The sequence below is a fragment of the Providencia sp. wls1922 genome, assembly GCF_009706505.1.
GTDB classification, from domain to species: Bacteria; Pseudomonadota; Gammaproteobacteria; order Enterobacterales; family Enterobacteriaceae; genus Providencia; species Providencia lanzhouensis.
On sequence record NZ_WLUG01000085.1, the window covers coordinates 1 to 57,671 of the forward strand.

Consider the following 57,671-nt stretch of genomic DNA (forward strand, 5'->3'; position numbering starts at 1 on the left):
GCACGATGAAGGCAAATTTATTTCGGATAGCAAATTGAATTTTGGTAAAATCTCATCTCATCAATACAATATTGACACAACAGCAAATCGTATAGTTGAAAACAGTGCTAGCATGAAGATGGAAGTCAGCGTTTCAGATCATGTTAAAAGTGCAGATACCATAAACTCTTATTATCAAGTCATATTCGGTGTCCCTGTTTATACAACAGGCTTTTAGCATTAAATGATTATTTTAGATCAGGAGGTTATTGGTTTTAACTTACTGGTTTAATTGATTGACAAAACTCCATTATTGGTTAACGGCTAAATAGATGTTTTGTTATCTGGTTTTTGCTTTTTAATAAAAGCATGACTTCTTATAAAGAACGTCATGCTTTCAATATGGATAAAATTATAAATGAAAGCATGTAAGAAGAAGTATGAAGATCTGGATTCGATGATAAAAGAAAGAAATGAATTGAAAGATAGATATGATTCATTGAAATTCAATCATAATAAATTAAGGAATTATTTAATTTCTGAGCCTCCTGATAAGAATGTAAATTGTTTAGATACTTATACGGATTATTATAAATATGCCGGTGAGGGAGGTGAACTTATTAATGAATATGATGAAAAATGTAACGAGATTAATGAAATAAAAGCTAAATTAATTGAGGCCGATAAATTAATTTATAAGTATAGAAATTACAATATACTTCCGCTAACCAATCAAACACTCTACGACAAATGGGAGTCCGAGTATGTAAAGTTGGACGACCAACATAATTTCGACACATCAATAAGTTGTATTGCTGAGGGTGTTGCTCGCATGAATAAGGAAGTCAGCATTTCAGATCATGTTAAAAGTGCAGAGATCACTAGCTTCTATCATGAAGCCCTATTTGGTGTTCCTGTTTATATAACAGGCTTTTAGCATTAAATTATTATTTTAGACTAAAAAGTTATTGGTTTTAACTTACTGGCTTAATTGATTGAGATGAAGGCATATTTTTATGCCTTCATCAGATTAATGATAATTAAATACTTAAGACGCGATATGAACTGTTTTTCCGCCTACAATAGTGCGCAGTACTTTCACATTTTCAATATCATCTGCTGGGATGGTAAATACATTGCGATCCAGCACAATCATATCCGCGAATTTACCTGCCTCAAGTGATCCTAAAACATCTTCACGATGTTGAGCATAAGCAGAATCAATCGTTGCCGAACGCAAAACTTCGATCACGGTCATATCACGGTCGTTATCCAGCCTTGGGGCTGGCTGACCATTAATATCACGACCACGGCGGGTCGCGGCGACTTTTAAGTCATACCATTCGTCAAAATCATCGATTGGCCAGTCACTACCAAAGGCAACCACCGCACCTGCATCAATAAACTTAGCGATCGGCTCTAGCTGCTGGAAGCGGGTTTCACCCAGCATGTTTTTCTCGAATGCAGCCAGCTCTGGTGTTGGCGCAGCCCATTGGAATGATAAGCATGCAATGGTTTTCAGGCGTGCAAAACGGGCATAATCTTTGGCATCAACCAGCTCATTATGGGCAAGGCCTGGGCGGATATCTTTCTCTGGGTGAGCTGCTCGCATTTTTTCAATGGCATCCAGCACGATAGATACGGCACCTTCACCGACGGTATGTAAGTGAGGATCGTAACCCGCTGCGGCGATTTTTTCGAGTAGCTCATCCAGAATTCCAGCCGTGAAATAGAGGTCGCCGTAGTTATCGGTTTCTACCCAATTCGGGGCGGAATCAGTTCCTTTGTTCACGCGGTATGGCTGTAATAATGAGGCGGTCATGGTTGGGTATTGCAGCACGCCATCCACAAACATTTTGATATTACGCAGACCGATACCTGGTGTCGGTGTCCACTCTGCTTGGTGCCATTTTTTGGCGAACGCCACGGCTTTATCGACAGCAGCCGCAACGGCAGCCACATTCGGGGTATCATCAGGTGTGATTTCGCGCGCAGCTTGGAAGCGCAAAGTGAGTTCACCACGTTGTTGAAGTTGGTGGAACGCGCTTAATTGCTGCTCAGAAACACGGGCATCCATCACCATGGTAACGCCTTGCTGATTCAATACTTTTTGGACTAACTCAGCCACTTCAACCGCTTGCTCATCACGAATAGACGGGATGCTATCCGCAGCACGCATGGCAGGCGCATCTTCTAAAATTCCGTTGAGTTCGCCATTTTCATATTTACCAATTTTTCCATCAGGTGGCTCAGGGGTCTCTTTGGTGATCCCGAATAATTCGAGGGCGCGACTGTTGGCTAAGAGGGTATGGCAGTCATTAGAGAACAACACCACTGGGCGCTTAGTATTGAGCTTGTCCATGTCTTCACGGTACATATCAATACCTGCTGGTAACATGCCTTGGCGTAACCATGCCGTGACTTTTAGCCAGTCATTTTCGCCGGTGCGAGGATCTTTATCTAGGTGATCTTGCACGCGCTGTAAAATTTGGTCGATAGTCAGGGATTCGTAATTAAGATGGCAGCCGAACAGCTGAATGCCGCCCCAAAATGGGTGCATATGTCCATCAATGATCCCTGGCATCATCATCTTGCCTTCAAGGTCGATGCTCTCAGTTTCTGGACCAACATATTGATGTAATTCATCCGAAGTCCCTGTTGCAAGAATATAACCTTCTTTCAAGGCGATAGCGTCGACAACACTATCTTGACTGTCTGCGGTATAGATATAACCGTTGAAATAAATAACATCAGCAATTTTATTATTCATCGTAAACCGTCTGTATCAGGGGCTCCTACGGAGCCAGAACCAAAAAAACAATGGGGAAGATAAGCTTCCCCATAATCAACGAAAGGTACCGGAGGATTAATTGATAATCATCTCAGTCTCGGCATCAGAGATAGCAGGTGGACGACGAGTAAAACCATGAGTCAGAAGCGTGAGGTAGCCTGCCCCTGCCGCTAGCCAGCATAAGCCGACTGTGAAGGCTTCTGCATCTAAACTTGTCCATAACCACAAGGTTAAAACAACCCCAATAGATGGCATGACCAGGCAAGTGAGCAACTTAGTATTATCCAAGGAGGCTTTGCGGTCGATGTAGAAATGTTTGATGACTGACAAGTTCACAAAGGTAAAGGCTATCAGCGCACCAAAGCTAATCATCGACGCAACCATGCTGAGTGATAACACCAGTGACATCAACGAAGCCACAGCCACAAAGATAATGGAATAGACCGGTGTATTCAGGCGCGGGTGCAAATACGCGAAGATTGAGCGAGGTAACACACCTTCACGACCCATTGCATAGAAAATACGCACGATACTGGCTTGCGAAGTCATTGCAGACGCAAAGACACCAATAACATAAGCGGTAATAAAGCTCGATGCCATCAAGGAGGCGCCGATCCACTTCATTTTATCGCCCACTTGCTGCATCACCGCGATACTGGCGACATCCGTATTAGGGAGAAAATCTTGCCATACCGGATACATTAAATGTGCGCCGTAAGAGATGGCAATAAACAAGGCTCCCGCAATAAATACGGTATATAAAATCGCTTTAGGTAAAGCACGGCGTGCGTCTTTTGTCTCTTCGGCCATGGTTGAAATAGCATCAAAGCCCAAGAAAGCTAAGCACAGTACCGCAGCACCCGCAAACAGCCCCGACACTTGTGATGACATCACAGTGAGCGGTGCCATCAATGCTTCAACATCCAGTACCATCGCGTTTTGCAAGCAGATGTATAAGAAGATGGCGATGAAGACAAATTGCATCAGAATAATCAGCATATTCATCCAAGATACCAATTTGATACCCAAAATGTTCATGATGCTGACAACAGCGATGGTTGAGCAGATTATCACTGGCATTGGGATATTCGGGAACGCTTCGTGGACAAAGATCCCAATCGCAATGTAGTTAATAATCGGCAGAAATAGATAATCCAGCAGTTGTGCCCAACCAACAAGAAATCCAAGAGTGCCACCAAAGGTTTTTTGCACATACGAATAAGCAGACCCAGAAAGCGGGAGTGCGCTGGTCATACGGCAATAGCTCATGGCGGTAAAGAAGACAGCAGCGAGCGTAATTAAATAAGCGATAGGCAGATGCCCTTCACTTAATACAGTCACTTGTCCATAGGTGGTAAAAATTCCGAGTGGCACCATATAGGCCAGCCCGAAAAATACTAACGCAGGGGTGGTCAGTACACGTTTCATTTGAACGGTATTCTGTTGCATTTTGAAGCCCTTCCCAAAAGCCCTTAACAACGTTAACTCTGTCTGAATACACAGGCCGAGTGAACCTAAAATGCAGCCATATAACTTGAGCTATAGCACTACATGTTTTGTTTTTTACATACACAAATCATTTAATTAGGTATGTGGATAGACGCCTTGTATTCAATTTCAGAAAACCTCGCACCAGGACAGAATATAAATCACTGTCATCGTGCGCACTTTAATGAAACGTCAGTAATGAATCGGACCATTACCATCCGCTGGGGTGAATACAAGCGGCGTACAATATAATTATCAAGTTCCTATTAAGCAATCATTTATTTCAACAAATAAATATACTGTTTTATTTCAATGGGTTGATATTTGAAAGGTGTATAAATAAGGTTAAATTTAACGTAAGTTAAATATGAATCAAATTCCCGATAAAATCAAGGAATAAAAATTTTTATAATATATTGAAATATAAAAAGAAAATCTTTTATTTTAGAATTAATCCAAACAAGAGAAAAACACCCAAAAGGTAAATTATTTTTAATGAAAATAAGCTGATTATATTAAATAATTTAAACTTTCCAGTTCCATTAAATGAAACGTGCATTAAGTGGGTAATATAATAAGCGGGTTAATACTAATTTAAGACAGATATTATGGGCACGAATGCCCATAATACGAAAAATTAAATTCTATTTTCTTCTGAGTTTCTGCTGTGTATATAAAGCATCTAAAGTAAATAAAATTAATGCAACCCAGATAAAACCAAATGTAATTAACAATTCTTGGGTCATCACCTCACCATACACAAATACGGCAAGCAAGAACATAATGCTTGGACCTAAATACTGGAAGAACCCTAACGTTGATAGTCTTAAATGGTTAGCGGCTTCAGTAAACAGTAACAATGGCACTGTGGTAATAATCCCTGCAGCGATCAGGAGAATATTTAAATGCCAGCTGTTCATTGTCATGTCGCTTGTTGGGCTATCTGCAAAGAATAGTAGAAAGATAACGCCGACAGGTAGCAACCATAAGGTTTCAAATGTCATACCCGTTTGCGCATCAACACCCAATTTTTTACGTAATAAACCGTAGGTGGCAAACGTCACGGCAAGGCTTAATCCAATGATTGGCACGGAGCCAAACTGCCAGAGTTGAATTAATACGCCGGTAAGTGCTAATCCGACCGCAACCCATTGCATTCGGCGGAAGCGTTCATGTAAAAATATCATGCCAAACAATACGTTAACCAGAGGGTTGATAAAATACCCTAAGCTGGCTTGTAGCATATGCCCATTATTTACCGCCCAGATATAAATCAGCCAGTTAGACGCAATTGTCACAGCTGTTACACCTAAAATTAAGATCTTTTTAGGCTGTTTTAAGACTTGGCGGAAATAATTCCAATGGCGCGTGATGGTCAGTAATAGCAGCATAAAGAAGAATGACCAAATAATACGGTGAGTCAAAATTTCTTCTGCAGGCACTTCTTTGATTGATTTAAAATAAATGGGAGCGACACCCCAAATAAAATAAGCGCCTAAGGCACATAGTACGCCTTTGGTAGTATTTTGTTGGCTCATGAATAGCTCTGAAATTGATATAAAGTCAAACTGAGAGATCGAAGCCAAGAATGTGAGAGGCTCGATGTGTGATGCCGTTAATGTGACATTGCTCAGGTTTTTTTACAAGCTATTAGTTAATGAGGTTATTAATTATTTACTAGGCTGTTTCATCCGCTCAGATTTTTTTACCCAATCAAATAAGTCGCAGTGGCTGTAGCAATATGCTGATTTTTCTCATTATGTAATTCACTGCGGGTGACGGCGATTTTATTACCATCGCGTAGTAAGCTGGCGCTCGCGATAAAAACCTCTCCACGCCCAGGGCGCAAATAATCAACGCGTAAATCAATCGTACCCATTTTGGACATCTTGTCGGCAATATCTTGGTGAACGAGAGGCTCAATGCGTTGAAGGATCCGGTTGATGCACACCATGCCTCCTGCCACATCTAATAGGGATGCAATAACACCGCCATGGAGAATGTTTTGGGTGAAATTACCAATAAGCTCAGGTCGATTTTTCACGGATAGCTGGACTAAGTCATCCGTCATTTGTAGTAGTTCAATCCCAAGTAATTGATTAAAAGGCATTCTATAGATAAATGCATCGCTCATAAATTTGCTAGCTTCTTCGAAGGTATAGATGCGGTCATTCATTTTAGGATCCTTGTCTGTGATGTTAATGATAAGTTAACATTATGTATGTGCTAATATCTAGAAAACAAATGAATAATCTTTCAACGGTGAATCATTTTTCGGTGTAAAATGAGACAAATTTTTTCACCGCAGTTGAAATAGGAATGGCAAATGCGCGCTTTACAAATGTTGTTGAGTTCTGTGCTCTGTTTCTGGTCTGTTTCACTTTTTGCATCTGACAATACCAACGAACCGGCACAGCAGGATACTGAAAATCATACGCCCGTTCGCGGAAGTATTATTTCGGGGTTACTGCAAAATTATGATAACCCATTCGTTCTGTATCCTTATGAACCCAATTACATCATTTATACCTATACGTCTTCGATAAATAAGAAAGCCATCGCGAGTTATGATTGGGGTAATGATGCACTGAAAGATGAAGTGAAATTCCAATTAAGCTTGGCGTTTCCTATTTGGCGTGGAATTGCGGGGGAAAACTCGGTTCTTGCGGCGTCTTATACTCAGCGTTCTTGGTGGCAACTAAGTAATAAGAAAGAGTCTTCACCATTTCGTGAAACCAACTATGAACCACAGATTTTTGTCGGTTGGGCGCTTGATAACCAATTTGCAGGCTGGACGTTACGCGAATTCGAAACGGGCTTTAACCATGAATCAAATGGTCGCTCTGATCCAACATCCCGTAGTTGGAACCGTATTTATGCCCGAGCAATGGCGCAAAAGGGTGACTGGCAAGTTGAATTAAAACCATGGTACCGCATTCCTGAAAGTGAAAGCAGTGATGACAACCCAGACATTAATAAATATCTCGGCTATTACCGCGTAAAAGTGGGGTATGCACTTGGGGATAGCGTTATTTCAGCTGCGGGTCACTATAACTGGAACTCTGGGTATGGTAACGCGGAGTTGGGCTGGAGCTATCCAATGACGAAGCACGTGCGTTTGTATACCCAACTGTTTAGCGGTTATGGTGAGTCGATGATAGACTACGACTATCGCCAAACACGTTTTGGTATCGGTGTGATGCTTAACGATATCATGTGATCTGGGCAGACATCCCAGTCATTTCAGGGTAATATCTTGCCAATAGCTGCTCTTTTTGGGCAGCTATTTGTTTCAACCTCTAGAGGGAATTCGTGTCTACCGCTTGCGTTATCAATCAACTTTCACTAGCTGAAAATGTGCTCAACAGCACGTTCGGCTACCAATCCTTTCGTCCGGGACAAGATGCTGTCATTGGCGGTATCCTCGATGGTCGTGACTGCTTAGTATTGATGCCAACAGGGGGCGGAAAGTCGCTCTGCTACCAAGTGCCTGCGCTGGTCAAACAAGGCATTACGCTGGTGGTATCACCTTTAATTTCCTTAATGAAGGATCAAGTTGATCAACTCAAGTTACACGGTGTTGAAGCGGCTTGTTTAAATTCCTCACAAACCCCGCTAGAGCAGCGCCAAATTATGGAATTATGCGCTCAAGGGAAAATCAAACTTTTGTATGTGGCGCCAGAGCGCTTATTGACCGACTACTTTATTCAGCAAATTGGTGGCTGGGATATTGCCTTACTGGCGGTAGATGAAGCGCACTGTATTTCCCAATGGGGCCACGATTTCCGCCCTGAATATCGTTCGTTAGGTCAATTACGCCATTCTTTACCGAATGTACCAGTGATGGCGCTGACTGCCACGGCAGATGAAACCACGCGTGCTGATATTATTCGCTTACTCGAGCTTAATGACCCATTAGTTCATGTGAGCAGCTTTGATCGCCCGAACATCCGCTATACTTTAGTCGAGAAGTATAAGCCGTTAGATCAATTATGGTTTTTTATTAAGGCTCAGAAAGGTAAATCGGGAATTGTTTACTGTAATAGCCGTAGTAAAGTTGAAGAAACCGCGGAAAGATTGCAAAAACGTGGCTTGAGTGTGGCTGCCTACCACGCAGGTTTGGAGAGCGCTCAACGTGACTGGGTGCAAGATGCATTCCAGAAAGATAATCTGCAAATTGTGGTTGCGACCGTGGCATTTGGAATGGGGATTAACAAGTCCAATGTCCGCTTTGTGGCACACTTTGATATTCCTCGCAACATTGAAGCGTATTACCAAGAAACAGGACGAGCGGGGCGTGATGGCGTCGAAGCCGAAGCCATTCTCTTCTACGATCCTGCTGATATGGCGTGGCTCCGCCGATGCTTAGAAGAAAAACCAGCGGGAATGCATCAGGATATTGAACGTCATAAACTGAATGCGATTGCTGCCTTTGCGGAAGCGCAAACTTGTCGTCGCCTAGTTTTACTAAACTATTTTGGTGAAAACCGCCAAAAACCTTGCGGTAACTGTGATATCTGCCTTGATCCGCCAAAGCGTTATGATGGGCTGATGGATGCGCAAAAAGCACTCTCCTGTATTTATCGCGTTGGGCAGCGGTTTGGTATTGGCTATATTGTTGAGGTGTTACGAGGCGCTAACAATCAACGGATCCGCGATTTAGGGCACGATAAACTGCCAGTTTATGGCATTGGTAAAGAGCAAACGAATGAACATTGGGTGAGCGTCTTACGTCAATTAATTCATTTAGGCATGATCACGCAAAATATCGCGCATTTTTCCGCATTACAATTGACGGAAGCGGCCAGACCCATACTGCGTGGTGAAATGCCATTACAGTTAGCCGTTCCACGCGTTTTAGTCACCAAAAGCCGGAATCAACAAAACAAAATTTACCATGGCAATTATGATAAGAAGCTGTTTGCCAAATTGCGTAAATTACGTAAATCCATTGCGGATGAAGAAAACATTCCGCCTTTTGTGGTTTTCAACGATGCAACGTTGATTGAAATGGCAGAGCATTGCCCGACCAAACCCGTTGAATTATTACTGATTAATGGGGTTGGTGAGAAAAAATTAGAGCGTTTTGGTGAGGCGTTTATGACACTCATCCAAGACCATCTAGAAGGTTATGAATGAGGAAACCCCATGACGCCAGATAGTCTAAAAGCCAGTTGGTTAAATCGAGAAACTGAGTTTTCGGCCTTTACCAACGGTCCGCTTTTAGATTTTTGGCAACTACGTGAAGAAGCTGAGTTTTTAGGTGTTGATGATGTTCCTATTCGCTATGTACGTTTTATTCATGCAAAGCACCATAAAGCCGTGGTTATCTCACCGGGGCGCAGTGAGAGTTACGTTAAGTACCCTGAAGTCGCCTACGATTTTTATCATCTAGGATTCGATGTTTTTATTATTGATCATCGTGGGCAAGGGCGATCTGGCCGTATGCTGGCGGATCCCCAAAAAGGGCATGTCGAAAAATTCACAGATTACATTGATGATTTTGAAAAATTCATTGATTTAGAAGTGAGAGATCGTCACTATCCTAAATGCTATGCGTTGGCTCATTCGATGGGCGGCGCGATCCTCGCTGGGTATTTGCTCCGAGATAGCGTGACATTTGACGCTGCCGCATTGTGTGCTCCCATGATTGGTGTGAATTTACCAATGCCCCACTGGCTCGCGAGCTTTATTGTTGAGCGTGCAGAACCGCGCCGCAGTGTGCGAAATGATTATGCGGTTTCAACGGGAAAATGGCAGCCATTACCTTATTTAATCAATGTGTTAACCCATAGCCAAGAGCGTTATCGACGTTATTTACGCTACTATGCGGATTATCCTGAATTACGTCTCGGTGGTCCAACTTACCACTGGTTACGAGAAAGTTTTGCGATTGGCAAAGAGCTGGTTGCGAAAGCGGGAGAGATTGAAACCCCTCTGATGCTCCTTGAAGCGAGCGAAGAGAAGGTAGTCAGTAATCGAGAGCTACAAGCTTTTTGTCAAAGTCGGCAAAAAGCGCAAACAGGACGAGAAGAAAAATTACCCCTCATTATCGAAGGGGCTCACCACGAAATCCTGTTTGAAATAGATGCATTGAGAGCCATGGCACTCAATGCAATTTGTGATTTTTTTGAGCAGCATTAGCCATAATTAGGGATCTTGTATGAAATATCCGGTTGTTGCTTCCGATTTGGACGGAACACTTTTATCTCCCAATCATGATTTAACTCTGTATACCAAAGACACACTTAAGCAGCTTGTAGCGACCGAAGAAGTCCGGTTTGTGTTCGCGACGGGACGCCATCATATTGATGTTGCACAGATCCGTGATGGTCTGGGTATTGATGCTTATATGATCACCTCGAATGGGGCGCGTATTCATAATACCAATGGTGACCTCATTTTTGCGAACAACGTTGACTCGCAGATAGCGAAAGAACTGTGCTTAATGGAGTTTGATCACCCTGAAATTCTTACCAATTACTACCATGGTGATGATTGGTTTATTAACCGTGAAAGCCCTGAGCAGAAAGAGTTTTTCAAAGAGTCTGTATTTAATTACCAACTGTTTGACCACCGCGATTTTCCAACCTCGGAAGTCTGTAAAGTGTATTACACCAGTGAAGATCATGATTTACTGGTCGATCTGCAACAGCGTATTCAACGTCGCTGGCAAGATAAAGTGCATGTTACTTTCTCCTTACACAGCTGCCTTGAAGTGATGGCAGGCTCTGTTTCTAAAGGGGAAGCATTGAAACAAGTCACGGCATTGCATGGTTATGGAACCCATGATTGCATCGCGTTTGGTGATGGCATGAATGATAAAGAGATGCTGAAGTTAGCGGGCAAGGGCTGCATTATGCAGAATGCTCATCAGCTGCTGAAAGAGGCTTTACCTCAGATGGAAGTGATTGGTTCTAACCAAGATGATGCAGTTGCTCGTTATTTGCGAAGTAAATATTTAGACAACAAATAATCACTTTTGCTATGTGTATTAGCAGAAAGCCAGATAGAATAAAAAACTATCTGGCTTTTTATTTGCCTTTTGTCATGAATGATAACGAAAAGTGCTATTTGTCTAAATTAAGGCGTTTATCCTATTTTGTCTTCTGACGAGTAAATTTAAACTACTTCAAATGAAAAGCGAGTTTAGGCTGTATAATCTGCCAGATCAGCCGATAATAACGGGTATTACTGTGTCGCCAGTTGCCATACTGCACTGTTGAGGGTTACTTAGGATGAAAAGAATTGCGTTAGCGCTGTTGTTAGGATCTGTTTGTTATAGTTCATTATTACTGGCTACACCGGCGAAACCAACGACCGCCAGTGAACAGACGACGATAGAGCAAATTACGCAGTTAGCTGAAAAAGGTGATCCCGCATCTCAATTCCTGTTAGGTGAGCGTTATTTTAAAGGTCAGGGCGTTTCCCAAGACTCCAAAGTGGCAGCGGAATGGTTTATCAAAGCTGGTGATCAAGGTAATTCAGATGCCCAATTCCGCCTTGGTGCTATGTATGTAAATGGTTTTGGTGTTCGCCGAGATTATGATAAAGCGATGCTGTGGTACGAAGAAGCCGCTAAAAATGGTGATACTCGCGCAGAAACCAACATGGCCACCATGTATGCACAGGGCTTAGGGGTTAAACAGGATCTGGAAAAAGCTGCATACTGGTTTAGAAAGGCAGCGCAAGGCGGTAATGTGATTGCACAGTTCAAAATCGGGCAAATGTATTCGATTGGTAGTGGCGTCGCATTAGATAATGAAAAAGCCGTGTTTTGGTTCAGAAAAGCCGCAAAACAGCGTGATGCAAATTCCCAAGACCGTTTAGGGGTGATGTACTCTGAAGGGAAAGGGGTGAAAAAGAACCTACAGCAAGCGTATGCATGGCTTTCTACGGCGGTTTATAGTGGCAATAAAGAGAGCCAACGTTTACAGAAAAAAATCGCAGAGCAGTTGAACGCAGAAGAGCTGAAACAAGCGCAAAAACTGGCTGACAACTACATTAAAACCTACGGTAATAGCGAAGAAAGCTAATCGTCCAATATTAATTTAACGGGATATCAGCAGGTATCCCGTTAATCCGATCACAGACAGAATCAAATATCCCCAGCAAAAGCGGTAAAATCGATTATATCCCCATCCTCGGCGTACACTGAGTTGTTGCACCTTTGTCGATAATTGGCGCACTTTCAAACGGTAAACCACTAAATACAGCAGGCTGAATCCTTGCCACAGATAGAGCGTATTAAAGGCAAAACCCTTTCCGACAATCAGCAAAATCACCAATGGAATCAGAAAAAATAGAATGGAGCCTACACGCTCATACTGTGCAATTTTTAATTTGATGGATTCGTCTTGGATTTCTACTGCTTGGGTCATTACTCTGCCTTTTTTACCATAGAAAATAAGGGAGCAAGTGCTCCCTCAATCAACTTATAGCTCACCAGTACCACGAGGTGGGTTTCGACCAGAAAGGTTATTTGTGGCGCTTTGAATCGAATTACTGCGCACATCCACACGGGCTTGGAACGGTGGGAATGGCAATGTAATTCCTTGTTCTGCAAAGGCTTCTAAAATATGCTGATGGATTTCGTGGCGAGCCGGTAAACGGTGCCCCATTTCACCTGCATACACCCGCAGCTCGAAAATTTGGATCCCTTGCTGTAGGTCCACGAGATAAACTTCAGGATTCGGGTTATCCAAGATCATGGACGAGCGTTTTGCGGCGCGCAGGATAATCTCTGTCACTTTTTCGCTATCGGCATCCGCGGGAGCAGGGATGGTCATCACGATACGGGTAATGGTGTCGGTCAGAGACCAGTTAATAAACTGTTCAGTAATAAATGCCTTGTTCGGCACAATAATCTCTTTTCTATCCCAGTCCGTTAAGGTAGTGGCGCGGGTATTAATCTTAGTGATACTACCGGTTAAGTTACGGATAGTGACCGTATCGCCGATACGGATCGGTTTTTCAAACAGGATCATCAAGCCAGAGATAATATTGGCGAAAATTTCTTGTAAACCAAACCCGAGCCCGACCCCCATTGCAGCAATAAGCCACTGCAGTTTTGACCAGTCGATCCCTAGCATTGAGAAACCGACAATAGTTCCGATGATGGTGATGCTGTACTTGGTCAAGGTACTGATGGCATAACCGGTACCCGGTGTTAAATCGAGATGCTGAAGAACCGCCAGTTCTAATAGTGCAGGCAAGTTTCTGACGAGCTGTGCAGTAACGATAATCACCAAAATAGCGATGAAAATCGACCCCATTGTGATGGCTTGAACGGTTTCGACTCCATTGATGGATGAGGTCACATCCCACAGGCGAATATTTTCAAGGAATGAAAATGCGGTATGTAATTCGGACCACAGCCAGATTAACGAGACCAGCGCTATCATAGTCAGAATGGAGCGTACCAATCCAACTGATTGGGAACTGATAGTATCAAGGTCAAGAACCTGCTCTTCGATATCAATATTCCCTTCACCGCTAGCATTGGGTAATTGAGAGTCTTCTTCCCCTTTAGCTCGCTGGGCTAAGATCTCCGCACGGCGCTGTTTTGCTCGCTCGAAGGCGAGTTTGCGGCGCTGCATCGACATCCAGCGCTGGATTGTGTGATAAACAATTAGAATCACAAACCAAATCGCAACAGAGGTTTCGAGCCGCGCTAGTAGTGCTTGAGACGTTGAGAAATAACCTAATACGGAGAAAAATGCAGCAATCACCGGCGCAATGAAAATGAGCCACCATAATGCGGTATTAACTAAGTTTTCACCGGAGCCGTGCCTGTCCAAATACAATGGAATTTTAGAACGGCGTAAGTTGTTGGTAATTAGGCTTAATGCGACGCACAGCACTAAGAAGCAGAGGCGCCCTAAGGTCGCGGAGAACTCTCTTTCGCTGTAATGTTCAAAGGTGATGATTGCCATCACTAACGGCACAATCACAAAAATGGCTAATCGATAATGGCGCATTGCGCGCTTAACCGCGTCTTTATCCCAACCAAAGTGGGAAATGAACAGCCCGGTTGGGCGTGAGAATGTTTCACTGATCATAAACAGCCAGAGCAGCGGGGTCGTTGCGCTAACGCCGTAGCCAATCGCCGCTGCCATCGGATATTGCCATGCACTTTGTAAGCCATAACCAATGGCAGACCACATCATTGGAAGGGGGAGTGCGACAATAATCGACCAGAAAATAGTACGAACGGTTAAATAGAAACGGTCTTGTGTGACTTTACCAATGCGTAGACTCGAGCGGTCTAAGAATGCTTGATAATGGCGGCGCGTGCTGACACTGAAAATCACTAAGATAATGGAACCTAGCAGGTATAAGAACGAGTCTTGGCTAGTGACCATCACTTGTAGTGCGCCTGTTAGCTGGGAGAGAGTATCCAGTGAAAGTAGCTGGGTCATGTCAGTAACCACAAGTACCGGATAATTAATGCTAATCGGCGGGACGTCAGCGACCCAGAATAGATAACGGTTTGAGGCGTCTTTCACCTCTTTTAGTGCATCAGTTAATTGTCCCGTTGCAACATTGAGCTTGGTCAGCTCTAACATTTCGCCATCAAAGCCCGAAATGAGAGAGGTTAATAGCTCTTTGCGGGTCTTCATCAGTGATTGATAAACCTGCGACTGGGCAGGACTTAAATCATTAGCACTTTCTTGCACCGACACATCGAGCTTGGATAAGCGCTCAAGCATATCTTCATAATTTAGCCGTTGAACACGTAAATCCGCCATTTCACGGTCAAGTTGCTGGCTTTTAGGGATATCTGGAAGGCGAGAAAGTTGTGTTCGAAGCGCTTCCCCTAAGGAACTTGAACTGCTGATCCACTGGGCTTGTTCACGGATAGTGGACAGTGCTTGTCGAGCATTTCGAATGCTGGTGGAGATTTCGGCTTGGTTGGTGGTGATCGCGCTCATGCGCTGCGCTTGCTCGGTCAACTCTTGGGACATTTTGCGGTTGATATCGAGCTGTTCTTTTAAGAACGGGGTCAATTCACCCTGTTCCGCCAACATTTCTGTATGCTCTAACGCCAATATTGCTTTTTGCTGGCGTTGGGTATTTTGAAAATCACGGAGTTGCTGAAGTTCAAGCTCTAGGCGCTGATAACGCTTTTTCTCAAGCTCTAGCGCCATTCGAGAAATTTCTTGGCGGTTATTGGCTGATAATTGCGCCATTTCTAGCTCGTTCACAATCGATTTGCGAGCGCTTACTTCGGCTTGAGCTAAGGTATATTGGGCTTCAGCTAACGGTGTCGTTGGCGTATTGAGCGATTGGAATCGCGTTGAGGCATCCGTTAACTGGCGTCGTGCTTCAGATAACTGCTGTGGCAAGAGATTCAGGGATTCGCTGATTTCGCGTCCTTTGTCTTGCTCTTGCTGCATCAAGCGCCCTTGATCAAGTAGCTGGCTGCTGAGTTGGGTAATACGCTGCTCGAGTTCACTTAAGCTAATGCTCGTGGGGATAGCGGGCGGCGTATCGGTTTCATTGAGCAAGTTTTGACGGATTGTTTTGATAATTCTAGGAAAATTATCAATAGCATCTTGGTAAGACTTTGCCTTATTGTCCGCATCTCGAGCTTCATTAATCCAGCTTAATGCCCCTTGTAACGCTTGAGCAATCTCAGCATCTTTGGGGTTTTTGCTTGGATCAAGCTGTTTGAGCTCCTGTGTAATCTGTGCTTCATCTTGCGCGGAGGCTGGCGCCGCTTGGGATGAAAAAACGATTAACAGGCTAAGTAAAAAACTGATAATCAAACGCACAGTGAGGAGCTCCTTCAGCGATAGAATAACTTAATTATAGTTTAAATGATTAGCTAACAGTTTCAGTGCGTTGCTGTTCATCCGTTGATTCAGCCAACAGCTCACCCATGCGGGTTGCATAGCCTGGGATCAATGAAGCATTAAAGCGAATTTTGTTAGGCTCAAACAGGTTAATAACAGTAGAACCCAGTTTAAATAGACCCATTTCTTCCCCTTTTTGTAGGAAGATAGCGCCTTCTTCACCTTGTGCTGGATACGTCCAACGTTTAATCACGCCTTCACGTTGTGGGTTAACACAACCGCTCCAAACCGTATCAATGCTGCCTACAATAGTTGCACCAACTAAAATCTGCACCATTGTGCCAAATGGGGTATCAAACACGCAGATCAAACGTTCATTACGCGCGAATAGGTTCGGCACATTTGCTGCGGTTAATGGGTTAACGGAGAACAGATCGCCAGGGACGTAAATCATCTCTGTTAATAAGCCATCACATGGCATATGCACGCGGTGGTAGTCGCTTGGGGATAAATAGGTTGTGATAAAATCACCACCACGGAATTTATCCGCTAACTGATATTGACCAGCAAGCAGGGCTTCAACCGTATAGTTATGACCTTTTGCCTGAAAGATTAGGTCATTATCAATAGGCCCTAATTGGCTAACGGCACCGTCCGCAGGTTGTGCAAGTTGATGTTCAGCTTCAACAATTGGGCGCGCGCCATCTTTCAGCGTACGGATGAAGAAGTCATTAAAGGTTGAATATGCAGTCAATTCACTTTTTTGAGCTTCATTCATATTCACTTTATAGGCTTTAGCGAACAGCTTTATTGCCCATTGGGTTACAAACCCGACGTTTCGACTAGCAAACCATCCTGCAAGTTGAGTAAGTCCTTGTTTAGGAAGCATAAATTGCAGGCGGATTTTGATTTTATCTAGCACGTTAACCTCTGAATTTTAAAGGTAAGTTAGTGAAAGGGCGCTATTGTAACTGAAACTAATCTGCTTTCGAATTATTTCACAAAGCAGATAAGATGTGAGCGCTCACTAACTTATTTTAGACTGATTTCGGGGATTATTTCTCTTTAGCGGTAAAGTTACCACGCAGTTTAACTTGTTCCATACTTTCTAAAATACGGTGATAGTTTTCAAAGCGTGATTCGGCAATTTTGCCGTCTTCCATTGCGTCTCGCAGTAAACAGCCGGGGTCATCTAAGTGTTTACAATCGCGGAATTTACAGCCACCAAGGTAATCTTTAAATTCGACAAATCCTTTGGTCACTTGTTCCTTTGTCAGATGCCAGAGACCAAATTCACGCACGCCCGGTGAATCGATGACATCACCACCCTGTGGGAAGTGGTACAGCCTGGATGCAGTCGTGGTGTGTTGCCCTAAGCCCGAGGTATCAGAGACATCATTGACTAAGATCGCGGCCTCATTTTGAGGTAACAGCGTATTCAATAAACTGGATTTACCGACACCAGATTGACCAACAAAGACCGACACTTTACCGGATAGCGTGTTAGTAAGTGCTTCCATGCCTTCACCGGTATGGCTGGAAACTTCAAGCACTTGGTAGCCAATATCGCTATAAATTGTCATTAAATCACTGACCCACTCGCGATTTTCTTCATCTAGCAAGTCAACTTTGTTTAAGACAATAATCGGCTGGATCCCTGTGGTTTCGCAGGCGACCAAGTAGCGGTCGATAATATTAAGCGATAATTCAGGTAAAATCGCAGAAACCACGACGATTTGGTCGATATTGGCGGCGATAGGTTTTAACCCATCATAATAATCAGGACGAGTTAAGACGGAGTGGCGCTCATGAACGGCTTCGACAATACCGTTCACTTTGATATCACTCTGTGTGTTTAGCGCAGGACGCCAGACAACTTTGTCCCCGGTCACTAAAGATGAGATGGTTCGACGCAGGTTACAACGCTGTATAGTGCCGTCTGAGGCTTCAATATCCGCATGTTGACCAAAGCGGCTAATCACTAAGCCCTCTTGAGCCTCACCTAATTGGCTATCATCAATCTCAATAGTTTTTTGCTTTTTGAGTCTTTTTTGATGATTTTCTTGCACGCGGCGCTGTTGGCCTTTCGAAAGTTTCTGCTTAGCCACCTGACCTCTCTCACTTAAATAATTTGGCGTCTATATTATAACCGATAGGGATATTATTGAAAAACAACATACCTATAACGGATAGAACGAAGGGTGTTATCATACCTTAACTCCACCGTATTCAGTTAGGGCATATCATGCAAAAGAATGAGAATAATTTAATTTGGATCGATTTAGAAATGACCGGGCTCGATCCTATTCGTGATCGTATTATTGAAATCGCTACTATTGTGACTGACAGTAACCTGAATATCTTAGCCGAAGGCCCTGTTATCGCGGTACACCAAACCGAAGAGCAGTTGGCATTGATGGATGAGTGGAATGTAAACACCCATACTAATAGCGGCTTAGTCGAGCGTATTCGTAAAAGTTCTATTGGTGAGCGTGAAGCAGAGCTGGCGACCATTGAATTTTTAGAGAAATGGGTACCAAAAGGCGCATCGCCTATTTGTGGGAATAGCGTAGGGCAAGACCGCCGTTTCTTATTTAATTATATGCCAGAGTTAGAAAGCTATTTTCACTACCGCTATCTTGATGTGAGTACATTAAAAGAGTTAGCCCGCCGCTGGAAGCCTGAGATCCTCGCCGGATTCTCAAAGAAAAATACCCACCAAGCGCTGGATGATATCCGCGAATCAATCGCTGAGCTGGTATATTACCGAGAAACGTTTATTAAATAACTTGCTCTAAAGTGCTCAATATTGCAGCAATCCTAATGGTGCTATATACTCAAGCTATATGGCACTATTTAGGAGGAATCATCATGATCCTACACAGTAAGGTTTTTATGAGTAATCGGACTCAAAATGTTCGTTTACCCGCAGAGTTACGGTTTCCTGATGATGTGAAAGAAGTCACCGTTAGAATGAAAGGTAAAGAGCGTATTATTACACCACTGCAAAATACGTGGGATAGCTTCTTTTTAACGGAAACTTCGGCCACGGATGATTTTTTAGTTTCGAGAGCAGAGCAAGTTCCTACCCCAAGAGAATCTTTCGATGATTAAATACTTGCTTGATACTAATATTGTTATTTTCACCATCAAACGACGACCTGCAGCATTATTACCAAAGTTTAACCAGCATGCTGACCAATTGGCAATTTCAACAATTACGTTAGCAGAGCTGGTTTTTGGTGCAGAAAAAAGCATGAATCCAGAACGAAATTTAGCTGTTGTTAATGATTTCGTTTCTCGGCTTTGCGTGTTGCCTTATGATGAAGCGGCCGCTTGTCATTACGGTGATATTCGAGCAAATCTCGAAAAACAAGGTAAAAAAATCGGGGAAAATGATCTACACATAGCGGCTCACGCTAGAAGCAAAGGGCTTATCGTCGTTACAAATAATACTCGCGAGTTTGAAAGGGTTGATGGTTTAAGATTAGAGGATTGGGTCAATTCATCATAAAAAGGCGCTAAGGTTAACAAACTTAACACCTTGAAATGCTTATTTAACAAACGGCGACGACAAAATCATCACTATGATTGTTTTATCATCAAACGAACAAAAAAATAAAAAATTTGAGTTCAAACGCTTGCTAGTATCTTAATTTCTCGTATAATGCGCTCCCCGTACCGATGAAGTTTTTGTGATTTTATTGGCACGATTAAGGCACCAAGAATTGGTTATGCGGGAATAGCTCAGTTGGTAGAGCACGACCTTGCCAAGGTCGGGGTCGCGAGTTCGAGTCTCGTTTCCCGCTCCAAATTTTCTTGATGTTTTAGCTAGAGCACTATTTTCGGAATGCGGGAATAGCTCAGTTGGTAGAGCACGACCTTGCCAAGGTCGGGGTCGCGAGTTCGAGTCTCGTTTCCCGCTCCAAACTTTCTTAGTGCTTTAGTTATAATAGTTTTTAGCAAAAGCAGTACCCACCAAATGCGGGAATAGCTCAGTTGGTAGAGCACGACCTTGCCAAGGTCGGGGTCGCGAGTTCGAGTCTCGTTTCCCGCTCCAAATTTTTACCTCTCAATTTTTTTTGTTTTTCTTTCTGTATTACCCCCTAATAAACATTCTATTAAACGCTAGTTTTGTGCTTACGCGTTAATACTTATTCGCCTTTTAGCGTTCATTATTTACACAAAAGCAGCTTTTACCTTCCTTGGCCACGATCCTTTTATTCTTTATGATCTTTTTAGGATCCAAGTGAGTTTTTTGCTTGCATTAATAGACGGGGAGCCATAGAATAGCCACCCCTTAGCAATAGGGCATCCTATAAGAACTTCAGCTAAAATGGCGAACGTTCGAGTGAAAGGTAAAAAATCCTATTTTCACCGGTTCAGTTAAAATATCTTATTAACCTGGCTTTTTGATAACTTTACTTTAGTTAGTTAACTAAAATTCAGCGTTTTTTTATTACTTCTCTCCATGAGAAAGTTATCCACAACCTGAGTAGGGCTAGGTTCGTTTTATCCTAGGCAGAAATACTTTGCTGCACAGAGTTATCCACAGGTTAGTTATTGGTTAATTTTTGATTATCACAAAATGAATATTATTAATTTTATTTTTAATTCATTGAAATTAAAGTAAAAAACTATTTCTTCAAAATGTGCTTAGCACAACTTGCAAATCCTTTACCTATTGTCGGGTAAGCACTTTTTTATTTTATTCACATCAGTTTGACAATTGATAGATTAGGATATAAGGCTGGACTTTTTTTAGGCGTCTCGGGGTAAACCTTTAGTAATTGCCCGAACAAGACGTTTTTGTTGCGAAGTTTGAATTGTGACTTGGTTTTCTTCTCGACGCTTGAGTTGTTGTCCAATCGACCATTGGAAGTGCTCGTCTAACATAGGGTTGATCCCAAGACGACTCTGTAATGCGAGAATAATATTATCTTGATAGGGCGCATTACCCAAAGCAACGCTGATATTACGTAGCCATTTTATATAGCCGATACGGCGAATCGCCGATCCTTCCGTAATACGGAGAAATTTCTCTTCGTCCCATGAAAAAAGATCCAATAGCTCCGGCGTATGCAATGCGGCTCTAGGGCTAAAATCCTCTTCATCCGTCAACTGAGAAAAGCGATTCCACGGGCAGATAAGTTGGCAGTCATCACAGCCATAAATCCGATTACCCATTAGAGGGCGAAACTCTTCGGGGATCGCACTATCGAGTTCAATGGTTAGATAGGAAATACAGCGCCTTGCATCAACAGTATAAGGCTCGACAATTGCACCCGTTGGGCAAGTTGTCATACAAGCAACGCAGCGCCCGCACTGCTCTTCAACGGGTTGATCAACGGGTAGAGGAAGATTGACAAGCAATTCGCCAAGGAAAAACCATGAGCCTGAATGTTGGTTAAGCACCAGTGAGTGCTTACCCGTCCAGCCTAAACCCGCTTTGACAGCAAGCGGGCGTTCTAGGATAGGTGCCGAGTCAACAAAAGGGCGAAAATTCAAATCATCGGAGCATTCAAACTGGCTGCAATACTCGAGGATCCGATCACTAAGCACTTTTAAGCGTTTTTTTAATAGCTTATGATAATCGCGACCAAGGGCGTAGCGGCTGACATAGCCTAGTTCTGGATTGTTTAGCGTGCTGGCAAAAGCTGCCTTAGCAGGAAGGTAGTTCATTCGAACACTAATGACACGCAGTGTGCTGGGGTGTAATTCATGGGGTCTCGCCCGCATCATACCATGGCGCTTCATCCACTCCATTTCTCCATGATATTGTTTATCCAGCCATGCTTGGAGCTTGGGTTCTTCAAGGGTAAGATCCGTATCGCAAATACCGACTTGTTGAAAGCCAGCATCGATGCCCCATTGTTTAATATTTTGGGCAAGAAGGTCGAGATCGAGGCGTGTGGACATGGGAAATATCTAGGTAAAAGTGGATTCGCAGGCACTCTAACACGATCATTGGATTTCTCAAAATCTACGGATCGCGTTGGCACGATCTTGCTCGGAAATGTCCGATCTCGATGTTCCAACAATGTTAAATAACACAAATAGATCTGCTTGAGTTAAAATAGGCGTTAATATCAATATTGAATGAATTTTATCATTATAATTGGCTTCGCTAACTATGAAAGAACGCACAGTACAACTTGCTAATGAAGAGCAAACAGTCGCGCTTGGGCGCACGATCGCTATGGCCTGTAAACAAGGCGCAGTTATTAACCTGTATGGCGATTTAGGTGCAGGAAAAACCACATTTAGTCGTGGATTTTTACAAGCATTGGGCCATCAAGGCCATGTAAAAAGCCCAACCTATACACTCGTTGAGCCTTATGAATTAGCGGATAGACACGTTTTTCACTTTGATCTGTATCGCTTAGCCGATCCTGAAGAACTTGAGTTTATGGGGATCCGCGACTATTTTTCAGACAACTCAGTTTGTTTAGTGGAATGGCCACAGCAGGGTAAAGGCTTCTTACCTGAAGCGGATCTGGAGATCCATTTAACCTATCAAGATGAAGGGCGTCAGGCTCGGGTTGTCGCTTTTTCGACAACCGGAGAGTCGTTATTGGAAGCGTTAACGGTATTCTAAGGAACATATAGCTCATGATGAATGCATCGATGAACAGAATAACTACCAAGGGTATTTTTTCTCTTTTCTTATTATTGATGATGTTTGCTCTGGCTCTGGTGACATCAACCGCCAAAGCTGCATCTCTCTCTAATATTCAAGTTAGTAATAGCCCTTCACAGGCGCAAGTGACATTAACATTTGTTGATGGAAAGCCTGATTATTCCTACTTCCCGTTGCACTCACCAGAACGCTTAGTGATTGATGTTCAGCAACGTGGTGAAATTATTGGCTTACCACTTAAGCTACCGAAAGGGGACTTGGTGAAGCAAGTTCGCGCTAGCCAAGCACCTGATAGTCAGCACAAACGTATCGTCCTTGAGCTTTCTCAAGCGGCAAAAACTAAAGCGGTTGTTCAGCAGGTATCAGGTCAATACCAAGTTGTCTTTACTGTATCAACAGGTAAAGGACAGACATCAAATTCATATAATAATACTGTGATGCCAGCTCAGCCGACGGCAACGCCATCTACACGTAATTCGCAGCCCGTTCAGCCCGTGCAAGAAAAACCATTAAAAATGAATGCGCCAGCGGCGGCGTCATCGACCACGCCATCAACCCCTGCAACACCAACCAAAACCTTGCCAAAAGGCACTAAGCAGGTGGTGATTGCGATTGATGCGGGTCATGGTGGAAAAGACCCAGGTGCGATTGGTAAAAACGGTTATAAAGAAAAAGACGTGACACTAAGTGTGGCGCGTAAATTGTATCAAAAACTGGATGCAGATCCGATGTTTAAGCCTGTAATGACAAGGGACGGAGACTATTTTATTTCCGTCAGCGGTCGTTCAGACGTTGCTCGTAAGAAAGGCGCCAACATGCTGGTTTCTATTCATGCTGATTCAGCACCAAACAGTAGCGCTCGTGGGGCATCCGTTTGGGTACTATCTAATCGCCGAGCAAACAGTGAATTAGGTAGTTGGTTGGAGCAACGTGAAAAACAATCTGAACTTCTTGGTGGGGCGGGTGACGCACTTAGTGGTGCAGATCCGTATTTAAGCCAAGCGGTATTGGATTTACAGTTTGGGCACTCACAACGTGTGGGTTACGATGTTGCCGTTCATGTCATTCAGCAGCTCAGAAAAATTGGTAATATTCATAAGAAAACGCCAGAACATGCGAGCCTTGGCGTACTACGTTCTCCCGATATTCCATCCATTTTAGTGGAAACTGGGTTTATCAGTAATACATCCGAAGAGCAGCTATTGAAGTCCAATGATTATCAAGAAAAAGTGGCTGATGGTATTCACCAAGGGTTACGTCAGTACTTTTTAGCGAATCCGCTGCAAGCAGCGCCAAAATAAGTGAATTAGGTTATGGCAATCCAGATCCTTTCTCCTCAATTAGCGAACCAAATAGCGGCGGGTGAAGTGGTCGAAAGACCCGCCTCCGTGGTTAAAGAGTTAGTCGAAAATAGTCTTGATTCAGGGGCAACTCGTATCGATATCGAGATTGAGCGAGGAGGGGAAAAGCTGATCCGTATTCGAGATAATGGCTGTGGGATCAACAAAGATGAGTTGATCCTCGCTTTAGCGCGCCATGCCACCAGTAAAATTGCGACATTAGATGACCTTGAAGCTATCATGAGCATGGGGTTCCGTGGGGAAGCCCTTGCCAGTATTAGCTCTGTTTCCCGCCTGACATTAACCTCCAAACCTGCAGAGCAAACTGAGGCATGGCAATCCTATGCAGAAGGTCGTGACATGCAGGTGACCGTAAAACCCGCAGCCCATCCAAATGGCACTACAGTCGAAGTGCTGGATCTTTTTTACAATACGCCAGCGCGTCGCAAATTTATGCGCACAGAAAAAACCGAGTTTGGGCATATTGATGAAATCGTGCGTCGAATTGCACTTTCCCGCCCTGATGTAGCGATTAATTTGTCGCACAATGGCAAGTTAGTTAAGCAGTATCGTGCAGCGCAAGATGCCAACCAGCAAGAGCGCCGTTTAGGCACAATCTGTGGAACGGGCTTTATGCAAGGCGCGTTAGCGCTTTCATGGGAGCACAGTGATTTAGGAATCAAAGGCTGGGTGGTTACACCATCAACGACGTCTAGCGGAGTCAGTGATATTCAGTATTGCTATGTGAATGGTCGTATGATGCGCGATAAGCTGATCAACCATGCGATCCGTCAAGCTTATGAAGGTCATTTGGATGAGAATCAACAACCTGCTTATGTGCTGTATTTGACCATCGATCCAAAGCAAGTGGATGTGAACGTCCATCCCGCTAAACATGAGGTGCGTTTTCATCAAGCCAGATTAGTGCATGATTTCATTTATCAAGCGGTACGTACTGTATTGCTTAATGCGCTGACGGAAAATGAACTTCCTGGAATAGAGCCAGTATCCAATGAAGTTGAAAACCGTGCATCTGCAGGAGATAACTACTTTGCATCTCCTGCTTCACCAGAAATAGATAAACCGCAAGGATCTCAACGGATTCATGCTAAAGAGCCTTCACTTTCTTATGATGAACCACGAAGTGAATCAGTAATGGGCAAAAGTCGCTCTTTTGCTTCAGACAATGCAGACAAATCCAGCCCAGTACCAAGCTATAACCGTTCACAACCAAACTACAGCCGCCCAGAGCCAAGCTATGAACGCAAAACGGGAGAGCTATATCAACGTTTGATGTCGATTCCCGTTGCGCCTGAAGATAAAAAACCATTATTTCCTGAAAGAAAGCCGTTGAGTGTCAATGTTGTAGACAGCCAATCTGTAGCGAAAAGTGCGGATAACTACCAATTCGGTAAAGTATTGACAATTTACGCAAAAAACTTTGCATTAATTGAGTCTTCATTAGGGATAATCCTGTTATCCTTGAATGAAGCGAATTACTTACTCAAGCTGGCTCAATTAACGCCAGAAAATGGTGGATTAAAACCTCAACCGTTGCTAATTCCCTTAAAATTGTCACTAAAAAGTGACGAAATAGAGGTTTTGCAACGTTATAAGGAACAATTGACACTATTTGGTATCGATGCCTCGATATTTCATGGAAAAGTAACAATTCATACGGTATCGTTACCGTTAAGAACGCAAAATTTATCGCAGCTTTTTTCTGATTTAATCGTATTTTTGTCAGCAAAAGAGAGTGTCTCGAATGAAAATATCGCGAAATGGCTAGCAAATGCGATTTCTCAGGCAAAAAACGAAGAAAGTTGGAGTTTGGCGCAAGCAGTTCAATTACTGGCTGATGTTGAGCGGATCTGTCCGCAGTGGGTTACAAATCCACCGCCAACATTATTACAATTAATTAATTTACAACCCGTGGTAGCTACACTGACAAATGAGTGATTTAGTAACTCAACAAAAACCAAATGCCATCTTCTTAATGGGGCCAACGGCTTCGGGCAAAACGGCATTGGCCATCGAATTACGCAAGCATTTGCCTGTGGAGATTATTAGTGTCGATTCGGCATTGATTTATCGAGGAATGGATATTGGTACCGCGAAGCCTACTCAAGAAGAGCTTAGCCAAGCCCCGCATCATTTGATAGATATCCTCGATCCATCTCAGCCTTATTCTGCGGCTGATTTTCGTCGTGATGCATTAAATGTAATGGATGAAATTTCGTCTCAAGGTAAGATTCCATTACTGGTCGGCGGCACTATGCTTTATTTTAAAGCCTTATTAGAAGGGTTATCACCGCTGCCATCAGCCTCTCCAGAAGTTCGTGAGGCAATTGAGAAGATAGCGCAAGAACAAGGTTGGGGTGAGGTTCATCGTCGTTTGGCTGAGGTCGATCCCGTCTCTGCGGCACGTATTCATCCTAATGATCCACAAAGATTATCCCGAGCTTTAGAGGTACATCTCATTTCGGGACAAACTTTGACTGAAATGACTCAAACAGCAGGCACAGAATTGCCTTATAATGTGTTTCAGTTTGCTATTGAGCCACAAGATCGTAAAATTTTACATGAGCGTATCGAACGTCGTTTTCGTTTAATGCTAGAAGCAGGGTTTGAAGACGAAGTTAAAGCGCTATACCAACGAGGTGATCTTCATGTTGATTTACCTTCCATTCGTTGTGTAGGTTATCGGCAAATGTGGTCTTATCTCGATGGTGAAATAGATTATGATGAAATGGTTTATCGAGGGATTTGCGCGACGCGCCAATTGGCTAAACGGCAGATCACTTGGTTGAGAAGCTGGGACAATGTTCATCGGTTAGATAGTGAACAACCTCAGCAAGCGCTTGACACCGTTATACAGGTTATTAGTGCATAGGGCTATTCTTTGTGTACAATTAAAGCGTTAAGCGTAATTTTTGAGTAGTAATTTTTAGGAATCGTAAGATTCTCATTTAAAAAACAACAAAATAAGGAAAACATAGAATGGCTAAGGGGCAATCTTTGCAAGATCCGTTCCTGAACGCATTACGTCGTGAAAGGGTTCCGGTCTCTATTTATTTAGTTAATGGTATTAAATTGCAGGGTCAAATCGAATCTTTTGACCAATTTGTTATTTTGCTGAAAAACACAGTTAGCCAGATGGTTTATAAACACGCTATCTCTACTGTGGTTCCAGCACGCCCTGTTTCTCATCATAGCGGTACTGGTACTGCTGGCGCTGGCAATGGCAACTACCACGGTGGTGCTTCTGCTGGGCAAGATGGCGAATCAGCTGAGTAAGACTGTACGCTAAAAACAAGGAAAGCATGGGTAGGGAGACTATACCTGTGTTTTTCCTTTGCAATTATTGTTTAGCCTAAGAGGTTACACCTTGTTTGATAGGTATGAAGGCGGTGAACTAGCTGTACTGGTTCATGTCTTTTTTGATCAAGAAAAAGACGTTGATAATTTAGCAGAATTTGAGTCTTTAGTGACGTCTGCTGGCGTTAAACCTGTACAAATAGTAACTGGCAGCCGTAAGGCTCCCCACCCAAAATTTTTCGTTGGGGAAGGGAAAGCTGAAGAAATCGCTGAAGCCGTCGAAGCTAGTGGTGCGGATGTGGTGCTATTTAACCACACGCTTAGCCCTGCTCAAGAACGTAATCTCGAACGGGTTTGCCAATGTAAGGTCGTTGATCGTACAGGGGTAATTTTAGATATATTTGCACAACGTGCGCGTACGCATGAAGGTAAACTTCAAGTTGAATTAGCTCAATTACGGCATTTATCCACTCGCTTAGTGAGAGGATGGACGCACCTTGAGCGACAAAAAGGCGGGATTGGTTTACGTGGTCCCGGCGAAACTCAGCTTGAAACTGACCGCCGATTACTCAGAGATAAAATCAAACAGATTTTATCTCGTCTCGGACGAGTCGAAAAACAGCGTGAGCAAGGTCGCCAATCAAGAAGCAAAGCAGATATTCCAACTGTTTCCTTGGTGGGCTATACCAACGCCGGAAAATCCAGTTTATTTAATCGGATGACGTCGGCAGATGTTTACGCAGCAGACCAACTGTTTGCTACGTTAGATCCTACTTTACGTCGTATCGATGTTGATGATGTAGGAACTGTCGTTTTAGCGGACACCGTGGGTTTTATTCGCCACCTTCCACATGATCTAGTTGCTGCATTTAAAGCAACTCTGCAAGAAACACGTGAAGCCACTTTACTACTCCATGTGATTGATGCAGTTGATGTCCGACTGGATGAAAATATCCAAGCGGTTGACAGTGTGCTGGAAGAAATCGAAGCAAATGAAATCCCAACACTTTTAGTGATGAACAAAGTTGATATGCTCGGCGATTTTGTCCCGCGTATTGACAGAGATGAGGATAACAAGCCGGTTCGTGTCTGGGTTTCAGCGCAAACAGGTGAAGGTATCCCTTTGTTGCTTCAAGCATTAACGGAATGCCTTTCAGGTGAGATCGCACATTTTGAATTGCGTTTACCGCCGAATGAAGGTCGCTTACGGAGTCGTTTTTATCAACTTCAATCCATCGAACGTGAATGGCAAGAAGAAGACGGCACTATTGGACTTGAGGTGCGTATGCCAATGGTGGATTGGCGACGTTTATGTAAGCAGGAGCAACAATTACCTAACTATGTTGTTTAAAAATGATGTTAAAACAGTTAGTTGACTGAATTAACCGCAACACAGTTAGGCAATGGAATTGATATTAAGAGCCCAATATCCTCGACTTGATTCAAGACGCCCATGGGTGAAATGAATGATGAGAAATATCGCTCTTAGCCCTAAAAATCAATCATAAAGAATGGAGCTAAAACATGGCGTGGAATCAGCCCGGTAATGACGGACAAGACCGCGATCCGTGGGGAAGCGGCAATAAAGGCAGCAACTCTGGCGGGAACAAAGGTGGTCGGAAACCTGGGGCTTATGATCTCGACGATCTCTTTCGTAAAATAGGCAGCAAGCTTGGCGGCGGCGGTAATAAAGGCGGCGGCGGTGAAGGTAACAACAAACAGCCATCACAGCTGAGCGGTCGTCTAGGTATGTTAGCACTTGCTGCGGTTGTCGTAGTATGGGCTGGCTCAGGCTTCTATACCATTAAAGAAAGTGACCGTGGCGTAGTATTACGTTTTGGTGAATATAGTGGTGTTGTTGGACCTGGTCTGAACTGGAAACCAACGTTTATCGATCAAGTCATTCCTGTGAACGTTGAAACTGTTCGCGAGCAAGCGACTAACGGTATGATGCTGACATCAGATGAAAACGTTATCCGCGTTGAAATGAACGTCCAGTATCGTGTTACTGATCCTGCTCAATACCTGTTCAGCGTAACTAATCCTGATAATAGCCTGCGTCAAGCGCTGGATAGTGCGGTGCGTGGCGTTATTGGTCAATCTGCTATGGAGCAAGTATTGACTACGAATCGAGCCTTTATCCGTGATGTTACGCAGAAAGAGCTAGAAGCTACGATTGCACCATACAAAATGGGTATTACCCTGCTGGACGTCAACTTCCAAGCGGCTCGTCCGCCAGAAGATGTTAAAGCGGCGTTTGATGATGTAATCTCCGCAAGGGAAGAAGAACAAAAAACAATTCGTGAAGCGCACGCTTACCGAAATGAAGTTCTGCCTCTCGCGAAAGGTAACGCGCAACGTATGATCGAAGAAGCTGAAGCTTACAAGGCGAGCGTCGTCTTCAAAGCAGAGGGTGAGGTCGCAAGCTTTGCGAAAATGCTACCTGAATATCGTGCTGCACCAGAAATTACCCGCGAGCGTTTATACATCGAAACGATGGAACGCGTATTAGCAAATACACGTAAAGTAATTGCTAATGATAAGAGCAACAGCATGTTAGTCCTGCCGTTGGATCAAATCATGCGTGGTGCGACGGGCAATACGCCTGCGGCGCCAAAAGTGAATCAGTCAGCAAGAATGACGAACTCAACGAACAATTCATCTTCTACGAGTTCAGCACCTGCGCAGCCAAACAATTCTGTGCGTGGTGATGCAGTTAGAGTTGGGAGACAATAATCATGCGTAAGTCATTTATTTTTGTAGTGATTGCTGTTTTAGCCGTTGCCTACGCATCAATCTTTATTGTTCCTCAAACTGAGCGCGGTATTGTATTACGCTTTGGTAAGGTTTTACGTGATTCTGAGAATAAACCCATCGTTTATGAACCAGGTCTGCATTTCAAAGTTCCATTTATTGAAACTGTAAAAATGCTAGATGCACGTATTCAAACGTTAGAAATTCAAGCTGACCGTTACCTGACTAGCGAAAACAAAGACTTAATGGTGGATTCATACCTGAAATGGCGTGTTACTGATTTCAGCCGTTACTATGTAGCGACTGGCGGCGGTAACCCATTCCAAGCAGAAACCCTGTTAAAACGTAAGTTCAGTGACCGTTTACGTTCTGAGTTTGGTCGTTTAAGCGTTAAAGACATCATCACTGACTCTCGTGGTCGTTTAACCGTTGATGTTCGCGATGCACTGAACAAAGGTACAGCAACTGACGAAGCAACCAAAGACGCTGATGCTGCAATTGCAGATGCGGCGGCTCGCGTTGAAAAAGAAACTAACTTGAAGCCACTGGTTGTTAACGCAAACAGTATGGCGGCGTTAGGTATCGAAGTGGTTGACGTGCGTATCAAACGTATTGAATTACCAAATGAAGTTTCTGAAGCCATCTATGCACGTATGCGTGCAGAGCGTGAAGCGGTAGCGCGTCAGCATCGTTCACAAGGTCAAGAAGAAGCAACTAAAATTCGTGCGGTAGCGGATAAGACAGTAACAGAAACACTGGCAGAATCAGAGCGTACAGCGCTGACCCTGCGAGGTGAAGGTGATGCAATGGCAACGAAACTGTTTGCTGATGCATTCAACCAAGACCCAGAGTTTTATGCCTTTATTCGTAGCCTGCGTGCTTATGAGCAGAGCTTCAAGAACGGTGATGATGTGATGGTGCTTAGCCCAGACACTGATTTCTTCCGTTTTATGAAGGCGCCAACTAAGCTGCGTTCAACGGATTAAATGATAAACAGATTAAGTTACGTGCAACGAGCTTAAATTACTGTTAATCTAATAAAGAAAAGCCCGCTTCGGTGGGCTTTTTTTCGCCTGTCGTTTTAAGTGATGGATTTTTCAGGGAAAATTTGAGCTGCTCAGGTTGGGAAAATTCACTTTGAGTCTACGACAGAAATAAAACTACCATTTTACTTGCTTTCTAGAAAAAAATTTTTGTAATGCCAAAATATCACTGGAACAGTTCATTTTTGATGGTAGAATTCATTTTTAAGCAACCGAGTGTATTTCGAAATGGGTAAGAACGTTGTCGTACTGGGCACCCAATGGGGTGACGAAGGGAAGGGCAAGATCGTTGACTTGCTGACAGAACGAGCTAAATATGTAGTTCGCTATCAGGGCGGCCATAATGCTGGCCATACTCTTGTTGTAAACGGTGAAAAAACCGTTCTCCACTTAATTCCATCCGGTATTCTTCGTGAAAATGTCATCAGCATCATTGCTAATGGTGTTGTTCTTGCGCCTGATGCTTTAATGAAAGAGATGAAAGAACTGGAAGATCGCGGTGTTCCTGTTCGTGAGCGTTTACGTATCTCTGAAGCATGCCCACTGATCCTGCCTTATCACATCGCATTAGACAATGCGCGTGAAAAAGCGCGTGGAGCAAAAGCTATCGGTACAACTGGTCGTGGCATCGGTCCTGCATACGAAGATAAAGTTGCACGTCGCGGTCTGCGTGTTGGTGACTTATTCGATAAAGCAACTTTCGCTGAAAAATTAAAAGAAATCATCGAATACCATAACTTCCAACTGGTTCACTACTACAAAGAGCCAGCGGTTGATTACCAAAAAACGTTAGATTACGTCATGTCAGTTGCAGACCTTCTGACTAGCATGGTAATTGATGTTTCTGATTTGCTCTACAAAGCGCATCAGAAGAATGAATTAGTGATGTTTGAAGGTGCACAAGGTACGCTGCTGGATATCGACCACGGTACTTATCCGTATGTAACTTCTTCAAACACAACAGCGGGTGGTGTTGCAACAGGCTCAGGCTTAGGTCCACGTTATGTGAACTACGTTCTGGGGATCATCAAAGCTTACTCAACACGTGTTGGTGCGGGTCCATTCCCAACTGAACTGTTTGATGAAACGGGTGAATTCCTGCGTGAGAAAGGCCAAGAATTCGGTGCAACCACTGGTCGTAAACGTCGTACTGGTTGGTTAGACATCGTGGCTATCAACCGTGCTGTACAAATTAACTCCCTGTCAGGTTTCTGCTTAACTAAACTGGACGTTTTAGACGGTTTAGAAGAAGTGAAAATCTGTGTTGGCTACCGTCGTCCAGATGGCAAAGTGTTAGAAACAACACCTTTAGCCGCCGATGAGTGGGTTGGTTTAGAGCCAGTTTACGAAAGCATGCCAGGCTGGAGCGAAACGACTTTCGGCGTTAAAGAAAGAGCGTTACTACCGCAAGCAGCTTTAGATTACATCCAACGCATTGAAGAATTGACGGGCATTCCTGTTGATATTATTTCAACTGGTCCAGACCGTTCAGAAACGATGATCCTGCGTGATCCGTTTGACGTTGAGTAATAGACAGAACAGCGCTCACTGAGCGCTGTTTTTTTATCTCTCCCATTTTCCTTCCGATGAATTCCTTTTTGATAAAACGCTAAAATTTTCAGATAATATCCATCAAGTTGAACATTATGTGCCATTGCAAGCATCTTTACGGGCAAGGATGGGCTAGACTAAAACTAAGGCGATATACTGTAGAAAATCGTTCAAATTGACCGTTAGATGGTAGCCAAAAAAACAAATATAACGAAAATGGCAGATAAGTATTTCACTACATACTGTAGTACCAAAAATTTTTGAGGTGATTGTGCAGCTGACAAGTTTTACTGATTATGGGTTACGCGCCCTAATTTATTTAGCCGCCCTAGAAAAAGGGCAAATGACGAGTATTACACAAGTCACTGAAGTGTATGGTGTTTCTCGTAATCACATGGTTAAAATTATTAATCAGCTAAGCCACCTTGGCTATGTAAAAGCCACCCGTGGTAAAAATGGCGGGATCGCACTGGGTCAACCGGCGGAATCCATTCGGATCGGTGATGTTGTCCGCGCATTAGAACCACTCACTCTAGTCAATTGTAGTGGCGAATTTTGCCATATTACGCCCGCTTGCCGCCTAAAAGGTGTATTGCAAAAGGCGATACAACAATTTTTACAAGAACTAGACCAATATACGCTAGCGGACATGGTCAAAGATAATAGTCCGCTGTATCAATTACTGCTCGATTAATGTCTCAGTAATTTATCACTCTGATGACAATGGAGGTAACAATGTCAAACGATCCTTTTCAGGAAAGAGAAGCAGAAAAATACGAATCCCCAATTCCGAGTAGAGAGTTTATTTTAGATCTCTTATCTAAGCGCACAGCACCTGCAAACCGTGAAGAAATTGCACAGCTACTCAACCTCTCTACGGAAGATGAATTGGAAGCATTGCGTCGTCGCTTACGTGCGATGGAACGTGATGGACAGTTAGTTTTCACTCGCCGCAAATGTTATGCATTACCAGAGCGTATTGACCTATTAAAAGGTAAAGTTATTGGTCACCGTGATGGTTATGGTTTCTTGCGTGTCGAAGGTAAAAAAGAAGATTACTACTTATCTCAAGATGAGATGAAGCGCGCTTTACATGGTGATGTGATTTTGGCTCAACCTTATGGTCAAGACCGTAAAGGGCGTACTGAAGTGCGTGTTGTACGTGTATTAGAGCCGCGCAATAACCAAATTGTTGGACGCTATTTTATTGAAGCGGGAATGGGGTTTGTTGTTCCTGATGATAGCCGTTTAAGTTTCGATATTTTAATTCCGAAAGACAAACAGTGTGGCGCCCGTATGGGTAACGTGGTGGTGGTAGAATTAGAAACTCGCCCACAACGCCGCTCTCAAGCTGTTGGGAATATTATTGAAGTACTCGGTGAGACTATGGGTACGGGTATGGCGGTAGAAATCGCATTACGTACTCATGAAATTCCGCACTCTTGGCCGCCACAAGTGACAAAGCAAGTGGCTGATTACAGTGAAACAGTCCCTGAAGCTGCGAAGAAAGGGCGTGTGGATCTACGCGATCTTCCACTCGTTACCATCGATGGCGAAGACGCTCGTGACTTCGATGACGCCGTTTACTGTGCACCGAAAAAAGGTGGCGGTTGGCGTTTATGGGTGGCGATTGCGGATGTGAGCTATTATGTCCGCCCACAAACGGCACTGGATACGGAAGCCCATAGCCGTGGTAACTCGGTCTACTTCCCATCCCAAGTTGTGCCAATGCTACCGGAAGTGCTGTCTAACGGATTATGTTCACTAAACCCAGGCGTAGATCGTCTGTGTATGGTATGTGAAATGACGGTTTCGGCATCTGGAAAACTTTCTTCATATAAATTCTATGAAGCGGTGATGAGCTCCCACGCGCGTTTAACCTACACCAAAGTGTGGAAAATGCTGCAAGGGGATGAAGAGCTACGCGAGCATTACAAAGCGTTAGTGCCTCATATCGAGCATTTACACCAATTATACAAAGCGTTAGATGCAGCACGTATTGAGCGTGGCGCTATCTCGTTTGAGTCTGAAGAAGCCAAATTTATCTTCAATGCGGAACGTCGCATTGAGCGTATTGAGCCTGTAGAGCGTAATGATGCACACAAATTAATTGAAGAGTGCATGATTTTAGCTAATATTGCGGCGGCGCGATTTGTTGAAAAAAAAACGAAGAGCCTGCTCTATACCGTGTGCATGACCGTCCGAAAGAAGAGAGCGTTATGAACTTACGCTCAGTATTCAGCGAGTTAGGTTTAACACTGCCGGGTGGCATGAAGCCAGAGCCAAGAGATTACGCCCAAGTAATGAACGAAGTGGCTGAGCGCCCAGACCATGAGCTATTGCAGACCATGATTTTGCGTTCAATGAAGCAAGCGATTTATGATCCAGAAAACCGCGGTCACTTTGGTTTAGGTCTAAAATCGTATGCGCACTTTACCTCGCCAATTCGTCGTTATCCTGACTTAAGCTTGCACCGTGGTATTAAATACTTACTGGCAAAAGAGCATGGTCATGGAGATAAGCGCTGGACGGAAACGGGCGGATGGCACTCCGATATGGACAGCATGCTGCAATTGGGTGAGCACTGCTCACTGACCGAGCGCCGCGCAGATGAAGCTACCCGTGACGTCGCAGATTGGTTAAAATGTGACTTCATGCAAGACCAAGTGGGACAAGTATTTACTGGACTTATCACTAGCGTGACAGGTTTCGGTTTCTTTGTTCGCTTAAATGACCTATTCATTGATGGCTTAGTGCATATCTCAACCCTCGATAACGACTATTATCGTTATGACGCGGTTGGACAGCGCTTAATCGGTGAATCTTCCGGTACAACTTATCGCCTTGGCGATGAAGTGGAAATCCGTGTAGAAGCGGTACATATGGATGAGCGCACCATTGATTTTGCTTTAATTTCAACGACACGAAAAGCGAAAAACCCGGGCAAAACCACGCGGGATAAGATGAAGAAAGAAGTTAAAAATGCGACACGTTCAGCCCGTCGAAAAGGCGATGTGAGCAAAGAAAAAAACTTCGAACCTGATTCTGCATTTCGTCGTTCAGAGAAAAAAGGCAAGAAAGACAGCAAAGACGCTAAACCTGAAGGTAAAGGAAACGGTAAAGCGAAAAGCAAAAAGCCGTCCGATAAAACCAAAAAAATCAGTGCCAAGTTAAAAGCAAAACGCGTGGCGAAAAAATCCCAAAAACAAGAGGGATAAGCGCGTTTCATGATACAAGGTGGCGGGCAATCGCCACCTTTTGATTTTCCACCTATTTAATGTTCTCAACCTAAAAGATATTTATGAGCGAAATTATTTATGGCATTCACGCAGTGAAAGCCCTGCTTGAGCGTTCTCCGCAACGTATTAAAGAAGTCTATATTTTAAAAGGTCGTGAAGACCGCCGCCTGATGCCTATCGTTCATGAAATCGAAGCGTTGGGGATTGTGGTGCAAGTGGCAAATCGCCAATGGATGGACGCACAAACTGAAGGTGCAGTACACCAAGGGATTATCGCCAATGTGTTAGCCGGTAAACAGTATCAAGAAGGGGATCTTCCAGATTTACTGGAAAGCACCGAATCGCCATTTTTACTGATCCTCGACGGTGTGACTGACCCACATAACTTAGGTGCGTGTTTACGTAGTGCAGACGCAGCCGGTGTTCATGCAGTGATTGTTCCTAAAGACAAATCCGCACAATTGAACGCAACCGCGAAGAAAGTGGCATGTGGTGCAGCGGAAAATGTTCCGCTGATCCGTGTGACTAACTTGGCAAGAACCTTACGTTTACTGCAAGAGTACAATGTGTGGATTGTCGGCACCGCCGGCGAAGCTGACCATAACTTGTATCAAAGTAAACTGACTGGCGCTATCGCATTAGTGATGGGCGCGGAAGGTGAAGGTATGCGTCGTTTGACTCGCGAACATTGCGACGAGCTGATTAGCATCCCAATGGCGGGCTCAGTTTCATCGCTGAACGTCTCTGTGGCAACGGGCGTGTGCCTGTTTGAAGCAGTACGTCAACGCATTGCCAAATAAATCATAAAATAATTTTTGCTTAATTTGTCCCCATCTCTTGAGTTTTTTATCTGGGATGGGTATAGTTACGCGTCAATTTTTTAGCCGCACTCAACAAGTTCCTTGCCTCCGCGGGCCGCGGTTAACCCAGACAGGAGGCTAATAATCCGTAAGGAGCAACTACTAATGCGTCATTACGAAATCGTTTTTATGGTCCATCCTGACCAAAGCGAACAGGTTCCGGGCATGATCGAGCGTTACAGTGCTGTTATCACTAACGCACAAGGTCAGATTCACCGTCTGGAAGACTGGGGCCGTCGTCAACTGGCTTACCCAATCAACAAACTGCACAAAGCTCACTATGTTCTGCTGAACGTAGAAGCTCCACAGGAAGCGATTGATGAGCTGGAAACTAACTTCCGCTTCAACGATGCCGTTATCCGCAGCATGGTTATGCGCTTAAAACACGCAGTAACAGAAGCTTCTCCAATGGTCAAAGCCAAAGACGAACGTCGCGGCCGTGACATGTCTGATGATTATCAAGACGAAGAAGCAGAAGAAACTGGGGATTCTGAAGAGTAATTGCTCAGGTGATCACTAATCGTCTAGTGCTGACAGGCACAGTCTGTAAAGCATTGATTCGAAAAGTGAGTCCGTCCGGCATTCCACATTGCCAGTTTGTTTTAGAACATCGTTCTGGACAACAGGAAGCTGGAATGTCACGGCAAGCATGGTGCAGAATGCCCGTCATTGCCAGCGGACAAGCCTTACAAACCCATACTCACAGTATAACGGTCGGCAGTCTGATTACTGTTACAGGTTTCATTAGTACCCATCAGGGACGTAATGGAATCAGTAAATTAGTCTTACATGCCGAGCAGATTGATTTGATAGATTCTGGAGACTAGCCATATGGCACGTTATTTCCGTCGTCGCAAGTTCTGCCGTTTCACAGCGGAAGGCGTTCAAGAGATCGACTATAAAGATATCGCAACGCTGAAAAACTATATCACTGAAAGTGGTAAAATTGTACCAAGCCGTATCACCGGTACTCGTGCAAAATATCAACGCCAGCTCGCTCGTGCTATCAAGCGCGCTCGCTACCTGTCTCTGTTACCATACACTGATCGTCATCAGTAATTGGTACAGTCCATTAACGACTAATAGAGGATAAGGTAATGCAAGTTATTCTGCTTGATAAAGTAGCTAACCTAGGTAGCCTGGGTGACCAAGTTAACGTTAAATCGGGCTACGCTCGTAACTTCTTAGTACCACAGGGCAAAGCTGTTCCTGCAACTAAGAAAAACGTTGAATTCTTCGAAGCTCGCCGCGCTGAACTGGAAGCTAAATTAGCTGACGTTCTGGCAGCAGCACAGGCTCGTGCAGCAGCTGTTACTGCGCTGGGTTCTGTTACTCTGGCTTCTAAAGCTGGTGACGAAGGTAAACTGTTCGGTTCAATCGGTACTCGTGACATCGCTGACGCAATCACTGCGGCTGGCGTTAAAGTTGCGAAAAGCGAAGTTCGCCTGCCAAACGGCGTTCTGCGTACTACTGGTGACCACGAAGTTCACTTCCAGTTACACAGCGATGTTTTCGCAGAGCTGAACGTTATCATCGTTGCTGAGTAATCAATAATGATGATAGTTGCCACTGTTAACGCGGTGGCACAATAAAAAAACACCGGGAATCCGGTGTTTTTTTATTTCTAGCATATCTAAAACTTACTGATTAACTGAACATTGGTAATCCAGTAATTCTCCTGCACTACCTAAATTAAACTGCCAAACATCCATCCGATTCGCTAATAATACCATCGAACCATCTTTCAGCTCCGTCACCGCCAGTCCATAGTTCCCCATGTTGTCATTATGTGCTTGAACATATTCATTTAGCTGCTTGAAAGGGCTTTGTTGGCTATCTAACTTTTTCGCCCAATATTCATGCCCTTCCAATTCCACTGGAAAAACATGCCACTCAGATTTAATCGCATCTGCATGTTGGTTAACTAGCTCAATAACCTGCGGTTTTAGGCAAGCAATATGGATATGAAGTTGATCTTGGGAACGCCCATATTGTGAATTAATCGCTAAAGCGAGTTTATCATCGCTAATAACGGGTTGACCCGCGGGGCTAACACTCTCACGTTCATTCCAGGCAAGCGTAAAGTAATCCGGACTATTATCTTCGAGTAATAAAGGGGATTCGATACCACTGACTTTATCGGTTGGCAGTACCAAATTATGAACCGGGCCTTTTTTATCTTTGAAGAGTACATAGCGATTGTCTAAATCCACTTTCATGCAAGATGGATTACGCTGGTCAGGATCATTGATAGCAATGCACTGCTGGCTAATGATATTCCACAGCCCATCTGCATGGTATTTAATCCATGAAATATAGCCAATAAGACTGAGTAGTAGGAGTAAAACTACGGCGGCAATAATTTTAATGAGCTTCTTTTTGCAGGTATTGTTGTTTTTCTGCATAGATTGTCCTGTTCTTTTCCCTGTTTAACTATTAAGTGTAATAAAGAACAGTGATTATACGTAGTTTATGGTGAGAAATGTCATCAAATAACGTCTCAATTGAATTTTTATTCTGAAAATAAAAGAAAGGTCGGGGTATTGTATGAAATCCCCGACGTTAAAATATAAATTAAGGTGTTCGGTAATAGCTACCATCGCTTAAGCGTGTAAAGCTATAGGTTTGACCGTTGGTTGCTGTAATTTCCAGCTGTTGAACTTCACCTTTCCCATTGGCTTTCAATCGGATTTTCTGCCCTTGCTGCAAGTTGCTAAGGGGTTTTTCTGAGCCTTCAGCTTTTGCCATGATAAAGGCATCATTTGCCTGCAAGTTATTATCACGAAATAGCTGCGCCAATGTTTTTCCTTTCTGAACGCGATAATTCTGCCATTCATTAGCTGACGGACGAGTGGTTGGTGGCGTGGATGGCTGTGATGGCACGCTGGTGCTTGGCTGCTGTGTCGGCAGAGACGTTTGCGGCTCTTGAATAATTTCAGGCTCACTTGGCAATGGCGGTGATGTCTCTGGGATGTTGGTTGTCGGTTGCTCTGGTTGCGATAACACCGTATCCGGGATTGGATTAGGCTGCGAAGTCGGTGGGATCACGATAGGTTGGTTTGGCACATTGCTTGTATTATTTTGGGTGGAATTAGATTTATCGCCAGTAGGCCAAAATAAGGCAGCAATAACGATCAGCGCTAGAATAGCAATTCCATAGCGATGAAAAGTGGATAGTCTCAACATGACCCCTCCTATATTTGAGGAATAATTAATCACAGACGTTTTAACGCATACTAGCACTATTTACGCGTAAATTAACAAGTTGAAGACTAATTTAGGAGAACACTGAATAATTTAGACAGTTTTATTCTTCCGTTATCGGGTTTAGGTTTACCCATAGGAAAGGGGCTGCTATCCTTGGTTTTTCTCAAAAATGAAATGGGTATTTTCATGGCAAACCAAAACTTTGATTCAGTAGAAGCTCAAGCGAGCTATGGCATTGGTCTACAAATTGGACAGCAATTATTAGAATCAGGACTAGAAGGCTTAGTTCCAGACGCAATTTTAGCGGGTCTGACTGATTCTTTAGAAGGCAACATGCCATCAGTTCCAGTTGAAGCTCTGCATAAAGCACTGCGTGAAATGCACGAGCGTGCAGATGCAGTTCGCCAAGAGCGTCAAAAAGAACTGGCTGCAGAAGGTCAAAAATTCTTAGATGAAAACCAGAAGAAAGACGGCGTATCGACTACTGAGTCTGGTTTGCAATTCTCTGTGATCAACCAAGGTGAAGGCGCAATCCCAGCTCGTTCTGACCGTGTTCGCGTTCATTACACCGGTCGTTTAATTGACGGTACTGTGTTCGACAGTTCCGTACAGCGCGGTCAGCCAGCAGAATTCCCAGTAAGCGGCGTGATCCCTGGTTGGATTGAAGCACTGACATTAATGCCAGTGGGTTCAAAATGGGAATTATACATTCCTCATGAATTAGCTTACGGTGAGCGTGGTGCTGGCGCATCCATTCCGCCATTCAGCACCCTCGTTTTCGAAGTTGAGTTACTGGAAATTTTATAATTTTCTGACTGACTTACAGAAAAGAATAATAGCCTCATTCGCTTGCCATTTTGGTATAGCTAATGAGGCTTTTTTATTAGCGTAAATATTCTGCTCTTGTTACTCTTAAAGGCTTAGTGTCATTAGGGGAAATAAAATGCGCCAACAACTTTGTACGCTTGCCCGAGAGGCGGGTGATGCCATCATGAAAATCTACAATGGGCATGCGCCATTGCGGGTTGAACATAAACAAGATGATTCCCCTGTCACGGCTGCGGATATTGCTGCCCATCAAATCATCAAGAAGGGGCTTTCACGTTTATCACCTGATATCCCTCAACTTTCAGAAGAAGATCCACCAGAATGGTCTGTACGTCGTGATTGGCAACGTTACTGGCTTATTGACCCATTGGATGGAACTAAAGAATTCATTAATCGCAATGGTGACTTCACCGTGAATATTGCGTTAATTGAAAATGGCATTCCAGTCATGGGGGTGGTTTTCGCACCCGCAAAAGGTTTGATGTATTACGCCGAAGGCTCTCAAGCGTGGAAAGAAGAGCATGGACAAGTTCAGCGCATTCACGTCAAAGCTGCGACGCCGCCTGTGGTGGTGATCAGCCGTTCTCATCAAGACCCCCAATTGATGGCGTATCTCGCTAACCTTCCGGAACATCGCACAGCTGAGATAGGTTCATCGCTAAAATTTTGTTTAGTGGCTGAAGGTAGCGCACAGTTATACCCTCGTTTTGGGCCTACCAATATCTGGGATACAGCCGCAGGGCATGCAGTGGCATTAGGTGCAGGGGCAAGCGTGGTGGATTGGCAGGGAAATACACTGGATTATTCCCCGAGAGAGTCTTTTTTGAACCCCGGTTTTGAATGTCGTTAAGATAGCGAAAATAGCAAGATAATAAAAAGTCGGGTAGCTAATGATCAACTTCCCCGACTTGAACAATATGATTTAATGTTTAGTTATCTAATTGCAGCACTTTAGTCGTTGCAGTACGAATATCTAAACATGCTTTTGCATCCTGTTTTAAATCAATTCCATAAGTTGGAATGATAGTCTTCAGGCGTGCTTCCCAACCATCCGCAGAGAGTTGATCTGCAAAGCAGGTTTTCAGTACATTGAGTGCGATAAACGCAGCAGTCGATGCGCCCGGTGATGCACCCATTAATACGGTGAACGATTTATCTGCACTCGTAATCAGCTCAGTACCGAACTCTAATACGCCTTTTTTCACCGGATCAGGTTTAATGATCTGAACGCGTTGACCCGCGACCACTTCTTTCCAATCTTCACGCTGCGCATCAGGATAGAATTTTTGCAGCATAGAGAATTGATGGGCAGACGTTTGCAGCACTTGTCCCACGAGATATTCAGCCAATGACCAATCATCTTTCGCGATGGCAAGCATCGGTTCAATATTGTTCAGTCTGATGGAATCAAACAGATCCAAATAAGATCCATGTTTTAGGAACTTACTCGAGAAACCAGCATACGGTCCAAACAGTAAAGAGCGTTTTCCGCCGATGATACGGGTATCTAAATGCGGTACAGACATCGGTGGTGAGCCCTTATCGGCTTTTCCGTAAACTTTGGCGTGGTGGCGAGCAGCGACTTTTTCATCGTCACAGCGCAACCAAATTCCACTCACAGGGAATCCGCCATAGCCTTTACCTTCCGGAATACCGGATTTTTGCAGTAATTCAATGGCGCGACCACCGGCTCCCACAAACACAAATTTTGCGGACGTGATGGTTTTTTCGTGGGTCAGAAGGTTCTTCACTTCTACATTCCAGTGCCCATCAGGCGTCTGTGTCACATCAATCACTTCATGTTTATAGTGAAGAGAAAACCCTTTTTGTTCGCTCAGTTGCGCCATCAATAAGTGGGTTAAGGCACCGTAATCTACGTCAGCCCCAGTAACGACACGGGTAACCGCAATTTTTTCATTAGGATCACGACCTTCAACCACTAATGGCGCCCACTCATCAATCTGTTTTAGGTCATCGCTGTATTCCATATTATGGTAACAGTGATGGGCAGACATTTGACGGAAACGTTGTTGTAAAAACTTGATGTTGTCTGCACCAGAGACAAAGCTCATGTGTGGACAAGGGTGGATAAAGTCCCGTGGATTTTTGATTTTGCCTTTGGTGACTAAGTAGGACCATAGCTGGCGAGATAGGTCAAATTCAGTGTTTACTTCAAGGGCTTTGCTGATATCTACCGTGCCATCAGGGTTTGGCGGGGTATAGTTCATTTCACAGTTTGCTGCGTGACCTGTTCCCGCGTTATTCCATGGATGGGAACTCTCTTGGGCACAATCATTTAATCTTTCGAATACCGCGATAGTGAGATTTGGCTCCAGCTCTTTAAGAAAAGTGCCGAGCGTGGCGCTCATGATCCCTGCACCGACTAGTGCGATATCAACATTTTCTGCAATGGGTTTAGTCATGGAAATCCCTATTTTTTATTCGGAGTGAAACACAAGTCTGTACCGTCTTGATACACTACATAAGCGCGTCTCCAAGGCTCATCACCAATCAGACGCCATTTGTGTCCTGTTCCGGTGTTGTCTTGAGCAAGCAGAATGTCACCTGGTTTGATAATAAATGTGGAGCCATTTTTGGTTTCGAACTCTAAGGTACCAGTGAGGGTGATTACATAGCGAGGAACGGGGTCTTTATGCCAATCCCACGAGCCACCTGAAACGGTTTCGCGGAAGGTGAGCTCACTGACGGCAATGACAGGGCTTTGGTCATCTCCACGAGCAACACCATTCAGTTCAATGGTGCCTTCTTCAAACAGAGAGTTACCGTCTTCACCTGTCCACATACGAATACAACGGATCATCTTATTTAGCTCCTTAACTTAAGAATAATATTGCTTAATAACTAAGATAATATTCAGTGTTTCGATTTTTACCTTAACGAAAAATAGTGAAGTTCAGAAAATAGGATGTCTTTAAATCTAAAGTTTTTTAATGGCAAGGTCAAAGTTAATATTTTTAAGTGAAAGTATTTTATTGAAAAAATAGACTTTTTAATTTTATCGATGATTGTTTTTGGATGGGTTTATTTGATGTTTTTTTAATTTAAATCAAAGCGATAAAAGATAATTCTTTTTTGATGGAATAAACTCTATTTTATTCTTTTTATTATCGAGTTTAGATGCTCGGTAATGGAAAGTGTAATAAATTGTAATTTATAAAAAATAAGAGAATAAAGTATGAAAATAAGAAAGAGAATAGAAAAATAAATAGCAAAGAAATCGTTTAATGATGACTATATAAAATAGTTTAAGAGTAGAAGGGTAAAAATGCTATTTTCACCCTTTAAAAATTAACTATTTTTTGGATTTAGAATTCCGCTTAAGGCGAGATGTTGAATAAGCATAATGGTTTTGCCATCCATGATTTCACCATTTTTGATAGCGGCAAGTGCATCAGGGAATGACCATTCCATAACCTCAATATCTTCACCTTCATCAGCGAGTCCGCCACCATCACTTTGGCGGTCTTTATCACTGTATTGGGCAATGTAAAAATGCAGCTTTTCCGTGACGGAGCCTGGGCTCATAAAGGCTTCAAACACCTTTTCGATATTATCAATTTTATAGCCAGTCTCTTCTTCGGCTTCAGCAATAATTCTTGCTTCAGGGGAAGAACCTTCAAGTAGTCCGGCAGCGGCTTCAATCAGCAACTGTTTATATCCAGAAACGTACATTGGCATACGGAATTGACGGATCAAGATAATGCTATTTTTGGATGTGTTATACAGCAAAATGACAGCGCCATCGCCACGGTCATACACTTCACGCTCTTGTTTTTGCCAAGAACCGTCGTGTCGCTGTAATTCATAGGTATATTTTTTGAGAATGTACCAATTATCTGACAGTAATTTTTCGCTGATATTCCTAACTTGAGGCTGTTTCATAAATAAGTCGCGCAGAGATAAGATAAATTTAATCTAGCACTATAAATAGAAAGGGAAAATAGACAGTAAATAATAAAAAGCCAGTAAGGTTGTATTACTGGCTTTTTATCGAGATGGATTATTTGATGATTTGCAGTTGTTTAACGTCGATCTCTTTAGAGTTCCAGTCTTTATCAACTTCACCGCGAATTTCGATTTTATCTTTCGGCGTGACGTTCACTCCATTGAAGCGTTTTTGGCTAATTTCAACGGTGATTGTGCCTGTGCCATCGGTGAATTCGTAATGTTTTTTATCCAGTTGTTTAACGAGATTACCGCGTAAAACAACCCAGCTGTTGTCAGATAATTCAAGGGCTTTTGCAACCGTTGTTTCACTTGCATTCGGTCCGTTAAAACCGCCTTCTTGGGTTTTCATGGTTTCAGTGTTAGTGGTGTTGGCGACTTCACCTGGACCTGAAAAACCACCGGTAGCAGCAAAAACAGGGGCGGTAGCAAGGGCAGCGATTAAGGTGATTAAAGGTAATTTTTTCATTTTTGTTTCTCCACAAGTAACCAGAAATTTGGTCTATGGGATGTATTTAACCAAGTAAATCTTAACAGGATCTTAAGAACTCAAATTAATTAAATATATTTTTAATTTGGACAATCACCACTGGTCATCATGAATTTAATAAGATAAATATAACAATATTCGATGCGGAGGTTGAGTATGCGTATTTTATTAATAGAAGATGATCGATTAATTGGCGATGGTCTAAAAGTAGGGTTAACACAATTGGGGTTTACCCTTGATTGGTTTATGGATGGTAAACAAGGTCAACAAGCTTTGTTTGATGCCCCTTATGATGCTGTTGTGCTGGATTTATCACTTCCGCATATTGATGGTATGGATATTTTGAAGTTCTGGCGTAAGCAAGGGCGTGATGAGCCTGTTTTGATTCTGACGGCGCGGGATGCCCTTGAGCAACGAGTGAATGGGTTACAGCAAGGGGCTGATGATTATCTGTGTAAGCCGTTTGCGCTTGCGGAGGTTGCAGCACGTTTGCAAGCGTTGATCCGTCGGCGCAGTGGGCAGCTATCACCCACTTTGGTTCATGGTGACGTGGAGATGGATCCTTTAGCGATGACGGTCACTTATCAAGGAAATCCTGTGCAGTTGAAGGGTAAGGAGCTGGCGCTATTATCATTATTTTTGCATAACCAGAAAAAAGTGCTGTCCCGTAGTGCGATAGAAGAAAAGCTGTATAACTGGGATGAAGAAGTCTCTAGTAACTCGGTTGAAGTTCATATTCACCACTTACGCCGTAAATTAGGCAGTAAGTTTATTCAAACTGTTCATGGTGTTGGTTATCGACTGGGTGATGAAGCATGAAAACGTTCAGCTTAAGGCTCAAATTGACTTTGATGTTATTGCTCCTCGCGGTAATGACGTGGGGAATTGCTAGCTCATTGGCGTGGTATCAAACCTATAAAACCATTAACGAATTGTTTGATACTCAACAAATGGTATTTGCAAAGCGCTTATCTGTGTTACCGACGGATATCGACTTGCCTCAAGCATCATTGAGTAAAACCAAAAAGTTATTGCGAAAAAATCGTGGAAGCCAAGACGATGACGCGTTGGCGTTTGCGATTTTTACTCCGAGTGGAGAAATGGTGCTCAATGATGGGGACAACGGACGTAAAATCGAGTTTCAATTTACGCGTGAAGGATTCAGCGAGGGAACACTCAAAGGTAGTGATGATGAGTGGCGCTTTGTTTGGCTTAAATCTATTGATAATCAATATATTATTGCAGTAGGGCAAGAATGGGAATACCGCCAAAGTATGGCTAATAGCATTATGTTTTCCCAGCTCATACCGTGGCTGGTGGCGCTGCCGATAATGTTAATCGTATTTTTATGGTTGCTCACTCGAGCATTAAAACCCCTGCGGGATGTGGCTAAACAGCTACGGCAGAGAAAACCGGATGAGCTGAGCCCAGTGATGGTGCCGACAATTCCTAGTGAAGCAAAGCCAATCCTAGATTCCCTGAACGGATTATTCGACAAAATAAACCACATGTTTGTTCGTGAACGGCAATTTACCTCTGATGCTGCCCATGAACTGCGTAGTCCTCTTGCTGCACTGAAAGTCCAAACCGAAGTGGTGCAAATTGCTGGAAGTGACGAGGCGATTCGCCAACATGCAGTGGCTAATCTTTCAGAAGGGATTGACCGAGCCACTCGGCTAGTGGATCAGCTATTAACCTTATCCCGCTTAGAGTCTTCTAATCAGTTAGATGATGTGAACGAAGTGAGTTGGCAGGAATTAATTGAGCAAGCCGTTAAAGAGAGCGAGCTGGAAGCTCGGCAAAATCAGGTAACGTTGAAAATATCAATCATTGAAACGCCGCCGCCTTTTAAAGGGCAGAAACTTTTATTGTCCGTACTCTTAAGAAATCTTCTTCACAATGCTATCCGCTATGGTAAGGCTGCCGGTAAGGTTGAAGTCAATTTGTATCGCCACTATCTGGAAGTGAAAGATGATGGTGATGGGGTTTCTTCTGAGGTATTAGCGCGCTTAGGGGAGCGTTTCTATCGACCACCGGGACAAGAAAAAACGGGCTGTGGCTTAGGGTTATCAATTGTTAAACGCGTGGCTCAGTTACACCATCTCCATGTGACGTTTAATAATGTCACGGAAGGGGGCTTTTGTGTTACTGTTCGCTGGAATGCATAATTTAGTCTATTTTATGCACAATATTGAATGAGATTGTTGCAGAATAATCCGCTGAATTTTAATCTTATTGTGATGTGCTTTTGCGGTTATGTTCAGCAGGAACTCATGATAGTAAAACAAATTCCTGAGCGTCAATGTCAGTCGACGCTCAGGAAAACATGATGTTTATGATAATGAGAGCCGGAGTGGCTCTTTTCTTATCTGTTGAATGTTGATTTTGCTAACTCTGGTTCTGCTAATTACGGCTTTTCTAATTCGGTGACAATCACGCTAATGGCTTTATTGATTTCTTGAGGCGTTAGTGCGCCATCTTTATAAAATAAGACATTACCTTGCTTGTTGAGAATGATAATGGCGGAACTCTCTGGCGCAAGGCTCCATGCATTCTTCACGACACCATCACTATCAACAATAAATTGGGAGTAAGGAAACTCTTTCTTGCTGTCTTCCACGCTGTTTTTTACAAATACACCAGTACCAAAAATTGAATCATCCGTATTGATAATGCTGGTGGTTTGGTATTTATCGTGAGGGAATTTGGCTTGTTTAATCGCTTCGATAAGCGGAGCATTAAGCTCTTTGGCTGAAGAGCGTCCAGCAATGTGTTGAATGGTGCGAACTTTACCGGAAAGTTGCTGGCTCTTCCACGGTTGGTAATTGAATTTTCCCGCATTATCTAACTGTAATTCGCCTTTATCTGTGACGGTAACGGCGGGGACAGGTTGATTTAATTGAAGATTAATCGCGAATCCCGTCGAAGATAAACCTAACAAGCAGGTTAATAAAAGCAGTTTTTTTATCATAAAGGTACCTTTAGAAATCATTGTCGTTGTTGTGTATAGGGTGAGGATTTCTGGTGCTGCTAGTTATAGCATAGCTCATCGGATGAGTGGCAAGATGAAAATTAACAAAATCGTAAAATTCAGCATAAAGATGAGGTTTAAGTATGATTTAACAGTATATTGGCAATGTCATGTTGTGTCAGCATTTTGAATAAAATTGCAATTTTCGAACCAAAACAAAATTTTCTAGTCTATGATTATTGAACGATATGCAGTGAGGTATCGTCAGAACAACATGGAGATCAGTTCTAATGAAAATTTTTAAGCATTATAACCCATCGAAAATTGCTCTATACGTGAAAACACTATTCAGAGGTAGGCTCTACATTAAGGATTTTGGGGCTTTCGAATTCAATAATGGGAAGATTTTACCGCCAAAAGTGACTGATAAAACGCATTACAATGTAATGAATGAAGTGAACAAGCAAGTGGTATTACTGCGAGCTGAGTTGGGCTAAACAAGCTATTAGCCAGCTAAGTATTAGGCTAACAACCTTCAAGCGCCTTAATAACAACGCCACTGACAGTGGCGTGTTCATATTGGCTATCAGTGGTTATTTTGAGTATGTGACGTATCTTCACTACCCGCAGTACCTGGCTGAACGACAACCGCGGACGGTGTATTCGTGATACGCGTGACCAGCAGTTGATCAATCTTGTAGTTATCAATATCGACCACTTCAAATTTGTAGCCCGCATATTTCACATAATCAGTGCGTTTCGGCATCTTTCTCAAGCGATACATCATAAAGCCTGCGATGGTTTCGTAGTTGCTGAAATCTGGGAATTCGTCGATATCAAGGATACGTTGAACATCCTCAATTGGCGTTCCCCCATCAACCAACCATGAATTTTCATCACGGGTAATAATTTGCTCTTCTTGCCCCGGACCAATCAAGTCACCCATTAAGGTGATCATCACGTCATTGATGGTAATAACTCCCATCACTAAGGCATATTCGTTCAGGATAACGGCAAAATCGACGCCACTATTTTTAAAGGCTTCTAAGGTATCAGACAAGGATAAGGTATCTGGAAGCATTAATGTGTTTTGGATATGTACACCGTCACGTAAGCTCAGGCTTTGACCATTTAATACGCGGTTGAGGAGCTCTTTGGAATCTACATAACCAATCACATGGTCGATATCCCCTGCACAAACTAAAAACTTCGAATGTGGCTGAGTAGAGATTTTGTGTTTGATGCTCTCTTCAGATTCGTCTTTATCAAAGAAAATGATGTTTTCTCGTGGTGTCATCGCCGATGGAACAGTACGGGACTCAAGTTCAAACACATTTTCAATAAGTTCGTGCTCTTGTTTACGCAGCACCCCAGCGACAGCGCCCGCTTCAACAACAGCAAAGATATCATCAGAAGTAATATCTTCATTACGCGCAGTGGGTAATTTGAAGAGTTTAAAAATTAAGTTCGCTAAGCCATTAAAGAACCATACGAGCGGGCTTAAAACCACTAAGCAGAAACGCATTGGATTAACGATGCGTATAGCGATAGCTTCAGGTTTTACCATTCCAATACGTTTTGGTGTTAAGTCAGCCACCAGAATAAATAAGCTGGTTACGATGGTAAATGACACAATAGAAGCGGCTTGCTGTGCCCATGTAGGGGATAAGAATTTAATGAATAGCTCTTGCAATGCAGGAGAGAATGCAGATTCACCCACAATACCAGCCAAAATCGCGACGGCGTTTAAGCCAATTTGTACAACGGTGAAGAACATGCCCGGCATTTCTTGTAGTTTGAGAACGCGAGCGGCGTTAATATTGCCTTCGTCGGCCATTAACTTCAATTTAATACGGCGAGAAGCTGCCAATGAAATTTCGGACAGCGAAAAAAATGCGCTGATTGCACATAATAAAAGAACGATGAGTAAACTGTTTAGCATAAATTATCCAACCCTCTAGGTAGTGAATTGTCACTTCTTGAAATCCTAAAGGCAATGTAAGGGTATTCCATTTCAATATTAATTAGCGCCTTAGCGCGGTGGGGTATCGCGCTAAGTATAGCACTAGCCTATTTTATCTGGCTATATATTCGTCATTATAATGTCATTCAAGATGGAAGACAGACCCCAATGCCACCAAGCCCACAATAGCCGTTGGGATTTTTATACAGATATTGCTGGTGATAATCTTCCGCAAAATAGAAGGTTTCGAGTGGTCGAATTTCGGTGGTGATCGGGCGGTTATCTTGTTTTTCAGCCATCGCCAGTTGGTAAGCTTCGCGGGTTTGCATCGCCAGTTGATACTGTTCATCTGACACGGTGTAAATCGCGGAGCGATATTGGGTACCAATATCATTACCTTGGCGCATGCCTTGGGCTGGGTCGTGATTTTCCCAAAATAGCGTTAGCAGCTGAGCAAATGAAATGATTTCAGGGTCAAAAACCACGCGAACGATTTCAGTATGTCCGGTTAATCCGGTACACACTTCTTCATAGGTTGGATTCGGTGTGAGACCACCGCTGTAACCTGCGGATGTCGTATAAATTCCCGTTTGTTGCCAAAATAATCGTTCCACACCCCAGAAGCAACCCATTGCAAAATAAGCAATTTCCATATTCTTAGGAATAATCTCAATCGAATGATGGGTCACTGCATGGTAAGGTGACAACGCCATTGACGAGTGACGCCCCGGAAGTGCTTGAAATTCATTATCGGACTGAAATTGATTAAAAGTCATAACGATTCCTAAATACAATCTGTATAGAAATAAAGTAAAAATTGGGATAAAAACTTGTGTCAGTGGTCTATTTTACTCAAAATAAGTCGTTGTTGAATAATAAGCCAAATTGTCTATCACCCTAGGAGCAGGCGTGTCGAAATATCTTACCCTTTGTGTAGTATGCCTAACAACGGCGGTACCAGCGGTATTTGCTGCGAATCTACGCCTTAATATTGAAGGGCTTGAAGGGCAACTCAACCAGAATGTCCGTATTCAGCTTTCTAATATTTCACAAGATGAAGTCGTTGCAAATGGACGTTTTCGTGCTCGAGTAGAAAAAGCGATTCGTGAAGGGTTAAAACCACTGGGATATTATGAACCTACAGTAGAATTTAGCTATGAAGAGAAAACCCCGCCAGCACGTTCAATTTTGACGGCCAAGGTTTCTCCGGGGGAGCCTATTCTTCTACAAGGTGTCAATGTGGTGTTAGAAGGGGGAGCGAAAACAGACCCTGATTACGCCAAGATGCTGAAAAAAAGCACGCCAAAATATGGCATCATCCAAAATGATGGTGACTATGAAGACTTCAAAGGTAAATTTAGCAGCCTAGCTATCCGTAAAGGGTATTTCGATGCCATGATGGAAAAAAGCCAGCTAGGCATTTCTGTTGATCATCATGCTGCTTATTGGGATTTTGATTTTAACAGTGGTGAACGCTACCGTTTTGGTAAATTAACCTTTGAAGGCTCGCAAATTCGCAAGGATTACCTCGAAAACCTTTCTCCTTTTAAAGAAGGGGAATATTACACGTCAGAACAGCTTGCAGAATATAACCAACGTTTAGCATCAACAGGATGGTTCAACTCTGCGCTAGTCACGCCGAATATTCAAAAAGCTCGTGAGGAGCATACGGATCTATTACCCATGGAAGGGGTCATGATCCCAAGAGCGCAAAATTTCCTTGAGTTGGGTGGTGGTTACGCGACCGATGTGGGGCCTCGCGTAAAAGCGATATGGAACAAGCCGTGGATTAACTCACGGGGACAAAGTTTAACCTCCAGCATTAGTCTCTCTCAGCCGGAACAGCTGATTGATGCCAGCTATAAAATTCCACTCAAAGCAAACCCTCTAGAGCAATATTATGCGATTCAAGGTGGGTTTAAACGCACGGATTTGAACGATACTCAATCGAATACCACCACACTGAACGTGTCTCGTAATTGGGATTATTCAAGTGGTTGGCAGTATGGCGTGAATATGCGCTGGATGTTGAGTAACTTTACCCAAGCGGATGTGACCAACACCACGATGTTGCTTTATCCGGGGGCAAACGTCAGCCGAATTCGTCAAAAAGGTGGAGTGATGCCAACCTGGGGTGATAGTCAGCGCTATTCTATCGATTACTCCAATAAAATATGGGGTTCGGATATCGACTTCCTGGTATTACAAGCCAAGAATGTGTGGATCCGTACTCCATGGGAAGGACATCGATTTGTCGTACGTGGAAACCTTGGTTGGATTGAAACCAATAACTTTGACAAAGTCCCGCCAGACTTACGTTTCTTCGCAGGGGGTGACGGTAGTGTCCGTGGTTATGGTTATCAAAAAATCTCCCCAGAAGATAGTAGCGGCAAGCTCACCGGGGCATCTAAGCTGGCAGTTGGATCCGTCGAATATCAATATAATTTCACGGGTAACTGGTGGGGGGCCACCTTTATTGATAGTGGCGAAGCGGTAGATGATTTCAAAAATAGTGATTTTAAAACTGGCGCCGGTGTGGGGATCCGTTGGGTTTCTCCAGTTGGACCGATTAAATTTGATTTAGCCAAGCCTATTGGTGACCCAGATAATAACAAAATTCAGTTTTACATCGGATTGGGGACAGAACTATGAAATGGATGAAATGGCTAAAGTGGATTGCAATCACCATTTTATTATTGTTAGTTCTGGTCGTTGGTGCGCTGTATTGGGTTTTGGGTACCAAATCGGGTCTGCATTTTGCGTTGAACTCCGCCACACGTTTTGTACCTGAACTGACTATTGGCTCCATTGATGGTGATATTAACGATTTAACGCTCTCTGGCGTGAAGTACCAAATGCCAGGTGTGGATGTGGATGCGAAGAAAATCCACCTTGCATTACGTTTAAAGTGCCTGACCAGCCGTGAAGTCTGCATTGATGATTTATCAACAGAAAGCGTGATGGTGAATGTGGATACTAGCCAATTCCCGCCGTCTGAAGAAACTCCGCCTTCTGAGCCGCTAACAGAACTTAATGCACCGCTAACCATTCGTTTGGCTCAATTAGCGTTGGTTGATACTCATGTTAATGTCGATGGCACTGTGATTGATCTCGACAAATTCGCCACAGGGATCACATGGCAAAAAAGAGCTATCGAAATCACGCCAACCGATATTATTAACCTTGCTATAAGCTTACCGCCTAGTGAGCCGGCTGAGGCGCCAAAACCAGTTGAACCCGTCGTGCCTGAAGGTGAGCCGCCGTCCCTTGGTGATCAGCTTAAAACGTTATTTTCTAAGCCGCTATTAGCGGAGCTACCTGAAATTATCCTACCGGTTGACCTGAATGTTGAGGGGATCAGTGCCTCTAATTTCCAATTAAAAGGCGACACGGACATTACGATTAATAGCCTGAATTTGAAGTTAGAAAATGAAGGGCAGAATGTTTTATTAAAGCAGCTAAAAGTCGATGCACCGCAAGGTAATGTTGCGGTTTCTGGATCGATTTCTTTGCAAGAAAAATGGCCAGTCGCGCTATCCGTTATTGGTGAAAGCCGCCTTGAAGATTTAAATGGACAGAAAGTCGATTTAACGCTTAAAGGTGGGCTGATGGATGAGCTGATGCTGGCATTGAATCTGAATGGTCCAATTACGGCGACACTAGAAGCTCAGACCGATTTAGCGCAGGCAGATTTTCCGATTGAGTTGACTTTAGAAAGCAAAAAATTAACTTGGCCGCTGGTGGGAGAAAGCCAATATAAGCTTGATGACACTCGCTTACGATTAAATGGTCGCCCTTCTAGCTATGACCTTTCATTACGTTCAGCCATCACGGGACAAGACCTACCGCCATCTAAGTTATTATTAGATGCGAAAGGGAACGAGGAAAAAATTGATTTAACCCGTTTACGCTTATCTGCGCTGCAAGGTAATGCAGACCTATCAGGGGTGGCGGATTGGAGTAAAGCTATTAGCTGGAATATGGTGCTGACGTTATCAGGTATTAATACAGCGAAGCAATATCCAGAATGGCCAGCGAAAGTTGAAGGGAAAATTGCCACGCGAGGCAGCCTATATGGTGGAAGCTGGCAGTTAGAGATCCCTGAAATCACCTTAGATGGTAATGTTAAACAACACATCTTAAAGGCGCGTGGGCAAGCTAAAGGAAATGCCGCAGGGCAATGGAATATCCCAGATTTTAATCTCTTGCTGGGCAAAAACAGTGTGAATGTGAAGGGCTCTTTAGCGGATAAATGGAACCTTGATGCCAAAATTAATGCTCCAGCGTTGAATGGATTAGTGCCTGGACTAGGCGGTGTGATCATCGGGGATTTAAAACTTCGTGGTGATTTACAAGCCCCACAAGCACTGGCGGATTTAACGGCGCGTGGCGTGAGATGGCAAGATTTAACTGTTGAGACCACCACCATTAAAGGTAATGTGGCAACGGGTGACCAAATCAAAGGTGATTTATCTGTGGTGGTGCGTGGATTGCGCCAAGCGGATTTAGCCATTAGTAACCTAACGCTAGATGCTAAAGGGACTGAAAAACAGCATACGTTAAAACTGAATGTGACAGGGAAACCCGTTTCTGGACAGCTCGCGCTAGCTGGGGGCTTTGATCGCCAAACACAAGTGTGGAAAGGTAACTTAAGCAATACCTTATTTGATACTGAGGTTGGGGAATGGCGCCTGAATCAAGCCATGTCCTTGAACTACAATAACACCACGCAAGAAGTGGTCATTGGTAGCCATTGCTGGGTCAACCCGAATGCTCGCGTGTGTGTACCGAAGCCGGTTAAAGCGGGTAAAAGTGGTAGCGCTGATATTGTATTAGAACGTTTTGACCTTGCGATGATCAAACCGTTTATGCCAAGTGATACTCGCGTAAATGGGGTATTCACCGGGCGTGCAAATGCCATCTGGAAAGCGGATGGTAGCCTGCCGCAAGTGAAAGTTGACTTGAGCGGTGATGGGGTCAAAGTCGTTCAGTTTATTGATGGTGCACGTTTACCTATCGCGTTTGATACGCTGACATTAAATGCGGGTATGAAGAATGGTCGGGCGGATCTGAATTGGTTGTTGAAGATTGCAGACAACGGCCAATTTAAAGGTAATGTGCAAATTTCTGACCTCGAAAGAAAGCGCTTACTCTCCGGCAACATTGAAATTAACGCCATTACATTAGGTTTAATTAAACCGTTACTTGGCGAAAAAGATATTGCGAATGGAAACCTGAATGCAAATCTACGTGTCGGTGGTTCGGCGCATAACCCGCTAATGAACGGTAATGTCACATTATCTGGATTAGAAGTGAAGTCTGGGTTGATCCCGTTTGATATTCAAAATAGCCAATTAGCGATTAACTTTAATGGCACCAGTTCAGTCATGACTGGGCAGATCAAAACGCCAGAGGGTTACCTAAATATTGATGGTGATGCGGATTGGCGCAACATTGATGCATGGCGAGCTAAAGTACTGGCGAGAGGGAATAACTTACGAGTTTCTCTGCCGCCAATGATCAAAATTGATGTGCAGCCAGATTTGATTCTGGAAGCGTCACCGAAATTGCTGACCTTAAATGGTAGCGTCACTATTCCATGGGCGCGTATTACGGTGCAAGAATTACCTGAATCTGCGGTGAGTGCGTCTTCGGATGTGGTGATGCTGGATGACCAGCTAAAACCGATCAATCCGAAACAGCAATCGATCCCAATCCAAACCAATTTGAATATTAATATTGGCAACGATGTACGTCTGGATGCATTCGGATTAAAAGCTCGGTTAACTGGGTTATTAAAAGTTGCTCAGGATAAACAAGGATTAAGCTTAAATGGCCAGGTAGATATTCCATCAGGGCGTTTCCGCGCTTATGGGCAAGACTTGATAGTGCGTAAAGGGCTGATTCAATTCTCGGGACCTGCTGATCAACCGTTCTTAAATTTAGAAGCAATTCGTAATCCTGAAAACACGGCCGATGATGTGATTGCCGGTGTGAAGGTCACAGGACTTGCCGATAAACCAAAAGTTGAGATATTCTCTGAGCCCGCAAAAACCCAGCAAGAGGCGCTTTCCTATCTGTTAAGAGGGGAAGGGCTCGATAGCGGGGATGCGAATGGATCACAAATGACTTCAATGCTGATTGGATTGGGCGTTGCACAAAGCGGTCAGCTGGTGGGTAAAATTGGTGAAACATTTGGTGTATCAGATTTAGCCGTCGATACCCAAGGTGTGGGTGACAGTTCGAAAGTGGTTGTGAGTGGGAAAATTACGAACGACTTGCAAGTTAAGTATGGAGTTGGCATATTTGATTCTTTAGCGACGCTCACTTTACGCTATAGGGTCATGCCGAAACTGTTTTTAGAAGCAGTCTCTGGCGTTAATCAGGCTTTGGACCTGCTTTATCAATTCGAGTTTTAATATATGCGTATCATTGTTTATGGCAGTTTAAGGCGCAAGCAAGGGAATCATCACTGGATGACTTATGCTCAGCTGCTAGGTGAGCATAAGCTAGAAGGCTATGAACTGTATGACCTTGGATATTATCCAGCGGTTGTCAGAGGGAATGGCTCGATTGAATGCGAAGTTTATCGCATCAATCCGTCTATTCTGACTGAGTTAGACGAACTGAAGAAAAATTCACAAGATTATGAGCGTGAGTTAATTCCAACACCTTACGGTAATGCGTGGATTTATCTCTATAAACACTCAGTTGAAGGCCTACCTCAAATCAAAAGTGGTGATTGGCTAAAGCGCCATGAAGAAGAGTAATCAGTAGTTCATCTGTAATGAGTCATCAAGAAAAACGCCGAGCACTGAAGATTCAGTGGTCGGCGTTTTTTATGGATGTTAAGCGTGGCTCATGGCTTTGAGCATTTTTACAAACTCATCAATATGATGGCGTTCTGTCGTTGGGTTCATAAAGACCGCTTTTTCACCCGGTATATAAACAAAGCGGTTATGTTCCGCATAAGTCGAACAGGCGATGGAATCCACCCAATTGGTGAATAGTCCGGCTTTACCGCGAGCTAAGAACAGGTTGCGGTGCCATTTGCTATTTCTAATCATGGTTTCATAAGCGGCTTTATCGCTAGCGCAACTTAATTCATAGTTAAAAATATCCTGTGGATCCGCATTCAATTTAGGGGAATAAAGGCGAAAGCCAACACTAGGCCCCTGGTTTTGAGGCACCATGACTGCGGCATTTTCCATTTCAATTAACTGGTTGCGCATGTAGTTAGCATTTTGCAGGCAGTGAGCAATAATGGTTTGGTACCCTTCAATGCCAAGATAATGCAGTCCTGCATAGGCACCAAAGATCCCAACCCCACTTCGGCTACACTCAATGGTGGATTGCAAGTGAGTTTGCCCTTCTAAATCATGCTCAAAGTACGTGAAGTTTTCAGGTGAGTTTTCAAGGGCTTTGAAATCATTGCCATCACGTAC

General features: G+C 43.6%; 52 protein-coding genes, 3 tRNA genes and 1 pseudogene (1 of these 56 running past the window's edge). 37 read left to right on the forward strand and 19 right to left on the reverse strand.

Annotated features, from left to right (window positions below; genetic code table 11):
* Positions 1-217, forward strand: a 217-nt coding sequence (locus GKR71_RS20050; protein WP_230085051.1) for a hypothetical protein, incomplete at its 5' end; no start/stop codon positions are given.
* A 180-nt stretch (positions 218-397) separates the two neighbouring features.
* Positions 398-916, forward strand: a complete 519-nt coding sequence (locus GKR71_RS09100) for a hypothetical protein (protein ID WP_154634196.1) — start codon at positions 398-400, stop codon at positions 914-916.
* A gap of 111 nt (positions 917-1,027) precedes the next feature.
* On the opposite strand, the gene GKR71_RS09105 is transcribed toward GKR71_RS09100, so the two are convergent.
* The 4 genes from GKR71_RS09105 to GKR71_RS09120 all read right to left on the reverse strand — a co-directional run bounded on the left by GKR71_RS09105 (position 1,028) and on the right by GKR71_RS09120 (position 6,434).
* Positions 1,028-2,749: an amidohydrolase gene (locus GKR71_RS09105; RefSeq protein WP_154634197.1), complete on the reverse strand. Its 1,722-nt coding sequence runs from the start codon at positions 2,747-2,749 to the stop codon at positions 1,028-1,030.
* Positions 2,750-2,845: 96 nt separating this feature from the next.
* Entirely contained in the window at positions 2,846-4,219 is a 1,374-nt protein-coding gene (locus GKR71_RS09110; protein ID WP_036948882.1) for an APC family permease, read from the reverse strand.
* Between the two features lie 683 nt (positions 4,220-4,902).
* Entirely contained in the window at positions 4,903-5,796 is an 894-nt protein-coding gene (rarD, locus tag GKR71_RS09115; protein ID WP_036948885.1) for an EamA family transporter RarD, read from the reverse strand.
* Between the two features lie 167 nt (positions 5,797-5,963).
* Positions 5,964-6,434 (reverse strand): thioesterase family protein, encoded by a 471-nt coding sequence (locus tag GKR71_RS09120; protein ID WP_108478800.1) that lies wholly within the window; start codon positions 6,432-6,434, stop codon positions 5,964-5,966.
* A 150-nt stretch (positions 6,435-6,584) separates the two neighbouring features.
* Between GKR71_RS09120 and pldA the strand changes: the two genes are divergently transcribed.
* From pldA to GKR71_RS09145, 5 genes are all read left to right on the forward strand, one after another.
* Positions 6,585-7,478 (forward strand): phospholipase A, encoded by an 894-nt coding sequence (gene pldA / locus GKR71_RS09125; RefSeq protein WP_108478801.1) that lies wholly within the window; start codon positions 6,585-6,587, stop codon positions 7,476-7,478.
* Positions 7,479-7,570: 92 nt separating this feature from the next.
* Positions 7,571-9,397 (forward strand): ATP-dependent DNA helicase RecQ, encoded by a 1,827-nt coding sequence (gene recQ / locus GKR71_RS09130; RefSeq protein ID WP_230085052.1) that lies wholly within the window; start codon positions 7,571-7,573, stop codon positions 9,395-9,397.
* A gap of 9 nt (positions 9,398-9,406) precedes the next feature.
* Entirely contained in the window at positions 9,407-10,402 is a 996-nt protein-coding gene (pldB, locus tag GKR71_RS09135) for a lysophospholipase L2 (RefSeq protein ID WP_036948896.1), read from the forward strand.
* A 19-nt stretch (positions 10,403-10,421) separates the two neighbouring features.
* Positions 10,422-11,234 (forward strand): sugar/pyridoxal phosphate phosphatase YigL, encoded by an 813-nt coding sequence (yigL, locus tag GKR71_RS09140; RefSeq protein ID WP_036948901.1) that lies wholly within the window; start codon positions 10,422-10,424, stop codon positions 11,232-11,234.
* A 262-nt stretch (positions 11,235-11,496) separates the two neighbouring features.
* Positions 11,497-12,294, forward strand: a complete 798-nt coding sequence (locus GKR71_RS09145; protein ID WP_154634198.1) for a tetratricopeptide repeat protein — start codon at positions 11,497-11,499, stop codon at positions 12,292-12,294.
* A gap of 15 nt (positions 12,295-12,309) precedes the next feature.
* Here the strand turns inward: GKR71_RS09145 and GKR71_RS09150 are convergent, their stop codons facing one another.
* From GKR71_RS09150 to rsgA, 4 genes are all read right to left on the reverse strand, one after another.
* Positions 12,310-12,639 carry a hypothetical protein gene (locus GKR71_RS09150; RefSeq protein WP_036948907.1) on the reverse strand — a complete coding sequence of 110 codons (330 nt, stop codon included), beginning with the start codon at positions 12,637-12,639 and terminating at the stop codon, positions 12,310-12,312.
* Between the two features lie 54 nt (positions 12,640-12,693).
* Entirely contained in the window at positions 12,694-16,035 is a 3,342-nt protein-coding gene (gene mscM, locus GKR71_RS09155; RefSeq protein ID WP_108478803.1) for a miniconductance mechanosensitive channel MscM, read from the reverse strand.
* A 49-nt stretch (positions 16,036-16,084) separates the two neighbouring features.
* Positions 16,085-16,978: an archaetidylserine decarboxylase gene (asd, locus tag GKR71_RS09160; RefSeq protein WP_036948913.1), complete on the reverse strand. Its 894-nt coding sequence runs from the start codon at positions 16,976-16,978 to the stop codon at positions 16,085-16,087.
* A gap of 133 nt (positions 16,979-17,111) precedes the next feature.
* A complete protein-coding gene (gene rsgA, locus GKR71_RS09165) occupies positions 17,112-18,164 on the reverse strand; it encodes a small ribosomal subunit biogenesis GTPase RsgA (protein ID WP_036948915.1) in 1,053 nt (350 codons plus the stop codon).
* 137 nt (positions 18,165-18,301) lie between these two features.
* On the opposite strand from rsgA, the gene orn reads away from it, so the two are divergent.
* The 6 genes from orn to GKR71_RS09195 all read left to right on the forward strand — a co-directional run bounded on the left by orn (position 18,302) and on the right by GKR71_RS09195 (position 20,116).
* Complete coding sequence (gene orn / locus GKR71_RS09170; protein ID WP_036948917.1) at positions 18,302-18,844, forward strand: oligoribonuclease; 543 nt, start codon at positions 18,302-18,304, stop codon at positions 18,842-18,844.
* 83 nt (positions 18,845-18,927) lie between these two features.
* Entirely contained in the window at positions 18,928-19,170 is a 243-nt protein-coding gene (vapB, locus tag GKR71_RS09175) for a type II toxin-antitoxin system VapB family antitoxin (protein ID WP_036948919.1), read from the forward strand.
* The gene (vapC, locus tag GKR71_RS09180; protein ID WP_036948921.1) at positions 19,163-19,570 is read left to right on the forward strand and encodes a type II toxin-antitoxin system tRNA(fMet)-specific endonuclease VapC; all 408 of its coding nucleotides are present in this window, start codon (positions 19,163-19,165) and stop codon (positions 19,568-19,570) included. The genes vapB and vapC overlap by 8 nt, the downstream gene beginning before the upstream one ends.
* A 222-nt stretch (positions 19,571-19,792) precedes the next feature.
* Positions 19,793-19,868 (forward strand) — tRNA-Gly (locus tag GKR71_RS09185).
* Positions 19,869-19,908: 40 nt separating this feature from the next.
* A tRNA-Gly gene (locus GKR71_RS09190) sits at positions 19,909-19,984 on the forward strand.
* A 56-nt stretch (positions 19,985-20,040) separates the two neighbouring features.
* A tRNA-Gly gene (locus tag GKR71_RS09195) sits at positions 20,041-20,116 on the forward strand.
* Positions 20,117-20,817: 701 nt separating this feature from the next.
* On the opposite strand, the gene queG is transcribed toward GKR71_RS09195, so the two are convergent.
* Positions 20,818-21,975, reverse strand: a complete 1,158-nt coding sequence (gene queG / locus GKR71_RS09200) for a tRNA epoxyqueuosine(34) reductase QueG (protein ID WP_154634199.1) — start codon at positions 21,973-21,975, stop codon at positions 20,818-20,820.
* 214 nt (positions 21,976-22,189) lie between these two features.
* Between queG and tsaE the strand changes: the two genes are divergently transcribed.
* From tsaE to rplI, 16 genes and pseudogenes are all read left to right on the forward strand, one after another.
* Complete coding sequence (tsaE, locus tag GKR71_RS09205) at positions 22,190-22,654, forward strand: tRNA (adenosine(37)-N6)-threonylcarbamoyltransferase complex ATPase subunit type 1 TsaE (protein WP_036948926.1); 465 nt, start codon at positions 22,190-22,192, stop codon at positions 22,652-22,654.
* A 14-nt stretch (positions 22,655-22,668) separates the two neighbouring features.
* Positions 22,669-23,997: an N-acetylmuramoyl-L-alanine amidase AmiB gene (gene amiB, locus GKR71_RS09210; RefSeq protein WP_036948929.1), complete on the forward strand. Its 1,329-nt coding sequence runs from the start codon at positions 22,669-22,671 to the stop codon at positions 23,995-23,997.
* 12 nt (positions 23,998-24,009) lie between these two features.
* Positions 24,010-25,995, forward strand: coding sequence for a DNA mismatch repair endonuclease MutL (gene mutL, locus GKR71_RS09215; protein WP_154609536.1), 1,986 nt, complete (start codon positions 24,010-24,012; stop codon positions 25,993-25,995).
* Positions 25,988-26,929 carry a tRNA (adenosine(37)-N6)-dimethylallyltransferase MiaA gene (gene miaA / locus GKR71_RS09220; RefSeq protein WP_154634200.1) on the forward strand — a complete coding sequence of 314 codons (942 nt, stop codon included), beginning with the start codon at positions 25,988-25,990 and terminating at the stop codon, positions 26,927-26,929. Before mutL ends, miaA begins: the two co-directional genes overlap by 8 nt.
* 107 nt (positions 26,930-27,036) lie before the next feature.
* The gene (gene hfq / locus GKR71_RS09225) at positions 27,037-27,333 is read left to right on the forward strand and encodes an RNA chaperone Hfq (RefSeq protein WP_006662385.1); all 297 of its coding nucleotides are present in this window, start codon (positions 27,037-27,039) and stop codon (positions 27,331-27,333) included.
* 91 nt (positions 27,334-27,424) lie between these two features.
* Complete coding sequence (gene hflX, locus GKR71_RS09230) at positions 27,425-28,705, forward strand: ribosome rescue GTPase HflX (protein ID WP_036948938.1); 1,281 nt, start codon at positions 27,425-27,427, stop codon at positions 28,703-28,705.
* Positions 28,706-28,878: 173 nt separating this feature from the next.
* Entirely contained in the window at positions 28,879-30,090 is a 1,212-nt protein-coding gene (gene hflK / locus GKR71_RS09235; RefSeq protein WP_036948941.1) for an FtsH protease activity modulator HflK, read from the forward strand.
* A 2-nt stretch (positions 30,091-30,092) separates the two neighbouring features.
* Positions 30,093-31,094, forward strand: a complete 1,002-nt coding sequence (gene hflC, locus GKR71_RS09240; protein ID WP_036948944.1) for a protease modulator HflC — start codon at positions 30,093-30,095, stop codon at positions 31,092-31,094.
* Between the two features lie 285 nt (positions 31,095-31,379).
* Complete coding sequence (locus tag GKR71_RS09245; protein WP_036948947.1) at positions 31,380-32,681, forward strand: adenylosuccinate synthase; 1,302 nt, start codon at positions 31,380-31,382, stop codon at positions 32,679-32,681.
* A gap of 292 nt (positions 32,682-32,973) precedes the next feature.
* On the forward strand, positions 32,974-33,396 hold the full coding sequence (gene nsrR, locus GKR71_RS09250; RefSeq protein WP_036948950.1) for a nitric oxide-sensing transcriptional repressor NsrR: 423 nt from the start codon (positions 32,974-32,976) through the stop codon (positions 33,394-33,396).
* A gap of 41 nt (positions 33,397-33,437) precedes the next feature.
* A pseudogene (rnr, locus tag GKR71_RS09255) lies at positions 33,438-35,920 on the forward strand (ribonuclease R).
* An 83-nt stretch (positions 35,921-36,003) separates the two neighbouring features.
* Positions 36,004-36,741 (forward strand): 23S rRNA (guanosine(2251)-2'-O)-methyltransferase RlmB, encoded by a 738-nt coding sequence (gene rlmB / locus GKR71_RS09260; RefSeq protein WP_036948954.1) that lies wholly within the window; start codon positions 36,004-36,006, stop codon positions 36,739-36,741.
* A 165-nt stretch (positions 36,742-36,906) separates the two neighbouring features.
* Positions 36,907-37,302 (forward strand): 30S ribosomal protein S6, encoded by a 396-nt coding sequence (gene rpsF / locus GKR71_RS09265; protein WP_006657979.1) that lies wholly within the window; start codon positions 36,907-36,909, stop codon positions 37,300-37,302.
* An 8-nt stretch (positions 37,303-37,310) separates the two neighbouring features.
* Positions 37,311-37,628 (forward strand): primosomal replication protein N, encoded by a 318-nt coding sequence (gene priB, locus GKR71_RS09270; RefSeq protein WP_036948958.1) that lies wholly within the window; start codon positions 37,311-37,313, stop codon positions 37,626-37,628.
* Between the two features lie 4 nt (positions 37,629-37,632).
* A complete protein-coding gene (gene rpsR / locus GKR71_RS09275; protein WP_000135199.1) occupies positions 37,633-37,860 on the forward strand; it encodes a 30S ribosomal protein S18 in 228 nt (75 codons plus the stop codon).
* 38 nt (positions 37,861-37,898) lie between these two features.
* Complete coding sequence (rplI, locus tag GKR71_RS09280; protein ID WP_036948960.1) at positions 37,899-38,348, forward strand: 50S ribosomal protein L9; 450 nt, start codon at positions 37,899-37,901, stop codon at positions 38,346-38,348.
* 93 nt (positions 38,349-38,441) lie between these two features.
* Here rplI and GKR71_RS09285 read toward each other — a convergent pair whose 3' ends face one another.
* Entirely contained in the window at positions 38,442-39,206 is a 765-nt protein-coding gene (locus tag GKR71_RS09285; RefSeq protein ID WP_036948963.1) for a CDP-diacylglycerol diphosphatase, read from the reverse strand.
* Positions 39,207-39,375: 169 nt separating this feature from the next.
* Complete coding sequence (locus GKR71_RS09290) at positions 39,376-39,987, reverse strand: LysM-like peptidoglycan-binding domain-containing protein (protein WP_154609535.1); 612 nt, start codon at positions 39,985-39,987, stop codon at positions 39,376-39,378.
* A gap of 207 nt (positions 39,988-40,194) precedes the next feature.
* Here GKR71_RS09290 and GKR71_RS09295 point away from each other — a divergent pair, with 207 nt between their 5' ends.
* Together GKR71_RS09295 and cysQ are read left to right on the forward strand one after the other, a co-directional pair.
* Positions 40,195-40,815, forward strand: a complete 621-nt coding sequence (locus tag GKR71_RS09295) for a peptidylprolyl isomerase (RefSeq protein WP_036949262.1) — start codon at positions 40,195-40,197, stop codon at positions 40,813-40,815.
* Positions 40,816-40,951: 136 nt separating this feature from the next.
* On the forward strand, positions 40,952-41,686 hold the full coding sequence (cysQ, locus tag GKR71_RS09300) for a 3'(2'),5'-bisphosphate nucleotidase CysQ (RefSeq protein ID WP_154609534.1): 735 nt from the start codon (positions 40,952-40,954) through the stop codon (positions 41,684-41,686).
* A gap of 79 nt (positions 41,687-41,765) precedes the next feature.
* Here cysQ and mqo read toward each other — a convergent pair whose 3' ends face one another.
* The 4 genes from mqo to GKR71_RS09320 all read right to left on the reverse strand — a co-directional run bounded on the left by mqo (position 41,766) and on the right by GKR71_RS09320 (position 45,271).
* The gene (mqo, locus tag GKR71_RS09305) at positions 41,766-43,259 is read right to left on the reverse strand and encodes a malate dehydrogenase (quinone) (RefSeq protein ID WP_154634201.1); all 1,494 of its coding nucleotides are present in this window, start codon (positions 43,257-43,259) and stop codon (positions 41,766-41,768) included.
* Between the two features lie 8 nt (positions 43,260-43,267).
* A complete protein-coding gene (locus GKR71_RS09310) occupies positions 43,268-43,657 on the reverse strand; it encodes a hypothetical protein (RefSeq protein ID WP_154634202.1) in 390 nt (129 codons plus the stop codon).
* A gap of 488 nt (positions 43,658-44,145) precedes the next feature.
* Positions 44,146-44,739 carry an NUDIX domain-containing protein gene (locus GKR71_RS09315; protein ID WP_036948977.1) on the reverse strand — a complete coding sequence of 198 codons (594 nt, stop codon included), beginning with the start codon at positions 44,737-44,739 and terminating at the stop codon, positions 44,146-44,148.
* A gap of 118 nt (positions 44,740-44,857) precedes the next feature.
* Positions 44,858-45,271 (reverse strand): YgiW/YdeI family stress tolerance OB fold protein, encoded by a 414-nt coding sequence (locus tag GKR71_RS09320; RefSeq protein ID WP_036948980.1) that lies wholly within the window; start codon positions 45,269-45,271, stop codon positions 44,858-44,860.
* Positions 45,272-45,448: 177 nt separating this feature from the next.
* On the opposite strand from GKR71_RS09320, the gene qseB reads away from it, so the two are divergent.
* Positions 45,449-46,111 (forward strand): quorum sensing response regulator transcription factor QseB, encoded by a 663-nt coding sequence (gene qseB, locus GKR71_RS09325; RefSeq protein ID WP_154634203.1) that lies wholly within the window; start codon positions 45,449-45,451, stop codon positions 46,109-46,111.
* On the forward strand, positions 46,108-47,460 hold the full coding sequence (gene qseC / locus GKR71_RS09330) for a quorum sensing histidine kinase QseC (protein ID WP_154634204.1): 1,353 nt from the start codon (positions 46,108-46,110) through the stop codon (positions 47,458-47,460). The genes qseB and qseC overlap by 4 nt, the downstream gene beginning before the upstream one ends.
* A gap of 239 nt (positions 47,461-47,699) precedes the next feature.
* On the opposite strand, the gene GKR71_RS09335 is transcribed toward qseC, so the two are convergent.
* A complete protein-coding gene (locus GKR71_RS09335; protein ID WP_154609412.1) occupies positions 47,700-48,263 on the reverse strand; it encodes a YtfJ family protein in 564 nt (187 codons plus the stop codon).
* A 290-nt stretch (positions 48,264-48,553) separates the two neighbouring features.
* On the opposite strand from GKR71_RS09335, the gene GKR71_RS09340 reads away from it, so the two are divergent.
* A complete protein-coding gene (locus GKR71_RS09340; protein ID WP_036948988.1) occupies positions 48,554-48,760 on the forward strand; it encodes a DUF1107 domain-containing protein in 207 nt (68 codons plus the stop codon).
* Between the two features lie 89 nt (positions 48,761-48,849).
* Here GKR71_RS09340 and GKR71_RS09345 read toward each other — a convergent pair whose 3' ends face one another.
* Positions 48,850-50,205, reverse strand: a complete 1,356-nt coding sequence (locus GKR71_RS09345) for a hemolysin family protein (protein WP_036948991.1) — start codon at positions 50,203-50,205, stop codon at positions 48,850-48,852.
* A gap of 167 nt (positions 50,206-50,372) precedes the next feature.
* Positions 50,373-51,002 carry a peptide-methionine (S)-S-oxide reductase MsrA gene (msrA, locus tag GKR71_RS09350; RefSeq protein ID WP_154609411.1) on the reverse strand — a complete coding sequence of 210 codons (630 nt, stop codon included), beginning with the start codon at positions 51,000-51,002 and terminating at the stop codon, positions 50,373-50,375.
* Positions 51,003-51,135: 133 nt separating this feature from the next.
* Here msrA and tamA point away from each other — a divergent pair, with 133 nt between their 5' ends.
* Genes tamA through GKR71_RS09365 form a run of 3 tightly spaced genes read left to right on the forward strand, consistent with a single transcriptional unit; the run spans position 51,136 to position 56,996 of the window.
* Positions 51,136-52,878 carry an autotransporter assembly complex protein TamA gene (tamA, locus tag GKR71_RS09355; protein ID WP_036948997.1) on the forward strand — a complete coding sequence of 581 codons (1,743 nt, stop codon included), beginning with the start codon at positions 51,136-51,138 and terminating at the stop codon, positions 52,876-52,878.
* Entirely contained in the window at positions 52,875-56,645 is a 3,771-nt protein-coding gene (gene tamB / locus GKR71_RS09360) for an autotransporter assembly complex protein TamB (RefSeq protein WP_154634205.1), read from the forward strand. Before tamA ends, tamB begins: the two co-directional genes overlap by 4 nt.
* Positions 56,646-56,648: 3 nt before the next feature.
* Positions 56,649-56,996: a gamma-glutamylcyclotransferase family protein gene (locus tag GKR71_RS09365; RefSeq protein WP_036949002.1), complete on the forward strand. Its 348-nt coding sequence runs from the start codon at positions 56,649-56,651 to the stop codon at positions 56,994-56,996.
* Between the two features lie 78 nt (positions 56,997-57,074).
* Here the strand turns inward: GKR71_RS09365 and GKR71_RS09370 are convergent, their stop codons facing one another.
* Positions 57,075-57,671, reverse strand: the final stretch of a protein-coding gene (locus tag GKR71_RS09370; protein ID WP_230085053.1) for a pyridoxal-dependent decarboxylase. The gene runs 1,113 nt beyond the window's last position; the window shows 597 of its 1,710 coding nt (coding positions 1,114-1,710); its start codon lies off the right edge, out of view — the gene reads right to left on this strand; its stop codon occupies positions 57,075-57,077.

Coding starts and splice junctions, on each gene's coding strand:
- hflK (WP_036948941.1), top strand. CDS start 28,879: ATGGCGTGGAATCAGCCCGGTAATGACGGACAAGACCGCGATCCGTGG.
- mqo (WP_154634201.1), bottom strand. CDS start 43,259: ATGACTAAACCCATTGCAGAAAATGTTGATATCGCACTAGTCGGTGCA.
- rpsR (WP_000135199.1), top strand. CDS start 37,633: ATGGCACGTTATTTCCGTCGTCGCAAGTTCTGCCGTTTCACAGCGGAA.
- GKR71_RS09365 (WP_036949002.1), top strand. CDS start 56,649: ATGCGTATCATTGTTTATGGCAGTTTAAGGCGCAAGCAAGGGAATCAT.
- GKR71_RS09245 (WP_036948947.1), top strand. CDS start 31,380: ATGGGTAAGAACGTTGTCGTACTGGGCACCCAATGGGGTGACGAAGGG.
- cysQ (WP_154609534.1), top strand. CDS start 40,952: ATGCGCCAACAACTTTGTACGCTTGCCCGAGAGGCGGGTGATGCCATC.
- tamB (WP_154634205.1), top strand. CDS start 52,875: ATGAAATGGATGAAATGGCTAAAGTGGATTGCAATCACCATTTTATTA.
- queG (WP_154634199.1), bottom strand. CDS start 21,975: ATGTCCACACGCCTCGATCTCGACCTTCTTGCCCAAAATATTAAACAA.
- hfq (WP_006662385.1), top strand. CDS start 27,037: ATGGCTAAGGGGCAATCTTTGCAAGATCCGTTCCTGAACGCATTACGT.
- qseB (WP_154634203.1), top strand. CDS start 45,449: ATGCGTATTTTATTAATAGAAGATGATCGATTAATTGGCGATGGTCTA.
- qseC (WP_154634204.1), top strand. CDS start 46,108: ATGAAAACGTTCAGCTTAAGGCTCAAATTGACTTTGATGTTATTGCTC.
- GKR71_RS09100 (WP_154634196.1), top strand. CDS start 398: ATGAAAGCATGTAAGAAGAAGTATGAAGATCTGGATTCGATGATAAAA.
- GKR71_RS09295 (WP_036949262.1), top strand. CDS start 40,195: ATGGCAAACCAAAACTTTGATTCAGTAGAAGCTCAAGCGAGCTATGGC.
- GKR71_RS09150 (WP_036948907.1), bottom strand. CDS start 12,639: ATGACCCAAGCAGTAGAAATCCAAGACGAATCCATCAAATTAAAAATT.
- rpsF (WP_006657979.1), top strand. CDS start 36,907: ATGCGTCATTACGAAATCGTTTTTATGGTCCATCCTGACCAAAGCGAA.
- GKR71_RS09110 (WP_036948882.1), bottom strand. CDS start 4,219: ATGCAACAGAATACCGTTCAAATGAAACGTGTACTGACCACCCCTGCG.
- yigL (WP_036948901.1), top strand. CDS start 10,422: ATGAAATATCCGGTTGTTGCTTCCGATTTGGACGGAACACTTTTATCT.
- rplI (WP_036948960.1), top strand. CDS start 37,899: ATGCAAGTTATTCTGCTTGATAAAGTAGCTAACCTAGGTAGCCTGGGT.
- tsaE (WP_036948926.1), top strand. CDS start 22,190: ATGAAAGAACGCACAGTACAACTTGCTAATGAAGAGCAAACAGTCGCG.
- GKR71_RS09310 (WP_154634202.1), bottom strand. CDS start 43,657: ATGATCCGTTGTATTCGTATGTGGACAGGTGAAGACGGTAACTCTCTG.
- GKR71_RS09345 (WP_036948991.1), bottom strand. CDS start 50,205: ATGCTAAACAGTTTACTCATCGTTCTTTTATTATGTGCAATCAGCGCA.
- GKR71_RS09340 (WP_036948988.1), top strand. CDS start 48,554: ATGAAAATTTTTAAGCATTATAACCCATCGAAAATTGCTCTATACGTG.
- orn (WP_036948917.1), top strand. CDS start 18,302: ATGCAAAAGAATGAGAATAATTTAATTTGGATCGATTTAGAAATGACC.
- GKR71_RS09105 (WP_154634197.1), bottom strand. CDS start 2,749: ATGAATAATAAAATTGCTGATGTTATTTATTTCAACGGTTATATCTAT.
- GKR71_RS09120 (WP_108478800.1), bottom strand. CDS start 6,434: ATGAATGACCGCATCTATACCTTCGAAGAAGCTAGCAAATTTATGAGC.
- mutL (WP_154609536.1), top strand. CDS start 24,010: ATGGCAATCCAGATCCTTTCTCCTCAATTAGCGAACCAAATAGCGGCG.
- rlmB (WP_036948954.1), top strand. CDS start 36,004: ATGAGCGAAATTATTTATGGCATTCACGCAGTGAAAGCCCTGCTTGAG.
- msrA (WP_154609411.1), bottom strand. CDS start 51,002: ATGACTTTTAATCAATTTCAGTCCGATAATGAATTTCAAGCACTTCCG.
- GKR71_RS09335 (WP_154609412.1), bottom strand. CDS start 48,263: ATGATAAAAAAACTGCTTTTATTAACCTGCTTGTTAGGTTTATCTTCG.
- pldB (WP_036948896.1), top strand. CDS start 9,407: ATGACGCCAGATAGTCTAAAAGCCAGTTGGTTAAATCGAGAAACTGAG.
- GKR71_RS09320 (WP_036948980.1), bottom strand. CDS start 45,271: ATGAAAAAATTACCTTTAATCACCTTAATCGCTGCCCTTGCTACCGCC.
- amiB (WP_036948929.1), top strand. CDS start 22,669: ATGATGAATGCATCGATGAACAGAATAACTACCAAGGGTATTTTTTCT.
- GKR71_RS09315 (WP_036948977.1), bottom strand. CDS start 44,739: ATGAAACAGCCTCAAGTTAGGAATATCAGCGAAAAATTACTGTCAGAT.
- pldA (WP_108478801.1), top strand. CDS start 6,585: ATGCGCGCTTTACAAATGTTGTTGAGTTCTGTGCTCTGTTTCTGGTCT.
- rarD (WP_036948885.1), bottom strand. CDS start 5,796: ATGAGCCAACAAAATACTACCAAAGGCGTACTATGTGCCTTAGGCGCT.
- hflC (WP_036948944.1), top strand. CDS start 30,093: ATGCGTAAGTCATTTATTTTTGTAGTGATTGCTGTTTTAGCCGTTGCC.
- vapC (WP_036948921.1), top strand. CDS start 19,163: ATGATTAAATACTTGCTTGATACTAATATTGTTATTTTCACCATCAAA.
- GKR71_RS09290 (WP_154609535.1), bottom strand. CDS start 39,987: ATGTTGAGACTATCCACTTTTCATCGCTATGGAATTGCTATTCTAGCG.
- GKR71_RS09145 (WP_154634198.1), top strand. CDS start 11,497: ATGAAAAGAATTGCGTTAGCGCTGTTGTTAGGATCTGTTTGTTATAGT.
- vapB (WP_036948919.1), top strand. CDS start 18,928: ATGATCCTACACAGTAAGGTTTTTATGAGTAATCGGACTCAAAATGTT.
- miaA (WP_154634200.1), top strand. CDS start 25,988: ATGAGTGATTTAGTAACTCAACAAAAACCAAATGCCATCTTCTTAATG.
- GKR71_RS09285 (WP_036948963.1), bottom strand. CDS start 39,206: ATGCAGAAAAACAACAATACCTGCAAAAAGAAGCTCATTAAAATTATT.